General features: G+C 75.4%; 47 protein-coding genes, 2 tRNA genes and 3 pseudogenes (1 of these 52 running past the window's edge). 34 read left to right on the top strand and 18 right to left on the bottom strand.

Translation table 11 applies throughout. The annotated features are described in order from the left end of the window. A protein-coding gene (locus ACFF45_RS19090) for a cobalt-precorrin-6A reductase (RefSeq protein ID WP_381347511.1) crosses the window boundary here: on the top strand, positions 1 to 743 show its 3' portion. Its footprint begins 34 nt before the window's first position; only the last 743 of its 777 coding nucleotides appear in the window; its start codon lies beyond the left edge, outside the window; its stop codon occupies positions 741 to 743. 36 nt (positions 744 to 779) lie between these two features. Here the strand turns inward: ACFF45_RS19090 and ACFF45_RS19085 are convergent, their stop codons facing one another. The 3 genes from ACFF45_RS19085 to ACFF45_RS19075 all read right to left on the bottom strand — a co-directional run bounded on the left by ACFF45_RS19085 (position 780) and on the right by ACFF45_RS19075 (position 3,544). Beyond that, positions 780 to 1,793, bottom strand: coding sequence for a lysylphosphatidylglycerol synthase transmembrane domain-containing protein (locus tag ACFF45_RS19085; RefSeq protein WP_381347509.1), 1,014 nt, complete (start codon positions 1,791 to 1,793; stop codon positions 780 to 782). 395 nt (positions 1,794 to 2,188) lie between these two features. Beyond that, positions 2,189 to 2,962: a precorrin-6A synthase (deacetylating) gene (gene cobF, locus ACFF45_RS19080; RefSeq protein WP_381347507.1), complete on the bottom strand. Its 774-nt coding sequence runs from the start codon at positions 2,960 to 2,962 to the stop codon at positions 2,189 to 2,191. Between the two features lie 42 nt (positions 2,963 to 3,004). Further along, complete coding sequence (locus tag ACFF45_RS19075; protein WP_381347505.1) at positions 3,005 to 3,544, bottom strand: DUF309 domain-containing protein; 540 nt, start codon at positions 3,542 to 3,544, stop codon at positions 3,005 to 3,007. Between the two features lie 100 nt (positions 3,545 to 3,644). On the opposite strand from ACFF45_RS19075, the gene ACFF45_RS19070 reads away from it, so the two are divergent. From ACFF45_RS19070 to ACFF45_RS19045, 6 genes and pseudogenes are all read left to right on the top strand, one after another. Beyond that, a tRNA-Pro gene (locus ACFF45_RS19070) sits at positions 3,645 to 3,718 on the top strand. Between the two features lie 137 nt (positions 3,719 to 3,855). After that, positions 3,856 to 4,521: an NUDIX domain-containing protein gene (locus ACFF45_RS19065; RefSeq protein WP_381347503.1), complete on the top strand. Its 666-nt coding sequence runs from the start codon at positions 3,856 to 3,858 to the stop codon at positions 4,519 to 4,521. 28 nt (positions 4,522 to 4,549) lie between these two features. After that, positions 4,550 to 4,954 (top strand): annotated as a pseudogene (locus tag ACFF45_RS19060) (aldo/keto reductase); the annotation flags it as partial. Positions 4,955 to 5,191: 237 nt separating this feature from the next. Then, positions 5,192 to 6,100, top strand: a complete 909-nt coding sequence (locus ACFF45_RS19055) for a sugar phosphate isomerase/epimerase family protein (RefSeq protein WP_381347556.1) — start codon at positions 5,192 to 5,194, stop codon at positions 6,098 to 6,100. A gap of 291 nt (positions 6,101 to 6,391) precedes the next feature. After that, a complete protein-coding gene (locus tag ACFF45_RS19050; RefSeq protein WP_381347501.1) occupies positions 6,392 to 7,324 on the top strand; it encodes a GNAT family N-acetyltransferase in 933 nt (310 codons plus the stop codon). 722 nt (positions 7,325 to 8,046) lie between these two features. Then, on the top strand, positions 8,047 to 8,658 hold the full coding sequence (locus tag ACFF45_RS19045) for a TMEM175 family protein (RefSeq protein WP_381347499.1): 612 nt from the start codon (positions 8,047 to 8,049) through the stop codon (positions 8,656 to 8,658). A gap of 8 nt (positions 8,659 to 8,666) precedes the next feature. Here the strand turns inward: ACFF45_RS19045 and ACFF45_RS19040 are convergent, their stop codons facing one another. Next, on the bottom strand, positions 8,667 to 9,827 hold the full coding sequence (locus tag ACFF45_RS19040) for a Gfo/Idh/MocA family protein (protein WP_381347497.1): 1,161 nt from the start codon (positions 9,825 to 9,827) through the stop codon (positions 8,667 to 8,669). A 324-nt stretch (positions 9,828 to 10,151) separates the two neighbouring features. Here ACFF45_RS19040 and ACFF45_RS19035 point away from each other — a divergent pair, with 324 nt between their 5' ends. The 6 genes from ACFF45_RS19035 to ACFF45_RS19010 all read left to right on the top strand — a co-directional run bounded on the left by ACFF45_RS19035 (position 10,152) and on the right by ACFF45_RS19010 (position 13,822). Then, positions 10,152 to 10,802 carry a GntR family transcriptional regulator gene (locus tag ACFF45_RS19035; RefSeq protein WP_381347495.1) on the top strand — a complete coding sequence of 217 codons (651 nt, stop codon included), beginning with the start codon at positions 10,152 to 10,154 and terminating at the stop codon, positions 10,800 to 10,802. 204 nt (positions 10,803 to 11,006) lie between these two features. Next, positions 11,007 to 11,741 (top strand): 4-carboxy-4-hydroxy-2-oxoadipate aldolase/oxaloacetate decarboxylase, encoded by a 735-nt coding sequence (locus tag ACFF45_RS19030; protein WP_381347493.1) that lies wholly within the window; start codon positions 11,007 to 11,009, stop codon positions 11,739 to 11,741. Positions 11,742 to 11,965: 224 nt separating this feature from the next. Further along, positions 11,966 to 12,328, top strand: a complete 363-nt coding sequence (locus ACFF45_RS19025; protein WP_381347491.1) for an ArsR/SmtB family transcription factor — start codon at positions 11,966 to 11,968, stop codon at positions 12,326 to 12,328. Further along, positions 12,325 to 12,975, top strand: coding sequence for an SRPBCC family protein (locus ACFF45_RS19020; RefSeq protein WP_381347489.1), 651 nt, complete (start codon positions 12,325 to 12,327; stop codon positions 12,973 to 12,975). The genes ACFF45_RS19025 and ACFF45_RS19020 overlap by 4 nt, the downstream gene beginning before the upstream one ends. A 116-nt stretch (positions 12,976 to 13,091) precedes the next feature. Next, a tRNA-Pro gene (locus tag ACFF45_RS19015) sits at positions 13,092 to 13,165 on the top strand. Between the two features lie 264 nt (positions 13,166 to 13,429). Beyond that, entirely contained in the window at positions 13,430 to 13,822 is a 393-nt protein-coding gene (locus tag ACFF45_RS19010; RefSeq protein WP_381347487.1) for a hypothetical protein, read from the top strand. Between the two features lie 12 nt (positions 13,823 to 13,834). Here the strand turns inward: ACFF45_RS19010 and ACFF45_RS19005 are convergent, their stop codons facing one another. Together ACFF45_RS19005 and absR1 are read right to left on the bottom strand one after the other, a co-directional pair. After that, a complete protein-coding gene (locus ACFF45_RS19005; RefSeq protein WP_381347485.1) occupies positions 13,835 to 14,128 on the bottom strand; it encodes an SCO4225 family membrane protein in 294 nt (97 codons plus the stop codon). Between the two features lie 190 nt (positions 14,129 to 14,318). Continuing rightward, complete coding sequence (absR1, locus tag ACFF45_RS19000; RefSeq protein ID WP_381347483.1) at positions 14,319 to 15,407, bottom strand: beta-glucuronidase AbsR1; 1,089 nt, start codon at positions 15,405 to 15,407, stop codon at positions 14,319 to 14,321. Between the two features lie 95 nt (positions 15,408 to 15,502). On the opposite strand from absR1, the gene ACFF45_RS18995 reads away from it, so the two are divergent. Beyond that, positions 15,503 to 17,308, top strand: coding sequence for a LuxR family transcriptional regulator AbsR2 (locus ACFF45_RS18995; RefSeq protein ID WP_381347481.1), 1,806 nt, complete (start codon positions 15,503 to 15,505; stop codon positions 17,306 to 17,308). 69 nt (positions 17,309 to 17,377) lie between these two features. Here the strand turns inward: ACFF45_RS18995 and ACFF45_RS18990 are convergent, their stop codons facing one another. Then, the gene (locus ACFF45_RS18990; RefSeq protein ID WP_381347480.1) at positions 17,378 to 19,981 is read right to left on the bottom strand and encodes a CHAT domain-containing protein; all 2,604 of its coding nucleotides are present in this window, start codon (positions 19,979 to 19,981) and stop codon (positions 17,378 to 17,380) included. A 110-nt stretch (positions 19,982 to 20,091) separates the two neighbouring features. Here ACFF45_RS18990 and ACFF45_RS18985 point away from each other — a divergent pair, with 110 nt between their 5' ends. The 3 genes from ACFF45_RS18985 to ACFF45_RS18975 are packed head-to-tail and all read left to right on the top strand — an operon-like array spanning position 20,092 to position 22,654. Further along, on the top strand, positions 20,092 to 21,525 hold the full coding sequence (locus ACFF45_RS18985; protein WP_381347478.1) for a S8/S53 family peptidase: 1,434 nt from the start codon (positions 20,092 to 20,094) through the stop codon (positions 21,523 to 21,525). A gap of 59 nt (positions 21,526 to 21,584) precedes the next feature. Further along, positions 21,585 to 22,160 (top strand): RNA polymerase sigma factor, encoded by a 576-nt coding sequence (locus tag ACFF45_RS18980; RefSeq protein WP_381347476.1) that lies wholly within the window; start codon positions 21,585 to 21,587, stop codon positions 22,158 to 22,160. After that, complete coding sequence (locus tag ACFF45_RS18975; RefSeq protein ID WP_381347474.1) at positions 22,157 to 22,654, top strand: hypothetical protein; 498 nt, start codon at positions 22,157 to 22,159, stop codon at positions 22,652 to 22,654. The genes ACFF45_RS18980 and ACFF45_RS18975 overlap by 4 nt, the downstream gene beginning before the upstream one ends. Positions 22,655 to 22,736: 82 nt before the next feature. Here the strand turns inward: ACFF45_RS18975 and ACFF45_RS18970 are convergent, their stop codons facing one another. The 5 genes from ACFF45_RS18970 to ACFF45_RS18950 all read right to left on the bottom strand — a co-directional run bounded on the left by ACFF45_RS18970 (position 22,737) and on the right by ACFF45_RS18950 (position 30,105). After that, on the bottom strand, positions 22,737 to 23,537 hold the full coding sequence (locus ACFF45_RS18970) for an N-formylglutamate amidohydrolase (protein ID WP_381347472.1): 801 nt from the start codon (positions 23,535 to 23,537) through the stop codon (positions 22,737 to 22,739). Between the two features lie 288 nt (positions 23,538 to 23,825). Beyond that, positions 23,826 to 26,045, bottom strand: coding sequence for an NADP-dependent isocitrate dehydrogenase (locus tag ACFF45_RS18965; RefSeq protein WP_381347470.1), 2,220 nt, complete (start codon positions 26,043 to 26,045; stop codon positions 23,826 to 23,828). Positions 26,046 to 26,268: 223 nt separating this feature from the next. Continuing rightward, positions 26,269 to 27,363: a mechanosensitive ion channel family protein gene (locus ACFF45_RS18960; RefSeq protein ID WP_381347468.1), complete on the bottom strand. Its 1,095-nt coding sequence runs from the start codon at positions 27,361 to 27,363 to the stop codon at positions 26,269 to 26,271. Between the two features lie 177 nt (positions 27,364 to 27,540). Then, positions 27,541 to 29,052 (bottom strand): amino acid permease, encoded by a 1,512-nt coding sequence (locus tag ACFF45_RS18955; protein WP_381347466.1) that lies wholly within the window; start codon positions 29,050 to 29,052, stop codon positions 27,541 to 27,543. A gap of 69 nt (positions 29,053 to 29,121) precedes the next feature. Next, positions 29,122 to 30,105, bottom strand: a complete 984-nt coding sequence (locus ACFF45_RS18950) for a hypothetical protein (protein WP_381347554.1) — start codon at positions 30,103 to 30,105, stop codon at positions 29,122 to 29,124. 284 nt (positions 30,106 to 30,389) lie between these two features. On the opposite strand from ACFF45_RS18950, the gene ACFF45_RS18945 reads away from it, so the two are divergent. The 3 genes and pseudogenes from ACFF45_RS18945 to ACFF45_RS18935 all read left to right on the top strand — a co-directional run. After that, a complete protein-coding gene (locus ACFF45_RS18945) occupies positions 30,390 to 31,829 on the top strand; it encodes an FGGY family carbohydrate kinase (protein WP_381347465.1) in 1,440 nt (479 codons plus the stop codon). After that, entirely contained in the window at positions 31,826 to 33,202 is a 1,377-nt protein-coding gene (locus tag ACFF45_RS18940; protein WP_381347463.1) for an FAD-dependent oxidoreductase, read from the top strand. Before ACFF45_RS18945 ends, ACFF45_RS18940 begins: the two co-directional genes overlap by 4 nt. After that, positions 33,199 to 34,143, top strand: a pseudogene (locus ACFF45_RS18935) (FAD-dependent oxidoreductase); the annotation flags it as partial. The gene ACFF45_RS18940 and the pseudogene ACFF45_RS18935, both read left to right, overlap by 4 nt. Before the next feature lie 82 nt (positions 34,144 to 34,225). Here the strand turns inward: ACFF45_RS18935 and ACFF45_RS18930 are convergent. Further along, the gene (locus ACFF45_RS18930; protein WP_381347461.1) at positions 34,226 to 35,143 is read right to left on the bottom strand and encodes a lysylphosphatidylglycerol synthase transmembrane domain-containing protein; all 918 of its coding nucleotides are present in this window, start codon (positions 35,141 to 35,143) and stop codon (positions 34,226 to 34,228) included. A 203-nt stretch (positions 35,144 to 35,346) separates the two neighbouring features. Here ACFF45_RS18930 and ACFF45_RS18925 point away from each other — a divergent pair, with 203 nt between their 5' ends. From ACFF45_RS18925 to ACFF45_RS18910, 4 genes are all read left to right on the top strand, one after another. Next, entirely contained in the window at positions 35,347 to 37,233 is a 1,887-nt protein-coding gene (locus ACFF45_RS18925; protein ID WP_381347552.1) for an ABC transporter ATP-binding protein, read from the top strand. A gap of 87 nt (positions 37,234 to 37,320) precedes the next feature. Continuing rightward, a complete protein-coding gene (locus tag ACFF45_RS18920; RefSeq protein ID WP_381347459.1) occupies positions 37,321 to 37,860 on the top strand; it encodes a hypothetical protein in 540 nt (179 codons plus the stop codon). 214 nt (positions 37,861 to 38,074) lie between these two features. Then, positions 38,075 to 38,419, top strand: coding sequence for a GNAT family N-acetyltransferase (locus tag ACFF45_RS18915; RefSeq protein ID WP_381347457.1), 345 nt, complete (start codon positions 38,075 to 38,077; stop codon positions 38,417 to 38,419). Positions 38,420 to 38,421: 2 nt separating this feature from the next. Then, positions 38,422 to 39,084: an aspartate/glutamate racemase family protein gene (locus ACFF45_RS18910; RefSeq protein WP_381347456.1), complete on the top strand. Its 663-nt coding sequence runs from the start codon at positions 38,422 to 38,424 to the stop codon at positions 39,082 to 39,084. Positions 39,085 to 39,550: 466 nt separating this feature from the next. Here the strand turns inward: ACFF45_RS18910 and gnd are convergent, their stop codons facing one another. After that, on the bottom strand, positions 39,551 to 40,990 hold the full coding sequence (gene gnd, locus ACFF45_RS18905) for an NADP-dependent phosphogluconate dehydrogenase (protein WP_381347454.1): 1,440 nt from the start codon (positions 40,988 to 40,990) through the stop codon (positions 39,551 to 39,553). 334 nt (positions 40,991 to 41,324) lie between these two features. On the opposite strand from gnd, the gene ACFF45_RS18900 reads away from it, so the two are divergent. After that, on the top strand, positions 41,325 to 42,503 hold the full coding sequence (locus ACFF45_RS18900; protein WP_381347452.1) for a transglycosylase family protein: 1,179 nt from the start codon (positions 41,325 to 41,327) through the stop codon (positions 42,501 to 42,503). Here ACFF45_RS18900 and ACFF45_RS18895 read toward each other — a convergent pair. Next, positions 42,493 to 43,638, bottom strand: a complete 1,146-nt coding sequence (locus ACFF45_RS18895) for a DMT family transporter (RefSeq protein ID WP_381347448.1) — start codon at positions 43,636 to 43,638, stop codon at positions 42,493 to 42,495. The two genes, ACFF45_RS18900 and ACFF45_RS18895, sit on opposite strands and share 11 nt — an antisense overlap. 229 nt (positions 43,639 to 43,867) lie before the next feature. On the opposite strand from ACFF45_RS18895, the gene ACFF45_RS18890 reads away from it, so the two are divergent. The 5 genes from ACFF45_RS18890 (at position 43,868) to ACFF45_RS18870 (ending at position 50,442) form a co-directional block, all read left to right on the top strand. Then, the gene (locus ACFF45_RS18890; RefSeq protein WP_381347446.1) at positions 43,868 to 44,644 is read left to right on the top strand and encodes a (2Fe-2S)-binding protein; all 777 of its coding nucleotides are present in this window, start codon (positions 43,868 to 43,870) and stop codon (positions 44,642 to 44,644) included. 84 nt (positions 44,645 to 44,728) lie between these two features. Further along, positions 44,729 to 45,880, top strand: a complete 1,152-nt coding sequence (glgA, locus tag ACFF45_RS18885; protein ID WP_381347444.1) for a glycogen synthase — start codon at positions 44,729 to 44,731, stop codon at positions 45,878 to 45,880. A 45-nt stretch (positions 45,881 to 45,925) separates the two neighbouring features. Further along, positions 45,926 to 47,146, top strand: a complete 1,221-nt coding sequence (gene glgC, locus ACFF45_RS18880) for a glucose-1-phosphate adenylyltransferase (RefSeq protein ID WP_381347442.1) — start codon at positions 45,926 to 45,928, stop codon at positions 47,144 to 47,146. A 353-nt stretch (positions 47,147 to 47,499) separates the two neighbouring features. Continuing rightward, positions 47,500 to 48,840 (top strand): wax ester/triacylglycerol synthase family O-acyltransferase, encoded by a 1,341-nt coding sequence (locus ACFF45_RS18875; protein ID WP_381347440.1) that lies wholly within the window; start codon positions 47,500 to 47,502, stop codon positions 48,838 to 48,840. A 108-nt stretch (positions 48,841 to 48,948) separates the two neighbouring features. Further along, on the top strand, positions 48,949 to 50,442 hold the full coding sequence (locus tag ACFF45_RS18870; RefSeq protein ID WP_381347438.1) for an SDR family NAD(P)-dependent oxidoreductase: 1,494 nt from the start codon (positions 48,949 to 48,951) through the stop codon (positions 50,440 to 50,442). A gap of 4 nt (positions 50,443 to 50,446) precedes the next feature. Here the strand turns inward: ACFF45_RS18870 and ACFF45_RS18865 are convergent, their stop codons facing one another. Both ACFF45_RS18865 and ACFF45_RS18860 read right to left on the bottom strand, forming a co-directional pair. Then, entirely contained in the window at positions 50,447 to 50,620 is a 174-nt protein-coding gene (locus ACFF45_RS18865; protein ID WP_381347436.1) for a lytic transglycosylase domain-containing protein, read from the bottom strand. A 149-nt stretch (positions 50,621 to 50,769) separates the two neighbouring features. Then, a complete protein-coding gene (locus tag ACFF45_RS18860) occupies positions 50,770 to 51,330 on the bottom strand; it encodes an HD domain-containing protein (RefSeq protein ID WP_381347435.1) in 561 nt (186 codons plus the stop codon). 475 nt (positions 51,331 to 51,805) lie between these two features. Between ACFF45_RS18860 and ACFF45_RS18855 the strand changes: the two genes are divergently transcribed. Then, on the top strand, positions 51,806 to 51,979 hold the full coding sequence (locus tag ACFF45_RS18855; RefSeq protein ID WP_107082809.1) for a hypothetical protein: 174 nt from the start codon (positions 51,806 to 51,808) through the stop codon (positions 51,977 to 51,979). Between the two features lie 53 nt (positions 51,980 to 52,032). Next, positions 52,033 to 52,515 (top strand): GNAT family N-acetyltransferase, encoded by a 483-nt coding sequence (locus tag ACFF45_RS18850; RefSeq protein WP_381347433.1) that lies wholly within the window; start codon positions 52,033 to 52,035, stop codon positions 52,513 to 52,515. 123 nt (positions 52,516 to 52,638) lie between these two features. Here ACFF45_RS18850 and ACFF45_RS18845 read toward each other — a convergent pair whose 3' ends face one another. After that, a complete protein-coding gene (locus ACFF45_RS18845; RefSeq protein WP_381347560.1) occupies positions 52,639 to 52,785 on the bottom strand; it encodes a hypothetical protein in 147 nt (48 codons plus the stop codon). Positions 52,786 to 52,875: 90 nt separating this feature from the next. Between ACFF45_RS18845 and ACFF45_RS18840 the strand changes: the two genes are divergently transcribed. Both ACFF45_RS18840 and ACFF45_RS18835 read left to right on the top strand, forming a co-directional pair. Continuing rightward, positions 52,876 to 55,896, top strand: coding sequence for an alpha-mannosidase (locus ACFF45_RS18840; RefSeq protein WP_381347431.1), 3,021 nt, complete (start codon positions 52,876 to 52,878; stop codon positions 55,894 to 55,896). Positions 55,897 to 56,090: 194 nt separating this feature from the next. Continuing rightward, positions 56,091 to 56,624, top strand: a pseudogene (locus ACFF45_RS18835) (hypothetical protein); the annotation flags it as partial.

Below are 56,624 nucleotides of genomic sequence, written 5' to 3'. Positions count from 1 at the left end.
CCGAGGCCCGCGAACTCGCCGCCGCTCTGACCGCCCGCGCGGCGGTGCGGGTCACGACGTCGCTGGCGGGGCGGGTGGCGCGGCCCGGGCCGGTCGACGGCGAGGTGCGCGTCGGCGGGTTCGGCGGCGTGGCCGGGCTGGCCGAGTGGCTGCGCGCGCACGACGTGTCCGCCGTCGTCGACGCCACCCACCCGTTCGCGGCGGAGATCACCGCGAACGCGGCCCGCGCCGCCGCCCGGACCGCGGTGCCGGCCCTCGTACTGCGCCGGCCGGGCTGGCGGCCCGGGCCGGGGGACGACTGGCATCCGGTCGACTCCCTGGACGCGGCCGCGCGGCTGCTGCCGCGGCTGGGCCGCCGGGTGCTGCTGACCACCGGCCGCCTGGGCCTGGCCGCCTTCGCCCACCTCACCCGGCCGCACTTCGTCGTACGGTCCGTGGAACCCCCCGCCCCTCCACTGCCGCCGCACGTCGACGTCGTCCTGGCCCGCGGGCCGTTCACGGTCGCCGACGAGTCGGCGCTGCTGCGTGAGCACCGGATCGACGTGGTCGTCACCAAGGACAGCGGGGGAGCGGCGACGGCCGCCAAGCTCACGGCGGCCCGGGAGCTCGGCGTGCCCGTCGTCATCGTCCGCCGCCCACCGCTGCCACCGGGCGCGACGGCCGTCCCGGACGTGCCGGGGGCGCTGGCGTGGCTCACCTCGGAGCTGGGGCTCGGCCAGGGGGAGGACGCCGCGACGCCCTGAGACGCCGCGGCACCTCGCGCCCACCCCCGTGGAGCGCTACAGCACCTTGCGGTGCACCAGGGCCGACAGCACCAGGGCGCCCGGCAGCAGCGGCAGCCACACCGTGATGACGCGGTAGGCGATGACGGTGGCCGTCGCCAGGCCCACCGGTGCGCCGAACGCGGCCATCGTGAACACCAGCGCCGCGTCCACCGGCCCGATCCCGCCGGGCGCGGGTACGGCCCCGACCGCCGTACTGGCGATGAGCAGCGCGAGGACGACCTGCGCCCAGGACAGCTCCAGTCCCAGCGAGAAGCCCACGGTGGCGATCACGCTGCCCTGCAGCAGCGGGGTGGCGGCGGCGCCGCCCCACAGGGCGAGGACGCGGCTGGGCCGGGTGTGCAGGATGCGGGCGTCGGTGAGCGCGGTGCGCAGGAAGCGGGCGGCCGGGCGGCGCAGGACGGGCACGACGGCCAGCAGGCAGCCGGCCGCCACCAGGGCGACGCCCACGCCGCCGGCCACCACGAGGAGGGTCCGGTCGTCGGGGACCAGTTCGCCGAGGCGCAGCACGCCGGGGAAGGCCACGAGGAAGACGATCAGCACCGCCGTCTTCGCCACCGGCCTGACCAGCGAGTACAGCGCGATCGACGCGGTGCCCCGGGCCAGGGGGATGCCCTGGCCCCGGAGGAAGCGCAGGGTCACCGCGTGCGCGCCGATGCCGGCGGGCAGTACGTGGTTGGCGGCGCCGGCGGCGAACTGCGAGGCGAGCAGCAGCCCCGGCGGCAGCCGCTCGGGGACGGCCCCCTGGCGGACCACCGCGGCGGCGACCCAGCCGAGGCAGGTGAAGAGCAGCGCGGCGAGCAGCCAGCCGGGGTCGGCGGCGGCCAGCCGGGCGGCGCCGACCCGCACGGAACGTGCGTCCACGGCGGCCCAGCCGCCGATGAGCAGCAGCGGCAGCACGGTGAGACCGTGCCGGGCCAGACGGGAGCGGCGTTCGGCGGAGGGGGAGCGGACGGGGGCGGGGGAGGGGAGCGCGCTGGGGAGAGCGGCGGCGGGCCGAAGCAGGGACACGGCGTACGTCGTCCTTCCGCATCGCGCCCGGAAGGAGCGGGGCGGACGGATGCAAGGCGAGACAGGTGGGGACGGCCGAAACGTGCCCGCCCGGTATGACGGCCCGGTGTCGTGCAGCCGACGCGGCGCCAGCGCGCAGCGCAAGAAAGCGGCGGTACCGGTGTCCGCCCGGTGCGTGCGCGCCGGGGACGTGCGACGCGGGCGTGCGCGGGACGGCCGTACGCTCCGGTGCGCCGCCGTGCGCCCCCCCGCGTCCACCTCCTCCGGATCCTCCGGGCCCTCGAACTTCTCCGAGCCCCCGGGCTACCAGGGCTCCCCGGACCCCCGGGCTCTTCACGTCCTCCCGGGCCTGCCCGGCGCCCCCCAGTCCTCCGGTCCTCCGGTTCCCCGGAGGGCTACCGCTCCCCGGGGTTGCGGCGCAGCAGATAGGTGTCCATGATCCAGCCCTTGCGCTCCCGGGCCTCGGCGCGCAGCCGCTCGATGCGCGGCGCGGCCTCGGCGATCGGGCCCGCGGCGAGGATCTCGTCCGGCGTGCCGATGTACGCGCCCCAGTAGATGTCGATGTCCTGGTCGGCGTAGCGCCGGAAGGTCTGGTGGGCGTCGAGCATCACCACCACGTCGTCCACGCCCTCGGGGAACCCCTCGGCCAGCCTCCGGCCGGTGGTGATCTGCACCGGCCGGGCGACCCGGTTCAGGCCCGTGCGGTGCCGGGCGACGAGCGCCGAGACACTGCTGATGCCCGGCACCACCTCGTAGTCGAACGCCACCGTGCCGCGCGCCCGGACCTCCTGGAGGATGCCGAGCGTGCTGTCGTACAGCGCGGGGTCGCCCCAGACCAGGAACGCGCCGCTCTCGTCCTCGCCCAGCTCCTCGCCGATCAGCCGCTCGTAGATGTCGGCCCGGGCGCTGCGCCAGTCGCCGACCGCCGGTGAGTAGGCCGGGCCGCCCGCGCCGCGGTCCCGCTCCGGGTCACGCGCCTCGACCAGGCGGTAGGTGCCCTGCGGCAGGTGCGCGTCGAGCATGTCCGTGCGCAGCCGGGTCAGGTCGGACTTCACCTCGCCCTTGTCGAGCAGGAAGAACACGTCCGTGCTCCGCAGCGCCCGGACCGCCTGAAGGGTCAGCTGTTCCGGGTCGCCCGCGCCGATACCGATGACATGAATCTTTCGCACCCCCGCAGTCTGCCGCACCCCTCCGGCACCGGGCCCACCGCCTCACGCCCGGCGGCCCGGCACCGCCTCACCGCCCCGCAGCGCCGGCGCCCGCGCCCCCGCGTCCACCGCCGCGCCGCGCTCCACGTCGGCGGCCAGTGCCCGCGCCCACTCCGCCAGACCCGGCAGATCCAGGTGGTACGGCCGCTCCCGCCCGGTCCGGGCCGCCCACTCCTCCAGCGCGCCCGCCCCGCGGCGCAGCAGCCGGGCGCCTCCGGTCACGTTCCCCCGGGCCGCGTGTGTCAGTCCCACGGCCAGCTGGGCGAGGCCCCGCCACAGGGTGCGCTCCTCGCCCGGACCCGACTTCCAGGCGTCCTCGAAGACCTCGTGGGCGTGGAACGGCCTGCCCGCGGCGAGCAGGGCCTGCGCCTCGGTGACCGTCTGCTCCGGGGTCCGCACGATCCCCTCGGGCTGCCGGGGCACGCCCGGCGCGCCGTACGGCAGGGGCCGTCCGAGCCCGTCGCGCGGCCGCGCGTTGCGGGCGCGGCCCTCGCTGTCGCGGTCGCGTGCGCCGGTCCGTCGTGCTTCCGGTGTGCTGGCCATACCGCGATTGTCCCGCCTCCGGTCCCGCTTCGGCGCGTCCGGGGGTGTGGGGTAGAGTGCTGTCCGCGCGATCACGCGGCTCTGCCGCGGTGGGGCGCACCGGGACGTGGCGCAGCTTGGTAGCGCACTTGACTGGGGGTCAAGGGGTCGCAGGTTCAAATCCTGTCGTCCCGACGGTTCGGCGAGGGGTCATCCGATGGATGGCCCCTCTTCCGTCGGCCGACGCCGTTTCCTCCCTCGCGGCCCGGCGACGGATGGTACAAGCGGGGTATGACCGACGAGTTACTCCCCCGCCGCCCGGGCGGCGCCCGATGGCCGCCGGTGCCGACACCCCGGACCGCCGCGGCCGCACCGGGCTCGACCGGACCGGCCGGGACCTGACCGGCAACCCCCGGGTGAAGGTCCGGGACGTGAGACTGCTGTCCAGCCACTGGTACGTGGAGCGGACCACCACCTTCGACCACCGGCACGCCGACGGCACCTGGAGCACCCAGGAGCGCGAGACGCACGACCGGGGCGACGGCGCCACGATGCTGCTGTACGACGCCGGCCGCGAGACCGTGCTGCTCACCCGCCAATTCCGCTTCCCGGTCCACGTCAACGGGCACCCCGACGGCATGCTGGTCGAGACGCCCGGCGGGCTGCTCGACACCGCCGACGAGCACCCCGAGGAGGCCGTGCGGCGGAAGGTGGTCGAGGAGACCGGGCACACCGTCGGGGCCGTCCAGCACGTCTTCGACGTCTACATGAGCCCGGGCTCGGTGACCGAGCGCGTCAGCTTCTACGCCGCCGCCTACGGGCCGTCGACCCGCACCCACGCGGGCGGTGGGCTCGGCGCGGAGGGCGAGGACATCGAGATCCTCGAACTGCCCTTCCGCAGGGCCCTGGAGATGGTCCGGTCCGGCGAGATCGCCGACGCCAAGACCATCATGCTGCTGCAATGGGCGGCGCTCGAAGGGCCGTTCGCCCGGCGGTGACGGAAACGGTCGTGACCTGGCGCGCGCTTACCGGCACAGCCGTGCGCGGCCCCGGTCCGGCGTCCCCAGCGACCTCTCCCCGGACGGCAGCCCCGGCCACGCGGGCGCCGCACCGCTCGGCTGCCTGCGGGCCGGACCGGCGCTGACCCTCGTCGCCCACTCGCCGCTGCCGGGCGAGGCGTACGCACGCGAGGACAAGCCGGTGCCGGCCGACTACGGCCACCCCGGCACGCCCGGCCGGCCGTGCCGCACGAGGTGACGCGGGAGAACGGCGCCACCGTCGACCAGGTGGTGCCGGCCTGGCAGCCGGGGGCGGAGCTGCCGGTGGTCCCGCTGTGGTCGGGGCCTGGTCGGTGGCGCAGCTGGAGGAGAGTCCGCGGCCGTGGAGCTGGAGCTGTCGGCGGAGCAGCGGGCCCGGCTGGACGCGGCGCACTGGCGAGGGCGGAGCCTTCCGGCCCTGCGGCCCTTCCGGCCCTGCGGCCCTTCCGGCCCTGCGGCCCGGTGGCGGGCGCGGGCGGCACCCGGTGCGTCCGGACGCGTTGCGTCCGGACATCGGGACCTGCTTGCATCGTCCACACCGGACGGGACCCCGACTGGTCCGACCCTTTCCGGGTGTGGTGCCGCTCGTCCCCGCCCGGCGTACCGCCCGCTCCCGAAGGGACCCCCTGAGATGGCCGACACCCCCGCCCTCGACCGCATCCGGGTCGGCTCGGCACCGGACTCGTGGGGCGTCTGGTTCCCCGACGACCCCCACCAGGTCCCCTGGCGGCGCTTCCTCGACGAGGTCGCCGAGGCCGGCTACTCCTGGATCGAGCTGGGCCCGTACGGGTACCTGCCGACCGACCCGGCCCGACTCACCGACGAGGTGGACCGGCGCGGCCTGAAGGTGTCGGCCGGCACCGTCTTCACCGGCCTGCACCGCGGCCCGTCCGTCTGGGACGCCACCTGGGAGCACGTCAGCCGGGTCGCCGCCCTCACCCGGGCCATGGGCGCCCGGCACCTCGTGGTCATCCCGTCGTTCTGGCGCGACGACAAGACGGCCGAACTCCTGGAGCCGCCGGAGCTGACGGCCGAGCAGTGGGCGTACCTGACCCGGGGCATGGAACGCCTCGGGCGCGAGGTCAAGGAGGCGTACGGCCTCGACATCGTCGTGCACCCGCACGCCGACACCCACCTCGACACCGAGGACCACGTCGAGCGCTTCCTCGACTCCACCGACTCCGGCCTGGTCAACCTCTGCCTGGACACCGGTCACTACGCCTACTGCGGCGGCGACAGCGTCAAGCTGATCGAGACGTACGGCGAGCGCGTCGGCTATCTGCACCTCAAGCAGGTCGACCCGGAGATCCTCGCGGACGTCGTCGCCGGCGGGGTGCCGTTCGGGCCCGCCGTGCAGCGCGGAGTGATGTGCGAACCGCCCTCCGGCGTCCCCGAGCTGGAGCCGGTCCTCACGGCCGCCCAGAACCTGGGCGTGGAGCTGTTCGCGATCGTCGAGCAGGACATGTACCCCTGCGAGCCGGACCGGCCGCTGCCGATCGCGGTCCGCACCCGCCGGTTCCTGCGGTCCTGCGGGGCCTGACGGCCGGGGTGCGGCGGCCGGTCCGGCTCGGCCACGGGCCGCCGCCGCCCTCGCACCGCCAGCGCCCCGCCCGCCACGGCGAGCACGAACCCGGCGGCGGCCGCCCCGATCGGTGCCGTCCGGCCCACCGCGCGCAACGGTGCGCCGTCCGCCTTCGCCCGCTCGACGGCGAACCTCCCGTAGGTCCGGACCGGACGGCGCGTCTGCGCACCGGTGGGACAAACCAGTTGCGGGCACCGCTCAGGGACACACGAGAATGGCGCACACCCCGCGCCCGCCCCCGGAGGCCACGTGATCTTCCGTACCCTCGCCGCAGCCGACCTGGACCGCGTGCTGGCGCTGCTGCCCGCCGGCCAGGCCGGCGTCTGGGCCGACGCCGACGCCTACCGCGCGGGGCTCGCCCAGGGCGAGTACCGGCCGGAGTGGACCTGGCTCGCCGAGGAGGGCGGTGCGGTGCATGCCGTGGCGGCGTGGTGGGGCCACCCGGGTGACGAGCGGCCCGGCGCGCTCGACACGCTGAACGCCGTCGCGTCCGGGGCGCGCACGGACCTCGCCGCCGGACTCCTCGCCGCGGCCCACGCCGCCTACGGGGGGACGCCCCCGGACTTCCACCTGCTGCTGCCCGCCGACTGGCGGGAGCGGCCGGACCTCGTCGCCGACCTCGGCTGGCGGCAGGAGGCGGCCCGGCGCGCCGGCCTGACCGAGGCCGTCGAGCGGCTGCGCTACGAGTGGACGCCCGCGAGCGGCGTCCCCGCGCCGCCCCGCAGGCTGCGCTTCTGGCCCGAGGCCGACGACGAGGTGTTCGTCGCCCTCTTCCGCCGGGTGCTGGACGGCACGCTCGACGCCGCGTCCCGCGCCGGGGCCGCGGCGCTCGGCGCCGAGGCGCAGGCCCGGGCCGACGTCGCGTTCTACCGCGACTCGATGCCGGGCGAGCGCTCCTGGTGGCGGGTGGCCGAGGACGCCGACGGCCGTACCGTCGGCTTCGCGCTGCCCTCCCGCAACACCGGCTCGCACGTCGTCGGCTACCTCGGTGTCCTGCCCGAGCGGCGCGGCCACGGCTACGTCGACGACCTGCTCGCCGAGATCACCCGCATCCTCGCCGAGGAGGCGGGCGCCGAGGCCGTCCGGGCGGACACCGACCTGACGAACCGGCCGATGGCCGCCGCCTTCGACCGCCTCGGCTACCGCACCTTCGCGCGGCGGCTGGTGCTGTCCGCCGCTTGAGGGCGCCGGGTGCCGTCGTCCGGGTGCGCTCGGCGGGCGCGGGCCGGTGGCCTGTGCGAGATGGCCGACTGAGGAGGCCGGTGCGCGTCGCTGTCCCGCCCCTGTGCCGCTCGGGTACCCGCCCCGGCCTCCCCGCCGTGACGTCCCGCGACCCGGGGGTCAGACCCGACGGCCCCGCTCCGGACCGGCCGCCCGGCGCCGGGCCCCGTCGGTGACGTGTACGCCCTGCCCGTCAGCGAGCGGGCGCTGCCGGAGTACCGGGTGCCCGAGGGCGTGCCGGACGCCCGCGCGGGTCCGGGCGCTGATCCTCGGCGAGCTCAGCGTGGACGGCGACGCCTCGCGGAACCCGGCGGCCTTCTGCACCACCTGGACGGAGTCCGAGGCGCACCGGTGCCGGGTGCCCGCCGGGAAGGCCACGCCGGGCCTCGGGACCCGGCCGGGGACGGTGCGCGGCGGCCCGGTGCGCTGCCGTTCTGGCCGGCATGAACGGCCAGCACGCAGGACCAGCACGCAGGACCGGCACGCAGGACCGGCACGCAGGACCGGCACGCATGGTCGGCACGGACCCCCGGAACAACCGGCGCGGAACGGCCGGCAGCCACGGACGACCGGCCCGTGCCGCCCCGCGCCGCAGGCGGCGGCCGTGTGACATCGGCGCGCTCCTGGGCGCGCCCCGGCGTGTATCCCCGCCGGCCGGGCCACCGCTGCCTACCGTCTCGCCCATGCGGAAGCCGATCCCGGACGGCGGGCCCGAGCGGCTGGTGGCACTCGCCGACGGCGTGTTCGCCATCGCCATCACCCTGCTCGTCCTGGACCTGTCCGTGCCCCGGGGCCTGGACTCCGCGCAGTACCTCGACGCGTTGCGCGAACTGCTGCCGGACCTCGGGGCGTACGCGCTCAGCGCGGCGGTGCTCGGCGGCTTCTGGCGCGACCACCGCAGGATCTTCCGCCCCGTCCGGCAGGTCGACGGCCAGGTCGTCTGCCTGTCCCTGCTCGGTCTGGGCGTCGCGGCCCTGCTGCCGTTCCCGACCCGGCTGCTCGCCGACTACGGCGGGGAACCAATCTCGCCCGCGATCTACGGGCTGGCGGTCGCCGCGCTCGGCGCCTGTCACCTCGGGCTGGCCGTGCTGGTGGCCCGGCGCCCCTGGCTGCGCGACGGCCGGCCCACCGACGTGGGCACCGGACGCGACCTGCTCGACCCCGTCGTGACGGTGGCCGTCTTCTCCCTCACCGTGCCGCTGACCGTGGTGGCCGGATCGGCGGCCATGCTGTGGTGGCTCGTCCTGATCCCGCTCCGGATCTGCGCCGGCCGGCTGGCCCGCCGGGCGCCCTGACCGCGCGGTCAGCCGCGCGCGTCCACGGCGACCCAGGTGCCGCTGCGCGCGGAGCGGGCCATCGCGTCCAGGACGACGGCACTGTGCACGGCGTCCGCAGGCGTCGCCCCGTACGGGACGCCCTCGGCGATCGAGCGCAGGAAGCGGTGGGCCTCGATCACTTTCAGGTCGTCGTAGCCCATGGCGTTGCCGGCGCCCGGCTGGAACGCGGCGAACTCGCCGTGGCCCGGGCCGACGTACACCGTGCTGAGGGGCTGGTCCTGGTAGGCGGTGCCCCGGCCGACCCCCAGTTCGTTCATGCGCCGGAAGTCCCACCGCACCGCGCCCCTGGTGCCGTGCACCTCGAAGCCGTAGGCGTTCTGCTCGCCCACCGAGACCCGGCAGGCCTCCAGGACGCCCCGGGCGCCGGAGGCGAAGCGCAGGAGGCAGCTCGCGTAGTCCTCGTTCTCGACCCGGCCGGGCACGCCGCCGGCGGCGCGGGAGTGGCCGGCGGTGGCGGCGGCGGGGCGGGCCCGCTCCGGGACGAAGACGGCCGTGTCGGCGACGAGCGACGCGATGTCGCCGAGCAGGAAGCGGGCCAGGTCGGCGCCGTGCGAGGCCAGGTCGCCCAGGACTCCGCTGCCGCCCCGCGCCCGCTCGTACCGCCAGGTCAGGGCGGAGTCGGGGTGGGCCGCGTAGTCGCTGAACAGCCGGAACCGGGCATGGGTGACCGTGCCCAGCTCCCCGGCGGCGATCAGCTCGCGGGCGGTCTCGACGGCGGGCGCGTTGCGGTAGGTGAAGCCGACCGCGCCCCGCACTCCGGCACCGGCCACCGCGCCGGCCACCGCGCGGGCGTCCTCGGCCGTCAGGCCGACCGGCTTCTCGATCCACAGGTGCTTGCCGGCCTCGGCCATCGCCACGCCGATCTCGCGGTGCAGGAAGTTCGGCGTGGTGACGCTGACCGCCCGCACGCGCGGGTCGGCGGCCACCGCGCGCCAGTCCCGGGTCGCGGTGGCGAACCCGTACTGCTCGGCGGCCCGCTCGGCCCGGCCGGGCACCTCCTCGGCGACGGCCAGCAGCTCGGGGCGCAGGGGGAGGTCCGGGTAGTGGTGCGGCAGGCGGGCGTACGCCCGGGTGTGCACCCGGCCCATCCAGCCGAACCCGACGACGGCGACCCCGAGCGTCCCCATGACAGCGCCCCTCTCGGTCGGTGCACGGCTGCCCCGGCCACGATCAGCGGCCGCCCGCCCCGCTGTCAACGCCGGGCAGGTCGACGGCGTACGCCTGGTGGAGCGTGCCGTGCACCGTCCGTGCGGTGCGGTCGCCCCCGCGCAGCACGGCCATGCCGCCCGGTCCGGCCCGCAGCGTGGCCCCGCCGGCCCCCCTCGATCGTCGCCGCCCCGCTGAGCACCGCGAACCTGAACCGGAGGTGCGCCAAAAAGTCCAACACAGTTGTTGACAATTTTGTTCGGCCGGATCTACGTTCGACAGGCACTCACCGAGGGAGGGGCGCGATGCCGGAAGAAGGCCGTCCGAGCACCGGAGAGCACGCCAAACGGCTCGCGTCGACGCGGCTGCGGCAGGCGATCCTGCGCGGCGAGATGGCACCGGCGCAGCGGCTGGTGGAGAACGAACTCGCCGAGCAGTTCGGGGTGACCCGGGCGAGCATCCGGGCGGCACTGATCGATCTGGAGGCACAGGGCCTGGTCGAGCGGATCCGCAACCGCGGTTCGCGGGTGCGGCCGGTGACCGTGGACGAAGCGGTCGCCCTCACGGAGTGCCGCATGGCCCTGGAAGGGCTGTGCGCGGCGAAGGCGGCCGTCGCGGCCGGCGACGAGCAGCTCGGCGTACTGACCGACCTCGGCACGGCCATGACCAAGGCCGTCGCCGACGGCGAGCCGCTGACGTACGCCGACCTCGACCACGACCTGCACGCCCGCATCCGGGAGTTCTCCGGCCAGGCCACGGCCGTGGAGCTGCTGGAGCGGCTCGACGCCCGACTGGTGCGCCACCGCTTCCGGCTGGCGCTGCGGCCGGGGCGCCCGCAGCGGTCCCTGAACGAGCATCTGGCCCTGATCGAGGCGATCAGGGCCAGGGACCCGCAGGCGGCCGAGACGGCCGTCCGGGCCCACCTCGCCGGCGTGATCGACGCGCTGCGCGACTGACGCACGCGGGGCGGGTGCCCACCACTCCGGCAAGGCAGGGAGTGCCCTGCCGCCCCACCGCACCTGTGGGACTACCGCACGGACCTCGCGGTGCGGCGCGGCGTCCGGATCAAACGCGACGCGGGCCCCCGCCTGGGCCCCGCCCGCCACACCATGACCGAGGCGCACCCTGCGCCCCCACCACCAGATCGCCAAGGAGCCGGCATGAGCGGCGTGATCGTCACCAACCCGCCGAAGGCCGACGCGGAGGACGTCGCGGCGCTGGCCGGCTTCGGCGTGGCCACCGTCAGCGAGGCGATGGGCCGCACCGGCCTGCTCGGCACCGAGCTGCGCCCCATCCAGCAGGGCGTGCGGGTCGCGGGCACCGCCGTCACCGTGCTCGGCTGGCCCGGAGACAACCTCATGATCCATGCCGCCGTCGAGCAGTGCGGTGCGGGCGACATCCTGGTCGTCACCACCACCTCCCCGTCCACCGACGGCATGGCCGGCGAGCTGTTCGCGACCGCCCTGCGGCAGCGCGGCGTACGGGGCCTGGTCATCAACGCGGGCCTTCGCGACACCCAGGAGCTGCGCGAACTGGGCTTCCCCGCGTGGGCGCGGGCCGTGTCCGCGCAGGGCACGGTGAAGGCCACCGGCGGCTCGGTCAACGTGCCGGTCGCCATCGGCGGCCAGGTCGTGCGCCCGGGGGACGTGATCCTCGCCGACGACGACGGCGTGGTCGTCGTCCCGCGCGAACGCGCCCGCGAGACGGTGCGGAAGTCCGAGGCCCGGGAGGCGGAGGAGGCCGAGGCGCGGGCCGCGTTCCTCGACGGCGAACTGGGACTGGACCGCTACGGGCTGCGCGGCACGCTGGAGCGGCTCGGCGTCACGTACGTCTCCTACGAGGAGTACTCCGGCCCGCCCTTGGGGGAGCACGCGGGCGGGGAGGCGGGCTCATGACGTTCCAGGCGGTGCCCTGTCTGCTGATGCCGGGCGGCACCTCCCAGGGCGCCTGCTTCCTCGCCGCCGACCTGCCCGCCGACCCCGGCCTCCGGCCTGTGCGCGGTGGTGAACGGCGTCGGGGGCCGTCCCCGTGCCGAGGACGCTCCCGCCCGAGTCGCTCAGCTTCCGGGCCCTTCTATCGCCTCTCGCTTATATAAGCGGAGGCTGATACGTTTGCCGCCATGCACGCCTTCGATGTGCTCGGCGACCCCGTCCGGCGCCGCATCCTGGAACTGCTGGCCGACGGCGAGATGACCTCCGGTGCGGTCGGCGAGGTCGTCCGGGCGGAGTTCGGGATATCCCAGCCCGCGGTCTCACAGCATCTGAAGGTGCTGCGGGAGAACGGCTTCGCGACGGTCCGCCCCGAGGGCACCCGCCGCCTGTACGCGGTGCGCTCCGCGCCGCTGCGGGACGTCGACGCCTGGCTCGACCGGTTCCGCCGCTTCTGGACCCCACGCCTGGACGCCCTGGCCACCGAGCTGGCCCGTGGCGGGCGCGAGCGCCGGCTGCGCGGCGCCGACGACCCCCCGAGGAGAACCACATGACGGACGTCACCCACCAGATCAACGCCGTGCGCCGCCAGGTCGGCCGGCGCGTCTTCCAGGCCGGCGAGGCCCGCGTGGTCACCGTGAGCCAGACCTACGACGCCCCGCTCGACGACGTCTGGGACGCCTGCACCGACCCCGAGCGCCTGCCCCGCTGGTTCGCCCCGGTCACCGGCGAGCTCCGGCTCGGCGGCCGCTACCAGGTGCAGGGCAACGCCTCCGGCACCGTCGAGCGCTGCGACCCGCCCAGGAGCTTCTTCGCGACCTGGGAGTACGGCGGCGAGGTCAGCTGGATCGAGCTGCGCCTCACCCCCGAGGGCGACGGGCGCACCCGCTTCCGGCTGGAGCACATCGCCCACGTCGACGACGAGCGGTGGGCGCAGTTCGGGCCCGGCGCGGTCGGCGTCGGCTGGGACCTGGCGGTCATGGGCCTCGCCCGCCACCTCTCCGGCGCACCCGCCGTCGACCCCGCCGAGGCGGAGGCCTGGTCGATGTCCGAGGAGGGCGTCCGCTTCGCGACCCTCAGCAGCGACGCCTGGTACGCCGCGAGCGTGGCGTCCGGCGAGCCCGAGCGGGCGGCGCGCGCGGCGGCGGACCGCACCACCGCGTTCTACACGGGCGCGGGCGAGCCCGGCACCGGCGAGTAGCCGGGCGGGCGGCCCCGGGCGGGCGGGCCCGCGCTGCTGTTCGCGCGAACCGGTCGCCGCGCCGTATGAGGTAGGGTTTACCTGCGCGTTCACCCGGAACCCGGGTGCCGGCGCACCGGGACGTGGCGCAGCTTGGTAGCGCACTTGACTGGGGGTCAAGGGGTCGCAGGTTCAAATCCTGTCGTCCCGACGGTGCGAGAGAGGGCCTTGCCCCACTGGGGTGGGGCAAGGCCCTCGCCGTCCCCCGTCCGGGCCCATCGCTCCGTGCCCCACCCGGCCGGTCATGGACGCGTCCATGGCGTCCGATGAAGACGACTCCCCGCGTCGCGCGCCGGAGCGGTCTCGCAAGCGCTTCGACCTCGCCCACTCGTGGACCAACACGGCCGCGGGGACTGGTGGCCCTCGCCCTGTCGGAAGGGCGTCCGCCTCGCGACCCTCGGGGGCCGGGCTCAGCGTGGAACCGGTACGCGAGAGCGGTGGACCCCCCGCCTTCTTCCGGGACGGGACCGGCTCCTTCAGCTACGAGGCGAAGACGAGGACGCTGACCTGCCAGCGGGTGGCGGACCCGAGCCCGCTGGTGGTGAGCCGCGACCGTCCCCAGCAGCCGCTGACGCTGTTCGACGCCGTCGGACGGAACTTCGCACCCGGCCGGTACGAGGGGTGGCCGACCCTGGAGCGGGCCAGTGGGCGCGGACCCCTCACGAGCCGCTTCTGTCTCCTGGTCGCCGAGGAGGCCTTCGCGAAGACCGGGCAGTTCGTCCACCGGGACTTCCGCGACGACGTACCGGCCGGCCGCGCGCCGGACGGCGCCACGGCCGACGGCTGCTACCGGCTGTCACCGGTGTGACACGGCCCCACGTCAGCGGGCCCGCCGGCCGCGCAGCAGCCGCCACACGACCCAGGCCTGGGCCAGGCCGCCGGCGGCCAGCATCGCGACGTACGCCGCGGGCGAGGCGGGTATCGCCAGCAGGGGGATCGACACGGGCAGGGTCAGGGCGATCAGCCACACCCCGCCCAGGCCCGCGTCGCCCGCCGCGCTCAGCGTGCCCAGCCAGGCGGCGACAGCGACGACGAGGGCGGCGTATCCGCCGGCCACGAGCAGGGCGGTGTCGCCGCGGGTGTAGGAAGCGGCGGTCTGCCGGGGCGAACGCATGGGGATCTCCTCCGGTACGGGACGGTGTACCCCCACGGGTACCCCCGCCCGGTGCTCCGAGGCCCCCGGGCCCCGACGCGCGCCGTGGCGTGGTCGGAGCCCGTCACCCTCCCCCGAAGGTGACGGACCCCGACCGCTCCCCCGGTGCCGGACTGTGGTCCAGCCGTCCGTGTGGCGCGGGGCCCGGCGCTCACCAGCACATGACCGCCGTCTCGCCCGGACCCCACGAGGAGTACAGGCGCACACGGACGAAGTAGCGGCGGCCCTTGACGAGCCGGGCCCGGACAGCGGCGTTGCCGGGCGTGCCCCCGTCGTCCTGCCCGGCCAGGTAGCGGGGTTCGCCGTCCCGCTCCTCGAAGACCACCACGACGGTGTCGCTGTCGCCGAAGGCGGCCACCGTGTACGCGCGGGTCTGCGGCGGCTCGAGGACGAAGTCGGCCTGCCCGCCCGGCCCCAGGCCGAGCGGCGCCGAACGGAACGGCTCCAGCGCGGGCGGCCGGTGCGCCGGGCCGGCCGGCGGGTACCAGCGCAGGACGAACTCCTTGTCCAGGGCGGAGAGCGCGCCGGGCGGGTTCAGCCCCGCGCGGAACTGCTCGGGCTCCAGGATCAGCCCCGGCGGGAACGGAAACTCCATGATCGACTGCGGGTCCCAGACGGAGCCGTTGACCTCGTCCGGGTCGAGCTTGCGCAGGATGTTCAGGAAGGTACGGTCGCGGTTCCAGAAGTTCGGCGGGCCCGCCAGCTCGTCGTAGACGGCCTCGTCGTCCCAGTGGATACCGGCGAACGGGCTCTGGTGCTCGTGCAGCATCCCGAGCGCGTGCCCGATCTCGTGCAGGGCCGTCCCGCGCTCCTGCGGCCCGGTCAGGTCCCAGCCGAAGTTCATCGTCCGTTCGCCCAGCCCGACCCGCAGCGCGTCCCGGCCCACGGTCGACCACGAGCCGTCGCCCGGCTGGAAGCCGATCCGCAGCTCGGCCTCCGCCCGGTCGTCGACCTCGCGGAAGGTGACGCCGATGCCCAGGCCCTGCCACTCCTCGAAGCACTCCCGGACGACGTCCTGCTGCTCCTTGGCCCCGCCCCACGGCACCCGCCGGGTCTCCGCGGTCCCCGGCACGGGGATGACGGAGCCGTCGGTGTCGCCGGCGAAGAAGTAGTAGTGCAGCACCGTGCCGTTGACCCACATCCGGCGGCCGCCGGCGAGCGCACCGCGCCGCTCGGCGGTCAGCCCCGGAGCGAAGACGGGGGCCGACGCCTGCGCGAGGGAGCAGTAGCGTCCGGGCATGCGCACAGACTGCCGCCGACCGCCCACGGGACGCCTGAGTCGGGGGCTACTCAAGTCGCCCTGTATCAGGAGTGAGTAGGGACGCTCTAGTTGACGTGACGACTTACGAACAGGATGCGAAGACGCTGGAGCTGCCCTGGCCGTTCACCGGCCGGGAGGAGGAACTCGCCCTGGTGCGCCGCTCGCTCGCGGCCGGCCGGCCCGGCATCGTGGTGACCGGACCCGCCGGGTGCGGCAAGTCCCGCCTGGTCACCGAGGCCGTCCGCGGCACCGACTGCGTCCGGGCGGCCGGCACGCCCGAGACCCGCGGCATCCCCTTCGCGGCCTTCGCCCACCTGCTGCCCGAGCAGGTCACCCTGCACCGGGCGGTGCGCCTGCTGTCCGGCGTGCGGCTGCTGCTGGTCGACGACGCGCACCTGCTCGACGACGCCTCCGCCGCCCTGGTCCACCAGCTCGCCGTGCACGGCCGCACCCGCCTGCTGGTCGTCGCCCGGGACGCCGCGCCCGTGCCCGGCGCGGTGTCCCGGCTGTGGACCGGCGAGCTGCTGCCCCGGCTCGCCCTGGAGCCGCTGCCCGCGCGGGAGACGGAGGAACTCCTCGCCCTCGGCGCGGGCGGCCCGCTGGAGCCGCTCACCGCGCACCGGCTGCGCCGGCTCGGCCAGGGCGACCTGCGGCTGCTGCGCGACCTGCTCGGCGCGGTGCGCGACGGCGGGCTGTTCACCCCCGTCCCGGGCACGGACGAGCGGGCGTGGCGCGGCCCGGTGCCGGTCACCGCGACGGTCCGCGACCGGGTCGGGCCCGCCCTGGACCGCACCGCGCCCGCCGAACGCGAGACCCTCGACCGCCTCGCCTTCGCCGAACCCCTCCCGCTTCCCCTGGACTCCCTCGGCCTCGGCATCCTCGAACGCCTCGAACACGACGGCCTGGTGCACGTCGACGACCACGGCGCCGTCCGCCTCGCCCACCCGCTGCTCGGCCCCGTCCTGCGGGCCACGGCCGGGAAGCTGCGCGCCCGGCGCCTGGCGGGCGCGCCCGGCCGGTGCGACGCCGCCCTCGCCGCGGAACGGACGGTGCTGCTGCGCCGCGTCGAGCAGGCCGACGTACGGCCGCCGGCGACGCCCGTGGGGGAGTGGCTGGTGGCCGAGGGCGTCCCGGTGCCGGCCGGGTACGCCGCCGTGCGGGCGCGGTGCGCGCGGCTCGCGGGCCGGCTGCGGGAGGCCGCGGCATGGGCGCGGGAGGGGCTGCAGGCCACGCCGGGCGACGCGTCGTGCCGGACCGAACTGCACCTCGCCACCGCCCAGTCGGGCGTACCGGCCCCGGACGGGCAGGAAGGGGAGAGCGGCGCCGCGGCCGTCTGGGCGGCGGCCGCGCGCGGCGACCTGGGCCGGGCGCTGGCGGCGGTCGACGCGGACAGCGCGTACGAGGCCGTACGGCTCGGCGCGCCGGAGGGCGCCGCCGGCCGGCTGCACGGCGTCTTCGCCGAGCACCCCGACGCGCTGGCCCGCGGCGACGGACCCGCCCTGGACCGGGCCGCCGGCCGGCTGGAGGAGCGCGGCTTCCTGCTGTTCGCCGCCGAGGCGCACGCCCAGGCGGTACGGGCGCACCGCGACCCGCGCGCCGCGCGCACCGCCCGCACCCGCGCCGTCGCCCTCGCCCGGCGCTGCCAGGGCGCCCGCACCCCCGCCCTGTCCGGCCTCGCGCTCGGTGGACTCACCGCCCGCCAGCGGCAGATCGTCACCCTCGCGGCCGCCGGCCTCAGCAACCGCCAGATCGCCGAGCAGCTCACCCTCTCCGTCCGGACCGTCGGCAACCACCTCTACAGCGCCTACGCCCGCCTCGGCGCCGGCGACCGGGCGGCCCTGCCGTGGCTGGTGGAACTGCCGGACGCGCAGCCGGCGTAGGGCCGGTCCGGCCGTTCCCGGCGGCGCCGGGCGGACGGCAACCGCGCGGACCGGCCCCGGCCGCCCGGGTCACGCCGCCCCGAACGCCGTGAACGCCCACCCCGTCGCCTGGTGGACCGCGTCCCCCGGCAGGGCGGCGCGGGCGTCGCGCAGGGCCTCGGCCAGGCCGAGGCCGGCGGCCAGGCCCTGGTGCAGGGCGAGCATCAGGGGGACGACGGCGGCGTCGTTCACGGGCGCGCTGCTCGCGACGACGCCCGCCGTGCCCAGCGGGAGCAACGCGGTGACCAGGCCGAGAAGTTCGTCGGCGCCGACCGTGGCCAGGCGGGCGGTGTCGCAGCTGGAGAGGATGATGCGGTAGGGACTGCGGCCCAGGCGTTCGAGATCGTGCACGATGAGCGGCCCGTCGGCCATCCGCAGCGCGGAGAACAGCGGGCTGTCCGCGCGGAAGGTGCCGTGCGCGGCGATATGGGCGAGGGCCGCCCCGTCGAGCTCCTCCAGCACGCGCGGGACGCGGGCCTCGTCGTGCTCCAGCACGGTCGGCCTGCCGTACCGGTCGGCGACCTCGGGCACCTCCGCGCCCCCGGTCGCCAGCCCGGGCCCGCGGACCAGGACGTGCCGCCCGCCCGGCGGCGGCTCGGTCTCCCGGGCCCGCAGCCAGCTGCTCGCCGACGGCGACACGCTCAGCACCCGCTCCCGCAGCGACGGCAGCAGCGCCCACGGCACCCGGTGCAGCCGGGCCGGCGGCACCACCACGACCGGCCCGGACCCCAGCTGCCCCGCGGCCGGGCCGAGCAGCAGCTCCTCCAGCCGCCGCCCCGCCGCCTCCACCACCGGCAGCCGCCCCTCCGCGCCCGGGTGGGCGAGCCGCCGCAGCCCGGCCTGGACGTACTCGGCCTCGGTCTCCGCCTCCGCCAGCAGCCCCGCCTCGAACCGCCGCACCCGTCCCTGACCGCACAGCAGCACGTGCACCCGCCCGTCCAGCACGGCCAGCTCCACCAGCCGCGTGTCCCCGAGCCGCGCCAGCAGCCGGCCCACGTCGAACCGGTGCCCGTCATGGGGCGAGTCGCCCCGCATGTGCAGGGTGCGCGAGCGGACCTCCCGCTCCAGGCGCCGCTGCTCCCGCTCCAGCGCCGGCACCGGACGGCCCTCCATGCGGGCCGCCTCCGCGCGGGCGGCGATCTCCCGGAAGGCGGTCAGGGAGCGCACCAGCACCGGATCGGCCGGGGGCCGGGTGGGCGGCGCCGACAGCACCGTCGCCCGCCACCGCTCGCTCCACACCAGCAGCCGCCGCGGCTCACCGCCGGCCAGGCCGGCCTGCTGCGCCAGCGCCGCCAGCTCCGCCCCCTGCTCGGTGGCGCGCGCCCGCAGCTCCGAGGCGCCGAGCGTCATCCGGTGGTCGTCCAGCACGTCGAGCCCGCGCCGGCACGCCTCCAGCACCCCCCGGCGGGAACCGGCGGCCCGCGCACGCAGGGCCTGCGCCACCCAGCCCGTCACCCGGGCCGGCGGCGGGCCCGTGTGCCTGCTGCGGGCGGCGACCGCGAGATGCCGCTCGGCGTCCGTGCGCCACCCCAGCTCCAGCGCGATCCGGCCCGCGAGCAGCGACGCCTCCGGCGCGGCCGGCGCCCCGAACGCGGCCAGCCGCTCGGCCACCGCGGCGGCGTCCGCGACCAGCCGGCCCGAGCGGCGCCCGGCGGCCACCCGGGCCTCGATCAGCACCAGCCGGGCGTGCGTCTCCCACCAGGTGCGCCGCTGCGCGGCGAACAGCCGCACGGCCAGCGCCGCCCGCGCGATCGCCGTGTGCGGATCGCCCGCCAGCCGGGCCGCGCGGGCGGCGACGAGCAGCAGCTCCGCCTTGCGGGTGGACTGCCCGCCGATGCCGTCCAGCACCCCGGTCGCCGCGTCCGCCTCGGCCAGCGCCTCCGGCGCCAGCCCGGCCGCCATCAGCACCTCGCAGCGCCGGATGTCCAGCATGAAGGAGGGCGTGCCGAGCTTGGCGTACCGCTCCTGCGCCTCGTCCAGCAGCCGCAGCGCCGCCGGGATGTCGCCCGACCGGAAGGCGGCGAGGCCCCGGCTCTCCACCGCGTCCGCCTTGTCGTGCTCCTGCCCGGTGGTGTCCCACAGCCGCTCCGCGGCCGTGAAGTCGGCGTCGGCCCGCTCCACCGAGCCCAGCGCCAGATGCACGGTCGCCCGCAGCGTCAGCGCCCGGGCCGTCCAGATCACGTCGTCCGCCTGCCGCAGCACCGGGATCGCCCGGCGGACGTCCTCCAGGGCCTCGCGGTGGTGGCCCAGCACCCACCAGACGTACGCCCGGCGGTACAGCACCCGCGCGCGGGTGTGCCCCGTGCCGCGCACCACGCCCCGCTCGAACGCGGCCAGCCCCTGCCGGGTGCGGCCCGCGTGCACCAGTGCCACCCCGAGCGTGCCGAGGACGTCCGCCTCCCGCTCGGCCGACTCCGCGCGCGCCGCCAGATCGCGGGCGCGCCGCAGGTGGTCCAGGGCGATCCGCAGATCACCGAAGTCCCGCTGCCAGATGCCGATCACCTGGTGCGCGACGGAGGCGTGCAACGGCGGCGGATCGGTGCCGAGCACCCGCTCCGCCCCGGCCAGCGCGTCGTTCGGAGCGGCGAACACCATCGGCAGCAGTTCGAGAACCGACTCGCTTCCCGCTGTCACCCCTCGGATGGTAGTGGCCCCGGAACCGTGCCACACCGGTTTGTCTCTGTATCAATCAGCGGCCCAGCTGCTCTAGTTGGCGACCAATGCTCCAGTGGGAGGACCCGGCCATGGCACCACAGCGTTTCCGCGAGCAGTTCGACCACATCCAGCGCTCGATGCCCGACGTCCCGCTCGCGATGGGTCCGGACGACTCCGCCGAATTCCTGTACGAGAAGGGTGTCGTGCTCGCCCGCGACGGCGAGGAGGCCCGGGTCGTCGAGGACACCGTGCGCGCCCACTTCACCGCGACCGCCGGGCTGGTCGGGGAGGACGTGCGCCGGGTGAGCGCGCAGACCAACCGCTCCGGCATCACCCGGATCCGGGTCGGCGACCCCGGCCGGGGAGACCGCGGCGGCGACCGGGCCGTCGCGAGCGCCCTGCGGGCGCTGCGCGCGGCGGAGGGGCGCGCCGGCCACCGGCTGGTCAGCCGCAACCACGTGGTGCACATCGCGGTCAACGCCTGCCCCGGCGACGAGCCCGTGCCCGCCCAGCCCACCGAGCAGCCCAACCCCGCCCCCGCCGAGGGACTCCACGACCCGGACACCGCCGTCGGCGTGCTGGTGATCGACACCGGCCTGATGCGCGACTGCCGTTCCTACCCGCTGCTGGCCCGCGCCAAGGGCGACCTCCAGATCAAGGAGTGCGACGACGACGGCGTCCTGCGGCAGTACGTCGGGCACGGCACGTTCATCGGCGGACTGGTCGCCGCCGTCGCGCCCAACACCGACCTCACCGTCAGCAACGCGCTGAACGACGCGGGCGCCGTGCTGGAGTCGGAGTTCGGCGACAAGCTCTTCGAGGCCGTCGACGCCGGCGGCTGGCCCGACATCATCAGCCTGTCCGCCGGCACCTCCAACGGCCGCACCGACGGCCTGCTCGGCGTGCAGGCCTTCATGGAGGAGCTGCGCGCCCGGCGCACCCTGCTGGTCGCCGCCGCCGGCAACAACGGCAGCGCCACCCCGTTCTGGCCGGCCGCCTACGCCGACCTGCCGGAGTACGCCGGCACCGTCCTGTCGGTCGGGGCGCTGCGCAGCGACGGCGAGTTCGGCGCCTGCTTCAGCAACCACGGCCCCTGGGTGAAGGTCTACGCCCCCGGCGAGCGCCTCACCAGCGCCCTCACCGGCTTCACCCGGCCCGTCCCGTACGTCTACCAGCACTCCACCTACGACGCCTGCCGCTACGGCTTCAGCTACGCCTGCACCTGCCAGTCCCCCCGGCACACCGGGGTGCTCAGCGACGACGAGGCCGGGCCGGGCACGCCGGACCAGGTGATGTTCGAGGGGCTCGCGAACTGGAGCGGCACCTCCTTCGCCACCCCCCTGGTGGCCGGAATGATCGCCTCCCACATGGTCGCCCACAAGGAGCCCGACCCGCGTGCCGCCCGGCGGCAGCTGCTGGCCGGCAACACCGCCTTCGCGGAGGTGCGCGGGGCCGTCGTGCCCGCCCTGCGGCCGCCGACCTGGCGCCCCGGGCCGGCCGGCACCGCCGGTCCGGCGGCGTGAGGGCGCTGACGGTCCCCGCCACGGCGTACGATGACTGGCCGTACACGAGGGGTGGGGCCGTGGACCGTGCAGATGTCGGCGCGCTCGTCCAGTCCGCCGTCGACGGTGACGCGGCGGCCTGGAAAGCGCTGGTGGAAGGGCTGAGCCCGCTGGTGTGGTCGGTGGCGCGCGCCCACCGGCTCTCCGACGCCGACGCACACGAGGTCTACCAGACCGTCTGGTTCCGCTTCGCCCAGCACCTGGGGCGGATCCGGGAACCGCAGAAGGCCGGGTCCTGGCTGGCGAGCACCGCGCGGCACGAGAGCCTGAAGGTGCTCAAGAGCCTGCGCCGGACCACGCCGACCGACGATCCGCAGCTGCTGGACCGGGTCAGCGAGGACCGCACGCCCGAGCAGACGGTGATCGACTGGGAGGAGGCGGCCGCCGAGAGCGAGCGCATCCGGCGGCTGTGGCAGGAGTTCGAGGAACTGGGGGAGCGCTGCCGGCAGTTGCTGCGGGTGCTCATGGCCTCGCCGCCGCCCAGCTACCAGGAGGTGTCCGCCGCCCTGGGCATCGCCGTCGGCAGCATCGGGCCGCTGCGCCAGCGCTGTCTGCGGCGCCTGCGGGCCCGACTCGACGCACGGGGAGTACTGTGAACGCCGACCACGACGACGCCTTCGACGGCGCCGAAGACGCCCTGCCCGACGCGGAGTTCGACGGCGGGCCGCTGGAGGAGGAGCTGCGGGGCGCCGCCGCCGTGCTGGACCCGGTGCCGGCCGAGCTGCGCCGGATCGCCGTCGACGCCTTCGCGCTGCACGACCTCGACGCGCGGCTCGCCGAGCTCACCTTCGACTCGCTGGTCGACGCCCTCCCCGTGCGGGGGGTGACGGACGCGCCGCGGATGCTGACCTTCCGCAGCGGCGACCTGACCGTCGACGTCGAAGTCACCGCGCAAGGGCTGATGGGGCAGCTGCTGCCGCCGCAGCCGGCCCGGATCGAGGTGCTGGGCGGCCCGCAGCCGGCCGCGCCGGACACCCTCACGGCCGACGCCATGGGCCGCTTCGCGGGCACCGTGGCCCCGGCCGGCCCTTTCGCGCTCCGGCTGCGCACCGACGGCGAGGTGGTCGTCACGGAGTGGCTGCGGGCCTAGTCCCCTGGCTCAGGAGACCAGGGGTGTCTCGTCGGTCATGCCGGGCTCGCGGCCGGGGTGCCGCGGGGCACCCCGGCCGGGGTCACCGGGTGACGGCGTCCACCAGCCGCGCCAGCGCCGAGGCGAGCCGGGACAGCCCCGGTCCCGGCGGGCCGCCGGGTTCGCGCAGGTACGTGTCCCGGCGGATCTCCACCATCAGCGCGCCGACCCGGGGCTCGGCCCGGTAGTACTCCAGCGGCACGTACGTCCCGCTGAACGGGGTGTCGAGCCCGACCTCGCCGATCCCCGCGAACGCCTCCCGCGCCGCGGCGAGCAGCGCGGGCGGGGTGTGGTAAGGGTCGGTGCCGAGGCAGACGGCCGGCCGCGGCCCCTTCCCGTGCAGCTCGTAGGGCAGCCGGACACTCGGGTAGGAGTGCACGTCCAGCACGACGGCCCGTCCGGCCGCGGCCAGCCGCCCGGCGACGGCCTCGGTCATCGCCCGCGCGTAGGGCCGGAAGTACCGCTCGACGAGCGGTCCGGGATCGAAGCCGGGGGCCCGCAGCCGGGCCCCGTGCGTGGTCCTGGTGTAGACGGCGCCCATGCCGACGGCGAGCATCTCCTCGCGCTCGTCCGGGAACCGCTCCGGATCGACCACCAGCCGCGACAGCCGGTTGACGAACCGCCAGGGCGCGGTCCCGGCCGCCTCGGCCGCCCCGGCGGCGATCCGTTCGGTGTGCGCGTCGGTGATGTGGTCCAGCTCCGTCTCCAGCGCCTCGTCGCCCAGGACGACGCCGGCCCGCACGTCCGGCGGGATGCGCCGGGCGGCGTGCGGCACGTGCAGCAGCACGGGCGAATCCCCGGCCCCGGGCAGCAGCTCGAAGGAGGTCGGCGGGGAGGTGGTCATCGGCGGCTCCGGGGGTCGTCGGGGCGGCGGGGACGGGGCACGGCCGGGCGCGGACCGGGTGCCGGTGGGCGGTACGGCGTGCGTGGACCGGGTTTCGCCGTGGCGCACGGGGTGCGCGGACCGGGTTGCGGTGCGGGGCGGTGCGGGGCGGGGCACGGCCGGGCGTTATTCCGGTGCCGGTGGGGGCGCGGCCGGGTGCCGGTGCGGCGCCGTACGCGGCTCCGCCCCGGCCGGACGGTGCACCGGTCGGGGCGGAGCGGGAGACGGGCGGCCCGCAGGGCCGGAGCGTCAGCTCAGGGACGCGAGGGCCTCGTTCCAGGTGGCCGACGGACGCATGACCGCCGCCGCCTTCGCCGGGTCGGGCTGGTAGTAGCCGCCGATCTCGGCCGGCTTGCCCTGCACGGCGACCAGCTCGTCCACGATCTTCCGCTCGTTGGCGGAGAGCGTCTCGGCGAGCGGGGCGAAGGCCTTGGCCAGCTCCGCGTCGTCGGTCTGCCCGGCCAGCTCCTGCGCCCAGTACAGGGACAGGTAGAAGTGGCTGCCGCGGTTGTCGATGCCGCCGACGCGCCGGGTCGGGGACTTGTCCTCGTTGAGGAAGGTCGCCGTGGCCCGGTCGAGCGTGTCGGCCAGCACCTGGGCGCGGGTGTTGCCCGTGGCCTGCGCGTACTGCTCCAGGGACGGCACCAGCGCGAAGAACTCGCCCAGGGAGTCCCAGCGCAGGTAGTTCTCCTTGACCAGCTGCTGCACGTGCTTGGGCGCGGAGCCGCCGGCGCCGGTCTCGAACAGGCCGCCGCCCGCCATCAGCGGGACGACCGACAGCATCTTGGCGCTGGTGCCCAGCTCCAGGATCGGGAACAGGTCGGTGAGGTAGTCGCGCAGCACGTTTCCGGTGACGGAGATGGTGTTCTCACCGCGGCGGATGCGCTCCACCGACAGCCTGGCCGCCTCGACGGGGGACAGGACGCGGATGTCCAGGCCCTCGGTGTCGTGCTCCGACAGGTAGGCGTTGACCTTCTCGATCAGGTTGGCGTCGTGGGCGCGGGTGGCGTCCAGCCAGAACACCGCCGGGTCACCGGTGGCCCGGGCGCGGGTGACGGCCAGCTTCACCCAGTCCTTGATCGGCGCGTCCTTGGTCTGGCAGGCGCGGAAGATGTCACCGGCGGACACGGTCTGCTCGATGACGACGTTCCCCGCCTGGTCGACCAGGCGGACCGTGCCGGTGACCGGGATCTCGAAGGTCTTGTCGTGGCTGCCGTACTCCTCGGCCTTCTGCGCCATGAGGCCGACGTTCGGGACGGAGCCCATGGTCGACGGGTCGTAGGCGCCGTTGGCGCGGCAGTCGTCGATCACGGCCTGGTAGACGCCCGCGTAGGAGGAGTCCGGGATGACCGCGATGGTGTCGGCCTCCTGGCCGTCCGGGCCCCACATGTGGCCGGAGGTGCGGATCATGGCCGGCATCGAGGCGTCGACGATCACGTCGGACGGCACGTGCAGGTTGGTGATGCCCTTGTCGGAGTCGACCATCGCCAGGGCCGGGCCCTCGGCGAGCTCGGCGTCGAAGGAGGCCTTGATCTCGGCCCCCTCGGGCAGGGACTCCAGGCCCTTGAAGATGCCGCCGAGACCGTCGTTCGGGGTCAGGCCGGCCGCGGCGAGCTTGTCGCCGTACTGGGCGAACGTCTTCGGGAAGAAGGCGCGCACCACGTGACCGAAGATGATCGGGTCGGAGACCTTCATCATCGTGGCCTTCAGGTGCACGGAGAACAGCACGCCCTCCTGCTTGGCGCGGGCGACCTGCGCGGCGAGGAACTCGCGCAGCGCGGCGACGCGCATCACGGAGGCGTCGACGACCTCGCCGGCCTGGACGGGTACGGACTCACGCAGCACGGTGGTGGAGCCGTCGTCGCCCTTGAGCTCGATCCGCAGCGCGCCGGCCTCGGAGATCACCACGGACTTCTCGGTGGAGCGGAAGTCGTCCACGCCCATGGTGGCCACGTTGGTCCTGGACTCGGCCGTCCAGGCACCCATGCGGTGCGGGTGGTTCTTGGCGTAGTTCTTGACCGAGGCGGGGGCACGGCGGTCGGAGTTGCCCTCGCGCAGGACCGGGTTCACGGCGGAGCCCTTGACCTTGTCGTAGCGGGCCTGGATCTCCCGCTCCTCGTCGGTCCTGGGGTCGTCCGGGTAGTCCGGCAGCGCGTAGCCCTGGCCCTGGAGCTCGGCGACGGCGGCCTTGAGCTGCGGGATGGACGCCGAGATGTTCGGCAGCTTGATGATGTTGGCCGCGGGCGTCTTGGCCAGCTCGCCCAGCTCGGCCAGGGCGTCCGGGATGCGCTGGTCCTCGGTGAGGTACTCCGGGAACACGGCGATGATGCGGCCGGCCAGCGAGATGTCCCGCGTCTGCACGGCGACACCCGCCTGCGAGGCGTACGCCTGGACCACCGGCAGGAACGAATAGGTCGCCAGGGCGGGGGCCTCGTCAGTGTGCGTATAGATGATGGTCGAGTCAGTCACCGGGTGCTCCGCTCCACGTCTGCAACATTGCTCGACATCAAGATATCTCGTGCCGGGGGTCTGTTCGACAGGGGTCCGCGCGGAGGAGGGGCGTCCGGTCGCCCGCCCACCGCCCAGCCGGGCGCCCGCTGTCCCGCGCGGCGGCCGCAGTCCCGCTCCGCGGGCGCGGAAGGCGCAGGTCACCGGGCGGGCCGCGGACGCCGGCCGCCCGGGGCCCGGCCGCTCAGTCCAGCTGGGCGGACGCCACGTCCTCCGGCTCCCCGGCGCCGCGCTGCTGCGGGATCACCACCGCGCCCTGCTGCAGCGACACGCTCCGGGTGGGCGCCGGGACGCGGATGCCCTCGTCCCGGTACCGCCGGTGCAGCCGCTTGATGAACTCGTGCTTGATCCGGTACTGGTCGCTGAACTCGCCCACGCCCAGGATGACCGTGAAGCCGATCCGGGAGTCGCCGAAGGTGTGGAAGCGGACCGCCGGCTCGTGCTCCGGGACGGCACCGTCGATCTCGTTCATCACCTCGGCGACGACCTCCATGGTCACCCGCTCGACGTGCTCCAGGTCGCTGTCGTAGGCCACGCCCGCCTGGACCAGGATCGTCAACTGCTCCTCGGGCCGGTTGTAGTTGGTCATGTTGGTCCCCGCGAGCTGCCCGTTGGGGATGATGACCAGGTTGTTGGAGAGGTTGCGGATGGTGGTCTGCCGCCAGTTGATGTCGGTGACGTAGCCCTCCTCGCCGCTGCTCAGCCGGATGTAGTCGCCGGGCTGGACGGTCCGGGAGGCGAGGATGTGGATGCCCGCGAAGAGGTTGGCGAGGGTGTCCTGCAAGGCCAGGGCGACGGCCAGGCCGCCGACGCCGAGGGCGGTCAGCAGCGGGGCTATGGAGATGCCCAGCGTCTGGAGCATCACCAGGAAGCCGATCGCCAGGACCACCACCCGGGTGATGTTCACGAAGATCGACGCCGAGGCGGCGACCCCGGAGCGGGACTGGGCGACCGTGCGCACCAGCGCGGCGACCGCCCGGGCCGCGGACACCGAGACGACGAGGATGAACAGCACGGTCAGGGACTGGTTGACGTGGTGCTGGACGGTCCGGGTCAGCGGGAGCACCGCCGCCGCGGCCGCCGCGCCGCCCACGACCGCGCCCCACGGCACCACGGTCCGCAGGGCGTCCACGATGACGTCGTCGCCGCTCCAGCGGGTGCGCAGGGCGTGCTTGCCCAGCCAGCGCAGCAGCATCCGCAGCAGGAACGCCGCCAGCAGGCCCGCCACCAGGGCGATCCCGGCGAGCATGAGGTCGTCCAGGGTCAGCGTGCGGGTCATCGGTCACCTCCGGGCAGACCCTGTGCGGCGTACCGGATGTGAGAACTCGTCACGTTGTCACCTGCTCGAAGACGGGGTGTGCGGTCGCGCCGGCCGCCGTGACGGGCGGCACGACCGCTCATCCTGCCGTATCCGGCACACCGGTTCGTAGTCGGCCCGGTGGCGGGATCGTGCAGCTCAGACGATTCCCTCGGCCATCTCCGCCTGTTCGCGGTCCGATCCGTAGGCGGCCGTGGTGGGGGTTCCGTACGAACGGCGGGCGACGTACCACCACGCGGTGGCGAGGACGAGTACGACGACCAGGGCGACGGACGCGTAGTTCATCGTGTCGACCGTCACCGGCGAGGACTGCGGCAGGCAGAACAGGACGGTCACGCACGCCACCCACCCGACCGCGATCCAGCCGACCGGTCGGCTCCAACGCCCCAGGTGCCACGGCCCCGGCCGGAACCGGTCGCCCGCGCGCAGCCGCAGGAACACGGGGATGACGTAGGCGGGCGTGATCCCGATGACGTTGATGGCGGTCACCGCCCCGTACGCCGTGGCCGAGTACAGGGAGGGCAGCGCGAGCACGCCGGCGACGCCCACCGACAGCCAGACGGCGGCCACCGGGGTCTGGGTGCGCCCGCTGACCTTGCGCCACAGCTCCGAGCCCGGCAGGGCCCGGTCCCGGCTGAACGCGAACACCATCCGGCTGGCCGCGGCGACCTCGGCGTTGCCGCAGAACAGCTGGGCGACGATCACCACCAGCAGCAGCGCGCTCGCGCCGTCCGTGCCGAGGCCGTCGAGCAGGATCTGCGCGGGCGGCACCCCGGTCGCGCTGGCCCGGGTGGCGGCGTAGTCCTGGATGGCGAAGGTCAGGCCGGCCAGCAGCACGAAACCGGCGACCCACGACACCCAGATGGCCCGTACGATGCCGCGCGCGGCCGTCACCGAGGCGTTGGCGGTCTCCTCCGAGAGGTGGGCGGAGGCGTCGTAGCCGGAGAAGGTGTACTGCGCGAGCAGCAGGCCGATCGCGGCGACGTAGAGCGGGTTCTCCCAGCCGGTGTCGTTGACGAACTCGGTGAAGACGAAGGACGGCGACTGGTGGTGGTCGGGCACGATCGCCAGGGCGCCGACGATCAGCGCGACCCCGGCGAGGTGCCACCAGACGCTGATCGAGTTGAGCACGCTGACCAGGCGCACGCCGAACAGGTTCAGCGTGGCGTGCAGCAGCAGGATCACCAGGAAGATCAGGAACGTCTTCTCCGGGGTGGGCGCGAAGCCCCACTGGAGGTTGAGGAACGCGCCCGTGAACAGCGCGGCCCCGTAGTCGATGCCGGCGATCGCGCCGAGCAGGCCGAGCAGGTTCAGCCAGCCCGTGTACCAGCCCCAGCGGCGGCCGCCGAGCCGGTCGGCCATGTAGTACAGCGCGCCGGAGGTGGGGTAAGCGCTGGTCACCTCCGCCAGCGCGAGCCCCACGCACAGCACGAACAGACCGACCCCGGCCCAGCCCCACAGCATCACCGCGGGACCGCCCGCGCCCATGCCGAAGCCGTACAGGGTCATGCAGCCGGACAGGATCGAGATCACCGAGAAGCTGATCGCGAAGTTGCCGAAGCCGCCCATACGGCGGGCCAGCACCGGCTTGTAGCCGAGTTCGCGCAGGCGCTGTTCCTCGTCATGCGGCGGGAGGGTGTTGCCGGACATGCGCATCCTTCGGATAGGGGAACGGGGGGACAGGCGAACGGGGGACCGTCGACGAACGGGGGCAAGGGGTCAGGGACGGTGGGCCGTGGAGCGGCCGCGGGCCTGGAGGAAGACGTCCACGGCGGCGGTGTGGCCGGACGGGTCGGAGGCGCGGTGGGCCCAGGGCAGGGGCGCGTAGTACGGGCCGATGGCGTCGAACACGCGGGCCGCCTCCGGGAACTGCAGGGCGCCCCACAGCGCGTGGGCGAGGTGGTTGAGGTCGAGCGGCGAGCGTTCGGCGGCGGTGGTGAGCTCGAACCAGAAGTGGAACGCCCGGCGCGCCTCCCGGGTCGCGTCCTCGGCGACCCAGTGCAGATCGAGGGCGGCGTCGCTGCCGCCCGCCCGCCGGTAGCGCTCGACCCGTACGTACAGCGGCAGGACGTGCAGCGCGGAGCCCGGTGGCGCCCCGTCGGCCGCCCACTGCGCGAAGCCGACCGCCTCCGCGAGCCGGCCCGAGGCGGCCCGCCCGAACAGGAACTGCAGCATGCGGTGGTGGGCCTCGCGGTTGTGCGGATCGCGCTTGCCGGCCTCCGCGAGCAGCCCCCACGGGCCGGGCGGCAGCATCGGCTCCGGCGCCGGGACCCGGTGCTCCGCCCAGCGCTGCTCGGGGTCCAGCCGGGCCAGCGCCAGCAGGCACACCCACGGCACCGGGTCGTGGGGGGAGGCCCGGGCCGCCGTGTCGGCGGCCCGCCAGGCCTCGTGCCACAGCTCCTGGGTACGGCGGTGGTCCCCGCGGGCGGCGCGCAGGGCGCGCTCCACGGCCACCCGGGCGTGCATCACCACGGCCGGGACGCTGTGCGGTTCCTCGGCGAGCCAGGTCCGCACCACGTCGGTGCCGGCGGCCGCGGCCGCCAGGACCTGGGTGCGCCCGGTCCACAGCGACCAGGAGGTGGTCTCCGCGAGCAGCGTGCGCATCGACATCCAGCGTCCGGCGCGCAGTTCCTGGAGGGCCGTGCGCAGCCCGGCGTCCGGCCCCGCGGGATCGTAGGCGGGTCGTGCTCCGTCTCTGGCCATCATCCGCCCGCCCCCTGTGACGACGGGGCGTGAACGGCAGGCTGGAGTAACAAGAGGGCTCCCCCGAGCGGCGGTCGACAAGGTCAGGTGCGGTCGGCGGTCACTATAGAGGCGCAGCTTCCGCCTTCTCCCCGCACTGTGGCGATCCGTCGACGTTTCCTCGTGTCACCAGCGGTTTGCTTGTTCAGCATGTGAACTGACGGAGCGTCAGCGGGTCTTGACGCGGTGTGGCGGCCGGCGGCAGGCTGTCGAGCCGTGATCGCCCAGCAGCCCCAGGGGGCCCGATGACCGGGCCGGTGCTCGCCGTCGACCAGGGCACGTCCGGCACCAAGGCCCTGGTGGTCTGCCCCGAACGCGGCGTCCTCGGCTCCGGGTTCGCCGCCGTGCGCCCCCGCGCCCTGCCCGGCGGCCTGGCCGAGGCCGACCCCGCCGAGCTGTACGACTCGGTCGTCGAGGCGGGCCGCCGCGCGCTCGCCGAGGCCCGCGAACCCGTGGCCGCGCTCGGCCTGGCCAACCAGGGCGAGACCGTGCTCGCCTGGGACCCGGCGACCGGCCGCCCGCTGACCGAGGCGCTGGTCTGGCACGACCGCCGCGCCGCGGAGCTGTGCGCGGAACTCGCGCCCCACGACGCGGAGCTGAGGGAGCTGACGGGCCTGCCCGTGGACCCGTACTTCGCCGCGCCCAAGATGGCCTGGATCCGCCGCAACCTCACCCGCGAGGGAGTCGTCACCACCAGCGACGCCTGGCTCGTCCACCGGCTCACCGGCGCCTACGTCACCGACGCCGCCACCGCCGGCCGCACCCAGCTGCTCGACCTCGACCGCGCCGCGTGGTCGCCGCGCGCCCTCGACCTGCACGGCCTGTCCGGCGAACGGCTTCCCGAGGTCGTCGACAACGCCGGCCCCGTCGGCACCACCACCGCCTTCGGCCCCGAGCTCCCGGTCACCGGCCTGGCCGTCGACCAGCAGGCCGCGCTGCTCGCCCAGCACATCACCGGGCCGGGCGGCGTCAAGTGCACCTACGGCACCGGCGCGTTCCTCCTCGCGCACACCGGTGCCACACCCCGGCGCGGCGACTCCGGGCTGGTCAGCTGCGTCGCCTGGCGGCTCGCCGAGGACACCGCGTACTGCCTCGACGGACAGGTCTACACGGCCGCCTCCGCGGTGAGCTGGCTCACCGGCCTCGGCGTGCTCGGGGGCGCCGCCGACCTCGACCCGGTGGGCGCCACGGTCCCCGACAGCGGCGGGGTCGCCTTCGTCCCGGCCCTCGCCGGGCTCGCCGCCCCCTGGTGGCGCGGCGACCTGCGCGGCTCACTCACCGGACTCGGCCTGGACACCACCGCCGGCCACCTGGTCCGCGCCCTGTGCGAGGGCATCGCCGCCCAGGTCGCCGAACTCGCCGACGCGGCGGCGCGCGACCTCGGCACGCCGCTGGACGCGCTGCGCGTCGACGGCGGCCTGACCCGCTCCGCGCTGCTCATGCAGACCCAGGCCGACCTGCTGCAACGCCCCGTCGAGGTGTCCGCGCTGCCCGACGCGACCGCCCTCGGCGCCGGAGCGCTGGCCCGGCTGGGCGCGGAGCCGGGGCTGACGGTGGCCGACGCGCTGCCCGACTGGCAGCCCGCCGCCGTCCACGAACCCCGGATCGGCGCCGACGAGGCCGCCGAGCGCCGCGCCGCGTTCCGCCGCGAGGTCGCCGCCCTGCTCGACCGGACGCCCGCGTGACCGGCGTCCACGACGTGGCGGTCGTCGGCGCCGGGGTCGTCGGCAGCGCGATCGCCCGGGAACTGGCCCGGCACCCGCGGCTGCGCGTCGCCCTCGTCGAGGCCCAGGACGACGTGGGCCAGGGCAGCTCCAAGGCCAACACCGCGATCCTGCACACCGGGTTCGACGCGGTCCCCGGCTCGCTGGAGGCCCGGCTGGTGCGCGAGGGGGCGCGCCTGCTCGCCGGGTACGCCGCCGAGTCCGGCATCCCCGTCGAACCCGTCGGCGCCCTGCTCGTCGCGTGGGACGCGGACCAGCTCGCCGCCCTGCCCGGCCTCGCCGCGAAGGCCGCGGCCAACGACCACCGCACCACCCGGCTGCTCGGGCCCGCCGAACTGTACGAGCGCGAACCCCGGCTCGGCCCCGGCGCGCTCGGCGCCCTGCTCGTGCCCGGCGAGTCGGTCGTCTGCCCCTGGACGACGACCCTGGCGTACGCCACCCAGGCCGTCCGGCACGGCGTCGACCTGCACCTCGACGCGCCCGTGGAGGACGTGCGCCGGCACGACGGCGTCCACGTGCTGACCACCGGCGCGGGCACCCTGCGGGCCCGCTGGCTGGTCAACGCGGCCGGACTGCACGCCGACACGCTCGACGCCCGCCTCGGGCACCGCGACTTCACCGTCACCCCGCGCCGGGGGCAGCTCATCGTCTTCGACAAGTTCGCCCGCCCGCTGGTCCGTCACATCCTGCTGCCCGTCCCCACCGCACGCGGCAAGGGCGTCCTGGTCACCCCCACCGTGCACGGCAACGTCCTGCTCGGCCCCACCGCCGAGGACCTGCGCGACAGGCGGGCCACCGGTTCCACCGCCGACGGCCTCGCCGCCCTGCGCGCCGAGGGCCGCCGCATCCTCCCCGCCCTGCTGGACGAGGAGGTCACCGCCGTCTACGCCGGCCTGCGCGCCGCGACCGAGCACGCCGACTACCGCGTCCGCGCCCACCCCGCCCAGGCGTACGTCACCGTCGGCGGCATCCGCTCCACCGGCCTGACGGCGTCCCTCGCCCTCGCGGCCCACGTCCTGGGCCTGCTGACCGGAGCCGGGCTCGACCCCGGTCCGGTGCGGGAGCTGGAGCCCGTGCGGATGCCCAACCTCGGTGAGGCCTTCCCGCGTCCCTGCCAGCGCCCCGACCTCGTCGCGGCCGACCCGCAGTACGGCAGCCTCGTCTGCCACTGCGAGCGCGTCTCCCGTGGCGAGATCCGCGACGCGCTCGCCAGTACGATCCCGCCGCGCACCCTGGACGGACTGCGCCGCCGCACCCGGGCCCGGGCGGGCCGCTGCCAGGGCTTCCACTGCGGGGCCGCGGTACGGCAGCTCTTCGAGGAGGGGCGGGCGTGACGGGCCGGCGGCAGGTCGACGTGCTGGTCGTCGGCGCGGGTCCGGCCGGACTCGCCGCCGCCGCCCACCTGGCCGCCGCCGGGGCGGGGCGGGTGGAGGTGCTGGAGCGGGAACAGCGGGCGGGCGGCGTGCCGCGGCACTGCGCGCACGGCGGCTTCGGCACCTGGCTGCGGCCGCTGACCGGCCCGCGGTACGCCCGCCTGCTCACCGCCGCGGCCGTACGCGCCGGCGCGGTCGTGCGCACCGGCGTCACCGCGCTGGACTGGGCGGGCCCGCTGACCCTGACCACGGTCGGCCCGCACGGCCACGAGGCGATCACGGCGAGGGCGGTCGTGCTGGCCACCGGCGCCCGCGAACGCCCCCGCGCCGCCCGGCTGGTGCCGGGCACCCGCCCGGCCGGCGTCTACACCACGGGCGAACTCCAGCAGGCGGTGCACCTGTACGGGCAGCCGATCGGCAGCCGGGCCGTGGTGGTCGGCGCCGAGGACGTCTCCTACGCGGCGGCCGGCACGGTCCGGGCGGCCGGCGCCCGGGTCGTCGCCATGGTCACCGACCTGCCCGGCCACCGGACCGGGCCCGCGCGGGCCCTGGACGCCCGCCTGCGCCGGGGCGTCCCGCTCCTCACCGCGACCGCCGTCACCGAACTCCTCGGCCACGGCCGGCTGTCCGGCGTCCGGGTGCGCCACCGCGACGGCCGTACGACGGTCCTGCGCTGCGACACCGTGGTGTTCACCGGCGACTTCGTCCCCGACCACGAACTGGCCCGGCGCGGCGGCCTCGCCCTCGACCCGGCCACCCGCGGCCCCGCCGTCGACGGGGCCCTGCGCACCACGCGCCCCGGCGTGTTCGCCGCCGGCGGCGCCGTGCACGCGGCGCACCGCGCGCCGGCCGTGGCCCGCGAGGGCCTCCGCGCGGCCACCACCGTCCTGGCCGACCTGGCCCGCGCCCGGCCATGACCGATCCGCGCCACCCGGTACCCGCCGTGCTCGCCGGCCGGGGCCCGGGGGAACGCGGGTGCGCGGGTCAGATGACCTTCAGCCGGACCAGTGCGCCCAGCGTCAGCGCCCCCGGCAGCAGGGGCAGCCAGACGGTGATGACGCGGTACGCCAGGACCACCGCGGTGGCCACGGCGGCCGGGCTGCCCGCCGCGACCAGCGCCACGATCAGCGCCGCCTCCACCGAGCCGAGCCCGCCCGGCGTGGGGATCACGGCCACCGCGACGGTCGCGGCCAGATAGGCCACCACCGTGTGCCACAGCGGTATCTCCAGCCCCAGGGCAAGCCCCACCGCGACCAGCCCGGCCGCCTGGAGGGCTGGGAACGCCAGCGAGCCGCCCCACAGGGCCAGCGCCCGCGCCGGGCGGGTGTGCACCGACCGCGCCTCGTCCAGCGCCGTGCGCAGGAAGGACACCGCGGCCCGGCGCAGCCGTCCGACGAGGACCAGCACGGCCGCCGCCACGACCGCGACCGCGCCCAGCGCCAGCAGCAGCGGCCCGGCCGCGTCGTCCGGCAGCAGGGTGCCCAGCCGCAGCGCGCCGGGGAAGGCGATCAGCAGCACGGCCAGCAGGCCGACCCGGGCGATGCTCTCGGCGAGCAGGTAGAGCGCCAGCGCCGCCGAGGAGCGGGCCAGCGGCAGCCCGCACACCGTCATGAACCGCAGGTTGACCGCGCTGGAGCCCAGCCCGGTCGGCAGCATGTGGTTGGCGGCCGTCGCCGCGACCTGGGTGGCGAGCAGCCGCAGGCCCGGCAGCCGTTCGACGACCGCGCCCTGCCGGGTCACCGCCATGGCGACCCAGGTCAGGCAGGTGGCGCCGCACGCGGCCAGCAGCCACGGCCACTCGGCGGTCGCCAGGTGGTGGAAGCCCTCGGCGAGCACGGCGCGGTGCCGGACCGCGAGGAACGCCACGAAGGCGAGCGGGACCAGGCCCAGGAGCAGCCGCAAGGGGAGGCGTCCGGGGCGCCGTCCCGCGGGTCGTCGTTCTACCGCTGTCACACTTCGAGAGCTTTTCCGTACCGCCTCAACTGCGGGTTGCGGAAGCGGGGACGAGGGATGACGTACGGGGAGCGAGCCGACAACGATCTTCCGGGGACCGCACCGGCACTTGACCTCAAGTTTGCTCAAGGTTCTAGGTTCTTCGTATGAGCATGGAGACCACGGCGTGGACGCAGCTGCACAGCGTCATGAACGCCACGCAGGAACGCCGCCCCCTCGCCCGCGCCACACTGCGCCGGATCGCCGCGTTCGCCCGCCCGCACCGCCGCCGGATCGCGCTGTTCGTGCTGCTCGGGGTCGCGACCGCGCTGCTCGCCGTCGCGACCCCGGTGCTCGCCGGGCGCGTCGTCGACGCGATCGTGACCGACGGCGACGAGCGGACCGTCGTACGGCTCGCGCTGCTGATCGCGCTCATCGCGCTGGTGGAGGCGGCGCTCGGCATCCTCGGCCGCCGGCTCTCGGCGGCGCTGGGCGAGGGGCTCATCCTCGATCTGCGCACCGCCGTGTTCGACCACGTGCAGCGCATGCCGGTCGCGTTCTTCACCCGCACCCGCACCGGGGCGCTCGTCAGCCGGCTCAACAACGACGTGATCGGCGCCCAGCGGGCGTTCAGCAACACCCTCTCCGGCGTGGTCAGCAACCTCGTCACGCTGGTGCTCACCCTCGCCGTCATGCTCACCCTGTCCTGGCAGGTCACCCTGCTCGCGCTGGTGCTGCTGCCGGTGTTCGTGGTCCCGGCCCGGCGGATGGGCAGCCGGATGGCCCGGATGCAGCGGGAGGCCGCGACGCTGAACGCGGCGATGGGCACCCGGATGACCGAGCGCTTCTCGGCCCCCGGCGCCACCCTGGTCAAGCTCTTCGGCCGCCCGGAGGAGGAGTCGGCCCAGTTCGCCGTCCGGGCCCGCCGGGTCGCGGACATCGGCATCCGCACCGCGACCGCGCAGTCGGCGTTCATCACCGCGCTGACCCTGGTGTCCGCCCTGGCCCTGGCCCTGGTCTACGGCCTCGGCGGCTGGTTCGCCCTGCGCGGCACCCTGGAGCCCGGCGCCGTGGTGGCCCTGGCCCTGCTGCTGACCCGCCTGTACGCGCCGCTCACGGCGCTCGCCGGGGCGCGCGTGGAGGTGATGAGCGCCCTGGTCAGCTTCGAGCGGGTCTTCGAGGTGCTCGACCTCAGGCCGCTGATCGCGGAGAAGCCGGACGCCGTCGCGGTGCCCGAGGGGCCGGTGGCGGTCGAGTTCGACGGCGTCCGCTTCGGCTACCCCGCCGCAGACAAGGTCTCCCTGGCCTCCCTGGAGGAGGTCGCCGCCCTCGACGGCCGCGGCGGCGCCGAGGTGCTGCACGGCGTCTCCTTCCGCGCCGAGCCCGGGCAGACCGTCGCCCTCGTCGGCTCCTCCGGCGCCGGCAAGTCCACGATCGCGCAGCTGCTGCCGCGCCTGTACGACGTGGACGCGGGCGCCGTCCGGGTCGGCGGCGTCGACGTCCGCGACCTGACCGCCGCCTCGCTGCGGGCCACCGTCGGCATGGTCACCCAGGACGGCCACCTCTTCCACGACACCGTCCGCGCCAACCTGCTGCTCGCCCGGCCCGCCGCCAGCGACGAGGAGCTCTGGGACGCCCTGCGCCGGGCCCGTCTGGACGCCCTCGTGCACTCGCTGCCGGACGGCCTCGACACCGTGGTCGGCGAACGCGGCTACCGCCTCTCCGGCGGCGAACGCCAGCGCATGACCATCGCCCGCCTCCTCCTCGCCCGCCAGCGGGTGGTGATCCTCGACGAGGCCACGGCGCACCTCGACAACACCTCGGAGGCGGCCGTGCAGGAGGCGCTCACCGAGGCGCTCCAGGGCCGCACCGCCCTGGTCATCGCCCACCGGCTCTCCACCGTGCGGACCGCCGACCTGATCCTCGTCCTCGAAGAGGGCCGCGTCGTCGAACGGGGCACGCACGAGGCGCTGCTGGCGGCGGGGGGACGGTACGCGGAGCTGTACCGCACGCAGTTCGACCGGCAGGCGCAGGAGACGGCGCGGGTGGCGGCGGTCTGAGGCGGGCGCGGGCGGGCAACAGGCTGTGCGCGGGGTCAGCCGCCGGGCGCGGGAGCCGGGGCCGGTGCCGAGGGCGGCTGCGCGGTCGTGCAGCAGGGCCGCCTCCGGGTCGCCGCCGCGCCGGGCGAGGCGGCGGCCGGCCGCGTCGAGCCGCGCGGCGAGGTCCTCGTCGGGGAAGAGCGCGGCGGCGGCCTCGGGCACCAGCCGGCCGGGGTCGTCCACGGGCAGGGCCTCGGCGAGTTCGCGGTGGGCGGCACGCCTCTCGGCGCCCGCGGCGCGGGAGACGACGGCACTGGCCACCAGCGGGTGCCGGACGGCCAGCCGTCCGGCGGAGTCCAGCCCGGCAGGGTCACGTGCCGGGTGGGCCGTCCGTCCGGTACGGCGCCGTCCGTCCGGCCGGCGCTCGCGATCGCCAACGGCAGTCCGGTGATCCTGCGGTGCGGGGAGGCGAGGACCGCCGCGCTCTGCCACGCGGTCACCCGGCTCGCGTCGGGCACCGACGCCGTACTCGCGACTGGACGCACCCCGACCTCCTTGCTCCCGCTGCTCGCGGGGGCCCGGTCCGGGCGCCCCGGCACCGAGTGTGCGGGCCGCCCGCGGGCCGGGATCAGGTCGTCCGGCGGGTGACGAGGCGGGTCCGGTGGCGGGTGGGCGCGCGGCGGCATGCCGCGGTGCCCGCACGGGGGGCCCCGCCGCCGCCTCGGCGCCGCGCTCCGGCACCGGGCCCGCGGCCCCGGAACACCGTGATCACCATCGGTTACGCTCGGGCCGTCGGCGCCGAGGCCGGGACGGGCGCCGCACGGAACCGTACGACCGCACGGCCGCATGGAGGAGAGAGCTCATGAGCGCAACCGAGATCCGCGACGACCGGGCGGCCGGCCGGCTGGAGGCCGTCGCCGGCGGGGAAGTCGTCGGCCGGATCGAGTACTTCGTGCTCGACGACCCCCGGCCCGCGCTGGTGCCCGTGCACACCGTCGTCGAGTCCGCCCACGAGGGAGAGGGCATCGCGGGCTCCCTGGCGCGCGAGCTGTACGCCGTCGCCGCCCGCGAGGGCGTCCCCGTCGCCCCGCTCTGCCCGTACGTCGTCACGTGGGCCGAGCGCCACCCGGACGAGGCCCCCGCCGCCGACCCCGAGTTGCTGCGCGCGGCGAAGCAGTGGCTGGCGGCGCACCCCGGACGGTTCTGAGCGTGCTCGCCCTGCTGCACACCTCACCCCTGCACGTCCCGGTCTTCGACGCCCTGCGCGACGAGCACCACCCCGGTCTGGCGCTGCGGCACCTCGTCCACGAGGAGCTGCTGACCCGGGCCGGGCACGACGGGCCGGAGGCGGTCGCGGACGACGTCCGGGCCGTCCTGGCGGGTGCCGTCGCCGACGGGGCCCGGGCCGTGCTGTGCACCTGTTCGACCATCGGCGGTGTCGCGGAGGCGGCCGGTGCCGGGGTGCCGGTGCTGCGCGTGGACCGTCCGACGGCGGCCGCCGCGGTGGCCGCCGGACCGCGGGTCGCCGTCCTCGCCACGGTGGCGAGCACCCTCGGCCCCACGGTGTCCCTGATCGAGGAGGAGGCCCGGCGGGCGGGCCGCCCCGTCTCGGTGCGCACCCTGCTCGTCGAGGACGCCTGGCCGCACTTCGCGGCGGGTGACACCGGGGAGTACGCCCGCCGGGTCGCGGCCGCGGCCGACGCGGTCACCGGCGCCGACGCGATCGTCCTCGCCCAGGTCTCGATGACCCCCGCGCAGCGGCTGGTCTCGACCGCGGTGCCGGTGCGGGCCGGCACCCGGGCGGGGCTGGCGGCGGCGCCGGGGCCGCCGCGGCCGGAGCCCGCGCGGCCACGGTGCGACTCCGGCGGGTGACTGACCGCGCGAGGTGCCGGGTACGCGGGGAGTAGTCCAGCGCCGACGCTCACCGACTGGCCGGAGGACACCATGACGCATCCGCAGCCCGAACCGGTTCCACCGCCCCCAGGCCCGCAGCCGCACCCGGTGCCGCCCCCCGAGCCGCCCCCGGCCCCGGTCCCTCCGCCGCCCCCGGCCCCGGAACCGCCGTCCCCCCACCCGGTGCCCGGCCCCGCCCCGTCCCCGATCCCCCCGGGCCCGGAACCGGTCCCGGACCCGGAGCCCGGCCCACCCCTGACCTGACCCCGGACACAGGCGGCGGACCACCAGCGATCCGGGGGCCGACGGCAACGCCCCCCGGGGGCCCGGACGCGGACGGCGGACCACCGGCGACCGGGCCCACCGCAACCCCCTGGGGGGCGTGGGGAACTGCGCGACCCGCCCCCGCACACCCGCACCCGCGCCACCAGGGAACCCCCGGACCTCAGGCGGAGACCTCCGACCGATCCCCGCCCCACAGCGTGTGGAACGCCCCCTCCTGATCGGTCCGCCGATACGTGTGCGCCCCGAAGAAGTCGCGCTGCCCCTGCGTCAGCGCCGCGGGCAACCGCTCGGCGCGCAGCGCGTCGTAGTACGCCAGCGCCGCCGCGAACCCCGGTGTCGGCACCCCCTGCCGGGTCGCGGCGACCAGCACCTCACGCCAGTCGTCCTGTGCCTCGGCGATCTCCCGCGCGAACGTCTCGTCGGACAGCAGGCTCGGCAGACCGGGCCGGGCGTCGTACGCCGCCCGGATCCGGTCCAGGAAGGCCGCGCGGATGATGCAGCCGCCCCGCCAGATCGAGGCGACCCGCCCGAGGTCGACGTCCCAGCCGTACTCCTCGCTGCCCGCGGCGATCTCGTGGAAGCCCTGCGTGTACGACACGATCTTCGAGGCGTACAGCGCCTGCTCCACCCGGTCCGCGAACGCCCCGGCCTCCGCCTTGTCCAGCGGTGCCGCCTTCGGGCCCGCGAGCCCACGCGAGGCCTCCCGCAGCGCCGCGTGCCCGGACAGCGAGCGCGCGAAGACCGCCTCCGCGATCCCGGACACCGGCACGCCCAGGTCCAGCGCGATCTGCACCGTCCAGCGGCCGGTGCCCTTCTGTTCCGCCTGGTCCACCACCACGTCCACGAACGGCTCGCCGGTCGCCGCGTCCACATGGGACAGCACCTCGGCCGTGATCTCGATCAGGTACGAGTCCAGCCGTCCCGTGTTCCAGGTGCGGAAGATCTCCGCGATCTCGGCGGGGGAGTACCCGGCGACGTCGCGCAGCAACTGGTACGCCTCGCCGATCAGCTGCATGTCGGCGTACTCGATGCCGTTGTGCACCATCTTCACGAAGTGCCCGGCGCCGTCCGGACCCACGTGCGTCACACAGGGCGCCCCGTCCGCCGCCTTCGCCGAGATCTTCTCCAGCATCGGGCCCAGCGACGCGTACGACTCCCCGGAGCCGCCCGGCATGACGCTCGGTCCGTGCAGCGCGCCCTCCTCGCCGCCGGAGATGCCGGTGCCGACGAAATGGATGCCCTGCTCACGCAGCTCGCGCTCGCGGCGCCGGGTGTCCGCGAAGTGCGCGTTCCCACCGTCGATGATCATGTCGCCGGGCTCCAGCAGCGGCGCGAACTCCTGGATCACCGCGTCGGTCGGCTCACCGGCCTTGACCATGATCACCAGGCGGCGCGGCCGTTCCAGGGCCGCCACGAAGTCCTTGGCGGTCTCGGCCGCCACGAACTCGCCCTCGTCCCCGAACTTTTCCACCAGCGCCCGGGTCCGGGAGGCCGTGCGGTTGTGCACCGCGACCGTGTAACCGTTGCGCGCGAAGTTGCGGGCGAGGTTGCGGCCCATGACCGCGAGACCCGTGACGCCGATCTGGGCTGAACTGCTCATCGGTGACTCCTAGTGAGCTGGTTGTCGGGCGCTGCCGCTCGTGCGCGCCAGTATGGCCACCACCATCCTGACGTGCCGGTCCGGCGCCCGCACGGGCGGGTCGCGGGCGACACCGCGCGGGTACGTACGCACGCGGGGCCCGGCGGACTCGGCGGAGGCGCCCCCGAGGGCGCCGCACGCGCGGCCGCGCGCGGTGCGCGTCCGCCGCACGGGTCGCGCAACAGGCGTTCCATACCGGCCAATCGGCCCCTCCAGGCGGCCGATTGCCGTCTTGTCCTGGCTCGTTCGCGGCGCATACTTTTGGCCCTCCTGACGCTTGTCGAGGGGGCACCCCATGGCCGTACGCGGCCGGCACCGCCGGTATCAGCCGAACAGGATCAACCGCGCGTCGCTCACCGTCACGGCGGGCGGCGCCGGCATGGCCCTCCCGTTCGTCGGCGCCGGCGCCGCGCACGCCGCCGACGTGGGTACCTGGGACAAGGTCGCCGCGTGCGAGTCGACCAACGACTGGAACATCAACACCGGCAACGGGTACTACGGCGGACTGCAGTTCAGCCAGTCCACCTGGGAGGCCTACGGCGGCACGGCCTACGCGGCCCGCGCCGACCTGGCCACCAAGGACCAGCAGATCGCCGTCGCGGAGAAGGTGCTCGACGGGCAGGGCCCCGGCGCCTGGCCGGTGTGCTCGCAGCGCGCCGGTCTGACCCGGGGCGGCGAGAGCCCCGACATCAGACCCGCCCGCACCCCGGACCGGGGCGCCAGGTCCAGTGTGGCGGACGTCAAGCCGCAGACCACGCCCCAGTCGCGGGCCGGCACCGCCGAGATGTACACGGTCGTCCGCGGTGACACGCTCTCCACCATCGCCGACGAGCGTGACGTGCGGGGCGGCTGGCAGCGGCTGTACGCCGCCAACCGCGCCGCCATCGGCGCCGACCCCGACCTGATCATGCCGGGCCAGCGGCTGAGCCTGCGCGCCAAGGGCACCGCCGCTCCGGCCGCCCCGAGCCCGTCGGCCAAGGCCCGGCCGGCCCCCAAGTCCCCGCCGGCCCCCAAGTCCCCGCCGAAGAAGGCCGCCCCCGAGCGGGCCGACCGCGACGACCGGCGCGAAGCCTCCCTCGTCGCCCCGGTCAGCGGCCCGTTGGGCACCGCCTACCGCGCGACGGGTTCCAGCTGGTCCAAGGGCTACCACACCGGGGTCGACTTCCCCGCGCCCACCGGCGCCTCGGTGAAGGCGGTCGGGGCGGGCCGGGTCGTCGACGCCGGGTGGGGCGGCTCCTTCGGCTACCAGGTCGTCATCCGGCACGCCGACGGCCGCTACACGCAGTACGCGCACCTGTCGGCGATCTCGGTGAGGGCCGGGCAGTCGGTGGGCGGCGGCCAGCGCATCGGACGGGTCGGCTCCACCGGCAACAGCAGCGGTCCGCACCTGCACTTCGAGGTGCGGACCGGGCCCGGTTTCGGCTCGGACGTCGACCCGCTCGCGTACCTCCGGGCCGGCGGGGTCAGGATCTGACCCGCACGCTCCCGCGCTCCGGGACCGGGAAGGAGATGTACAGCGCGTAGTACGGCGCTGCCGCGGGCTGCGCGAGCACGTCGTCGTACCTCGTGTCGTCGTGCGACGTGTCGTCGTCCAGCGTGTCGTCGTGGAGTGCGCCCTCGTCGTGCGCGGGGCGGCCGAACCCGCCCCCCGCGCGCGGGCCCGGCAGCACGACGCCGTCCGGCAGGGACAGGGCCGTCGGCCTCCCGGCGACGACGCCGGGCTCGGACAGGGCCGTCGGCCTCCCGGCGACGACGCCGGGCTCGGGCAGCGCAGCCCCGTCCCCGGCGCGCTCCCCGCGCTCCGCCGTCAGCAGGATCAGCCCGCCCGCCGTCACCACACCGCAGCCCAGGGCGAGCACGGTGCCCGCGGTGCCGTAGCGGAAGCCCTCGCCGAACATCGTGATGCCCACCACGGCGGCCACGACGGGGTTCACGACCGTCAGCGTGGCCAGCGGGGCGGCGAGTCCGGCGCCCCGGTAGGCGGCCTGCGACAGCAGCAGGCCGGCCAGGGCGAACACGCCGATCGCGGCCAGGGACGGCAGCACCGCCGAGGTCACCCCGCCGCTCCAGTCGACCGCGACGGTCTTCGTGAACACCGAGGACATGCCGAACGCCGTGCCGGACGCCGTGGCGAGCAGCATCGCGCGCACCGCCGGACGGCGGCGGGCCGCACGGCCCACGAGCACCAGCGCGGCCACCGCGGCGGCCGTCACCAGGAACACGCCCGTCTGCTGGGCCCCGTCCAGCGACCGCGAGCCGGAGGTGCCGACGAGCGACAGCAGACCGGCGAGACCGACGGTCGCCATCACCGCGCCCCGCCAGGCCGCCGAACCGGCCCTGCGGCCCACGCACAGCGCCGCCATGGGCAGCGCGAACACGATCGTCAGCGCGCCCAGCGGCTGCACCACGCTCAGCGGGCCGTAGGCCAGGGCCGCCACGTGCAGCAGCCCGCCGAGGCCGCTCAGCGCCACCGCGGTCCACCAGCCCGGCCGGCGCAGCGGTGCGAACTGCCCGTCCGCGGCCGCGACGCGCTCCTGCACGATCGCCCCGCCCGCGTAGGCCACGGCGGAGACGAGCGACAGCAGCACGGACAGCGCGAGGGCGCTCATGGCCTGCTCCTCTGCGGGCGGCGGGGGCACGGGGCCCGGTGCGGCGAACGGTCGGCTTCCATGGACACCACGATGCCCTGTCGCGCTGTTCCCGTCGTCGTACCTGAGCACGCAATGAGACCTACTGCCGTTGGAGTACGACCGGCCCCCCGTCATCCCCAGGGTGGGCTACCGGGGCGGGACACCCCTGGGGAGTCCGCGTCCCCGGGACTTGGTACTACTGCTCCCCATGGATCTCGACCCGGATCTCGCCCCGGACGCGGGCGCGGAGGCCGGCGCGGGCCTCGACCCCGCCCTCGCCGCCCTGCGGCCGCTCGGCGGCTTCTTCGTGCTGCGCACGGCGGCCGGCGCGCCGGTCGCCCCGGCGGAGCCGCCGCCGACGCTCGCAGAGGTGTACGACGGCACCGCGCCGGGCGCCGACGGGGACCCGCTGGCGTTCCGGATCGGGAAGGTGGCCGCGGCCCTGCGGGCCCCGGAGCCCCGGACCGCCGCCTCGGTGGCCCACCTGGGCCTGGCGGCCCGGCTCTGGTCGACGGCCCTCGGCTGCGCCGCGCTGTACGGCCGCATCCCCGACCTCGACCCGCGGCTGCTGCGCTGGGACGCCGGCGCCGGCGCGCCCGACGACCTGTGGCTCACCGAGGTGCGCCCCCTGCCCGCCGACGCCGCCACCCTCGCCGGCACCGTGCTGGGCGGCCACCTCGAACCCCTGGCGGCCGCCCTGCGCGACCGCCACCGGCTCGCGCGGGGCCTGCTGTGGGGCAACGCCGCCTCCGCGCTGGCGGGTGCCGCCCGTGAACTGGACCGCTGGGCGCGGGCGGGCGGCCGCACGGACACCGCCGCCCGGGCCCGCGCCCTGACCGCCGAGCTCCTCGCGGACCCCCGCCTGCGCGGCACCGGAACCCTCACCGGCACCGCCTTCCGGCGCCGCAGCTGCTGCCTGTACTACCGCGTGCCCGGCGCGGGCGTCTGCGGCGACTGCTGTTTCACCCGGCCGCCCACGGGTTAACTCAGCGGCCATCTTGCGGTCTTCCGCCCGCGACGCATCTGGGTGACCATGAAGGGACCAGCCGCTTGAGACAGGGGGTTCCGGGTGCGAGTGGGACTGCTGACCCGGGAGTACCCGCCGGACGTGTACGGCGGCGCCGGTGTCCATGTCGAGTTCCTCGCCCGGGAGCTGCGCCCCCTGGTCGACCTCGACGTGCACTGCTGGGGCGAGGGCCGCGGCGAGGGCGTGGTCCGCCACCGCTCCTGGCCCACCCTCGACGGCGCCAACGACGCCCTGCGCACCTTCTCCGTCGACCTGTCCGTCGCCGCCGCCGTGGCGGGCCGCGACCTGGTCCACTCCCACACCTGGTACGCCAACCTCGCCGGCCACCTCGCCAAGCTCCTGTACGGCGTCCCGCACGTGGTGACCGCCCACTCCCTGGAGCCGCTGCGCCCCTGGAAGGCCGAGCAACTCGGCGGCGGGTACGCCCTGTCGAGCTGGGCCGAGCGCACCGCGATCGAGGCCGCCGACGCGGTGATCGCCGTCTCGGGCGGGATGCGCGAGGACATCCTCGCCTGCTACCCGGCGCTGGACCCGGCCCGGGTGCACGTCGTGCACAACGGCATCGACACCGAGCTGTACCGGCCGGACCCGGCCACCGACGTCCTGCGCCGCCTGGGCGTCGACCCGGCCCGCCCGTACGTGCTGTTCGTCGGCCGCATCACCCGGCAGAAGGGCGTCCCGCAGCTGCTGCGCGCGGTACGGGGCATCGATCCGGCGGCGCAGGTCGTGCTGTGCGCGGGCGCACCCGACACGCCCGAGATCGACCGGGAGTTCCGCGACCTGTACCGGGAGCTGAGCCGGGTCCGCGACGGCGTGCACTGGATCCGCCGGATGCTGCCCCGGCCGGAGGTGATCCAACTCCTCACCCACGCGGCCGTCTTCGTCTGCCCCTCGGTGTACGAGCCCCTGGGCATCGTGAACCTGGAGGCGATGGCCTGCGGCACCGCCGTCGTGGCCTCCCGGGTGGGCGGCATCCCGGAGGTCGTCGCCGACGGCAGGACGGGCCTGCTGGTGCCCATGGACGACGGCTTCGAGGCCGGCCTGACCCGCGCCCTGGACGCGGTGCTCGCCGACCCGGAGGGCGCCCGGCGGATGGGTGAGGCGGGTCGGGAGCGGGCGGTGCGGGAGTTCGGCTGGGACACGGTCGCCCGGCGCACGGCCCGTCTTTACGCGGACGTCCTCGATCCGGGGTAGTCGACACGGCAGAGCAGGCGGCAACGGGTGACAAGGGGCGGCGGGATGAGGCGTGGTGGACCTTCGGTGCTGGGAATCGTACTGGCGGGCGGGGAGGGCAAGCGCCTGATGCCGCTGACCGCGGACCGGGCGAAACCCGCGGTGACCTTCGGCGGCACCTACCGCCTCGTCGACTTCGTGCTGTCCAACCTCGTCAACGCCGACATCCTGCGCATCTGCGTCCTCACGCAGTACAAGTCGCACTCGCTGGACCGGCACATCACCACCACCTGGCGGATGTCGAGCCTGCTCGGCAACTACGTCACCCCGGTCCCGGCCCAGCAGCGGCTCGGCCCGCGCTGGTACCTGGGCAGCGCCGACGCGATCCTGCAGTCCCTGAACCTGATCTACGACGAACGCCCCGAGTACGTCGTGGTGTTCGGCGCCGACCACGTCTACCGCATGGATCCGCGCCAGATGCTCGCCCAGCACATCGAGTCCGGTGCCGGCGTGACGGTGGCCGGCATCCGGGTGCCGCGCGCGCAGTCGGCCTCCTTCGGGGTGATCACACCGGGTTCGGACGGCAGCACCGTCGAGCGGTTCCTGGAGAAGCCCGCGGACCCGCCGGGCCTGCCGGACGACCCCGACTGCGTCCTCGCCTCGATGGGCAACTACGTCTTCACCACCAAGGCCCTCATCGAGGCGCTCCAGCGGGACGCCGAGGACGAGGACTCGGTGCACGACATGGGCGGCTCGATCCTGCCCCGGCTCACCGCCCGCGGCGAGGCCCACCTGTACGACTTCGGTGACAACCACGTGCCCGGCGAGACCAGCCGGGACCAGGGCTACTGGCGGGACGTCGGCACGCTCGACGCGTACTACGACGCCCACATGGACCTGATCGCCGAGCGCCCCGCGTTCAACCTCTACAACCGCAGCTGGCCCATCTACACCCACTCCAACCAGCTCTCACCGGCCCGCTTCAACGCCGGCGGCATCGCCGGGGAGTCCATCATCAGCGCCGGCTGCCTGATCCGGGGGCAGGTCACCCGGTCCGTGCTGTCGCCGGGCGTGGTGGTCGACCCGGGGGCGGTCGTGCAGGGGTCGGTGCTGCACGACAACGTCCACGTCGGGCGGGGCGCGGTGGTGCGGGGCGCCGTGCTCGACAAGAACGTCGAGGTGCCGCCGGGCGCGACGATCGGCGTCAATCCGGTGCGGGACGCCGAGCTGTACACGGTGTCCCAGGGCGGCGTGATCGCGCTGGGCAAGGGGCAGCGGGTGTCGTGAGGGCGTCGCGGGGCCGGCGACCGCCCGGCCCCGCGACCGGGCGGCCCTGGCGCGCGGGGCCCGTGTGGCGCCCGCCGCCCGCTCGGGTGGGGCTCCTTACGTCTCCCTACGTCTCCCTGCCGTCACCGGCCCGCTTCTCGTCCGCCCCGTGTCGCTCCCCTGCCCTCCTCCCGCCCGCTCCCGGCACCCTCACGTGTGGCCCCTTCTTCACCACAGTCCCCGTGAGTCCCACCGCTTTCCCAGGCGGTCGGACTTAATCTGCTGTTAACTGTGCGTATCCTGATCGTACTTGACCGTAATCGCGCGTGGGCGATTGACTGCTGGCCCACCCGTCGTCGACGCGAGGCAACACATTGACTTCTGACGACCTGCTCGCCCCCCTCGACCTGGCCTTCTGGAACATCGAGTCGGACCGGCACCCCATGCACCTGGGGGCGCTCGGCGTGTTCACGGCCGGCTCGCCCGCCGCGGGCGAGCACGCCGCCGACCTGCTCGCCGCACGCGCCGCCGCGGTGCCCGGGCTGCGGATGCGGATCCGCGACGTGTGGCGGCCGCCGGCCCTGCGGCGGCCGCTGGCCTTCGGCGGCGCCGCCCGGGAGCCCGCGCCGCACTTCGACCCGCTCGACCACGTCCGGCTGCACGCCCCGACCGCCGACTTCCAGACGGCGGCGGGCCGGCTGATGGGGCGTCCGCTGGCGCGCGGCCGCCCGCCCTGGGAGGCGCACGTGCTGCCGGGGACGGACGGCGTGTCGTTCGCCGTGCTGTTCAAGTTCCACCACGCCCTCGCGGACGGCCTGCGCGCCCTGACCCTGGCGGCGGCGGTCCTGGACCCCACGGACCTGCCCACGCCCCGGCCCCGCCCGGCGGAGCCGCCCCGCCCGCTGCTGCCGGAGGTGCGCGAACTGCCCGGCCTGCTGCGCGACGCCCTGTCCGACGCGGGCCGCGCCCTCGACATCGGGGCCTCCGTCGCCCTGTCCTCGCTGGGGGTGCGCTCCTCGCCGGCGCTGACCTCCCGGCCCTCCGGCACCCGCCGTACCGCCGGAGTGGTCCTCGACCTCGACGACGTGCACCGCATCCGCAAGGCGGTCGGCGGCACCGTCAACGACGTCCTCATCGCCGTCGTCGCCGGCGCCCTGCGCGGCTGGCTCGACGAACGCGGCGACGGCAGCGACGGCGTCGCACCGCGCGCCCTGATCCCGGTGTCCAGGCGCCGCCCGCGCGGCGCCCACCCGCAGGGGAACCGGCTGTCGGGCTACCTGATGCGGCTTCCGGTCGACGACCCCGACCCGCGCGCCCGTCTCGACGCGGTCCGCACGGCCATGGACCGCAACAAGGACGCGGGCCCCAACCGGGGCGCGGGCGCCGTCGCGCTGCTCGCCGACCACGTCCCGGCGCTCGGCCACCGGCTCGGCGGGCCGCTGGTCAGCCAGGCCGCGCGGCTATGGTTCGACATCCTGGTCACCAGCGTGCCGCTGCCCGGCCTCGGCCTGAGGCTGGGCGGCAACCCGCTCACGGAGGTGTTCCCCTTCGCCCCGCTGGCCGCGGGGCAGTCCCTCGCCGTCGCCGTCTCGACCTACCGGGGGCGGGTCCACTACGGGCTGGTCGCCGACGGGGCGGCCGTGCCGGACCTGGACCGGTTCGCGCGGGCGGTGGCGGACGAGCTGGAGACGCTGATCAAGGCCTGCGCGCCCTGATCATGACGGGTTTGGCGGTGCGGCCCGGCGCTCCGTAAAATCTGCCGTTCGAACGCCGGCGCGACCCCCAGCGCCGCGACGGCCAGGACGCAGGGAACGGCAGCGGCGATGACAGTGACAGACGACGGCTCGACGATCACGGACGAGGTGGTCCACGGGCCCGGGATCGACCCGGAGCGGCTCGCCGTCTGCCTGAGCGTGCTGGAGGAGCTCGACAAGCTCGACGTCGACCACCCCGACGCGGTCCTGGTGCGCCGGGCCACCTCGCACATCTACCGCACCGTCAAGCAGCGCCGCCGCCAGGAGCGCCGGGCCGCCAAGACCGCGCACGACAAGGCGGTCACGGAGGCCACGGCGACCGGCTCCGCCCAGCGCATCGACGACGAGACCGAGGGCCTGCTGCCCTCCTCGCGCACCGAGGAGGGCACGATCGCGGGCATACTCCAGCGCCCGCGCTCCTGCTACACCTGCAAGACCCGCTACGTCGAGGTCGACTACTTCTACCACCAGCTCTGTCCCGAGTGCGCCCGCCTGAACCGGGCCAGGCGGGACGCCCGCGCCGACCTCACCGGCAAACGCGCCCTGCTCACCGGCGGCCGCGCCAAGATCGGCATGTACATCGCGCTCAGGCTGCTGCGCGACGGCGCGCACACGACGATCACCACGCGCTTCCCCAAGGACGCCATCCGCCGTTTCAAGGCCATGGACGACTCGGCGGACTGGATGCACCGCCTCCAGGTCGTCGGCATCGACCTGCGCGACCCGGCACAGGCCGTCGCCCTCGCCGACCAGGTCGCCGAGGCGGGACCGCTCGACATCCTGATCAACAACGCGACGCAGACCGTGCGCCGCCTGCCCTCCGCCTACGCCGCCCTGGTCGAGGGCGAGAGCGCCCCGCTGCCCGCCGGCGAGCTCCCCGCCCACCACGTCATCGGTGCCTTCAACTCCGGCGCGGTCGACGGCCTGGCCGCGCTGCCCGTCGGCACCAGCGACCTGGACGCCCAGCAGGTCGCCGACCTGGCCCTGGTCGCGGGCAACGCCAGCGTCGCCCGGCACCTCGACGGCACCGCCATCGACGCGGGCGGCCTCGTCCCCGACGTCGTCGAGACCAACACCTGGGTGCAGACCATCGAGCAGATCTCTCCGGTGGAGCTGCTGGAGACCCAGCTGTGCAACTACACGGCGCCGTTCATCCTGATCAGCAAGCTCCGCCCGGTCATGGCCGAGGCCGCGCGGACGGCGCGCAGCGGCCGCGCGTACGTGGTGAACGTCTCGGCGATGGAGGGCGTCTTCGGCCGTGGTTACAAGGGGGCGGGCCATCCGAACACCAACGCCGCCAAGGCCGCGATGAACATGGTCACGCGCACCAGCGCGCAGGAGATGTTCCAGACCGACGGCATCCTGATGACCTCGGTCGACACCGGCTGGATCACCGACGAACGCCCCCACTACGACAAGCTGCGCCTCGCCGAGGAGGGCTTCCACGCCCCGCTCGACCTGGTCGACGGCGCGGCCCGCGTCTGCGACCCGGTCGTGCGCGGCGAGGCGGGCGAGGACCTCTACGGCGTCTTCCTCAAGGACTACGTGCCCGGCAGGTGGTGAGCCCTCACCATTCGCTGCGGGCGTTGTCGACGAGCTCCGTCCAGGCGATGCCCATGAGCAGCGCGGCCACGCCGACCAGCAGCGCGCTCACCGCCAGGGCGAAGTAGAGGACGGTACGGGACAGGCCCTCCAGGTCCACGGTGCGCCGGGGACGCGCGGGCGGCGTGACATCGCTCATCCGAGCCACCTTCTTCGCGGCGGCGGCCTGCCGGGGCGTCCCGGCCGGACTGCCGGGGTGTGCCGGCCGGCAGGTGCCGGTTCCATGATCCCACCGGTTCCTGCCGCGCGCCCGCCCGGAGGCGAACGGGGCCGGCGCCGCGGTGGTGGTCAGTCGACGGCGCCGAGCCGGGAGTGCGCGGCCGCGACCAGTTCCAGGACCGTGCGCCAGTCCTCCAGCACCCCGGCGTCGAGGCCGACGACCCTGCCCGCTTCGTCGGCCTGCCGCAGGAGGACGGCGTCCTCGGCGAGCGGGTCCCGCGCGAAGGCGGCCGCCTCGGCCGGGCTCATCGCCCCGCCCTGCCGGGTCAGGGTCAGCGCGCTCCGCGGGGACAGGCCGCGCCCGGGGGAGACGGCGCCCGGACAGCGCTTGGCCGGCACGTGCAGGCGGACCAGGCGGGCGACCCGTTCGCCGAGCAGCGGCCGCACCGCGTCCGCCGCGTGGTCCGCGTGCCCGGCGTCGTCGCCGGGCCGCAGCAGATGCCCGATGTCGTGCACCAGGCCCGCGACCTGGAGTTCCTTGTCGGCGGGGCGACTTCGGCGCAGCAGCGCGGCCGTCTGCAGCGCGTGGTCGTGCAGGTCGACCGGATCGCCGCTGCGGTCCGGGGTGTCCCAGGCGCCGCGGCAGGCGTACAGCAGATCCATCAGCTCTTCGGCACCGCGCAGTTCCATGCGTCAGTCCTCCCGCCGGACGAGCCGTTGCCGCGCGCCAGCAGATCATGGCCTGCTTGCGCATCGGCCAACGGGACGTGAACTGCGCCGCGACACGACCGCCGCCGGTCGTAGGCGTGTTCGCCCGGGTAGGCCGGTCGGGTGAGTCACTGTGCGCCGAAGCTGTGGCGGGCGGTCCGGAAATTACCCTGTTCAGAGCACAGGATGACGCGTGAATGTTACCCACAGTTTTCAGCCCCATCGAGCGGCACCCCGCTCATTTGGTTAATCTGGTCCGGACGGACAGCGCTAACGGGTCCTCACCCACACCCACCGTCCGTCCCGGGACAAGCCGGTGCACAACGGCCCGCTCTCACGCCAGTCACCGACGCCACCGCGTCCAGCAGCACCACGTCCGACCCGAACGGGCGCCGGGCAGCGGACCGCGGGCCGCCGGCGCGCCCCCGAGGGTGACCCGACACAGAAGGAGTGCGCGGTGACACCGGAGAAGACGAATCGCGAACAGCGCCCCAAGGAACGCACGGAGCGCGCGGGCCGCCGGCCCGGAGAGATCGGCAGCCTGGACGTGTGGGCCCGGTCCGCCCCGATCCGGCTGGCGGGCTACGAGGACGACCTCGCCGAGCCGCACATCCTGCCCAGCGTCGACTGACCGGCAGAAGTCCTTCGCGATCGCCGACGCATGGGCGTGCGACACTCGCGCCCATGCTGATCAGGGAAGCGACGGCCGACGACTGGCCGCACATCTGGCCGATCTGGCACCGCATCGTCGCCGCCGCCGAGACCTACACCTGGGACCCGGACACCACCGAGGAAGCGGCCCGCGCCCTGTGGATGAGCCCGGCCAAGCGCGTCTACGTCGCCCAGGACGCGGACGGCACCGTCATCGGCTCCGCCTACCTCACCCCGAACTACGGCGGCCCCGCCGCCCGCATCGCCAACGCCGGGTTCATGGTCGACCCCGACCAGGCCGGCCGGGGCATCGGCCGGGCCCTCGCCGAGCACATCCTGACCCGGGCCAGGGCCCACGGTTACCGGGCCATGGTGTTCAACGCGGTCGTCGAGACCAACCCGGCCGTCCAGCTGTGGACCTCCCTCGGCTTCACCGTCCTGGGCACGGTGCCGGACGCGTTCGACCACCCCGAGCACGGCAGGGTGGGCCTGCACATCATGCACCGGGCGCTCTAGAGGGTGTCCCGCCGATCGTGCCGGATCCGCCCGGCACCTTCCCGTCCCGCCGGGAACGCCGAGCGGGGGCTGTCCGGCGCGCCGGCCGGGCAGATCCCGTCCGGTTCAGCCGACGGGGGCCGCCTACTCCTCCGCGAGGCGTTCCACGCCGCTGGTCGTCTTCAGCGGCGTCTCCTTCAGGAACACCACGGCGACCAGCGCGAGCAGCGCGGACGGCGTGGCGACGAGGAAGAGATCGGCGGTGGCGAGGGGGCAGGCACGAGGGGACAACCGGTCGGCCGCCGCCCGGCGCGGTTCGCAGCGCGCCCGGCAGGAAAGCTCTACTCCTCGTCGGCCCGCACCGAGTTACGGAGCATCCGCATGCATGACGACCGCAGCCTCGTCGAAGGCCGCCTCCGGCGTGTCCTGGACGAACGCATCCGTCCCGCCGTGTACCCCGAGTCCGTACCGCTCGACGTGGCGGTGTGGCACGCCCCGGGCGAACCCGTCCCGGTCGCCGAGGGACTCGCGGCCGAGCCCCGGCCGATCGAGGTCGGCACCCGATGGGGCGCGCCCTGGGGCACCAGTTGGTTCCGGGTGACCGGAACCGTGCCCTTGGCGTGGGCGGGCCGGACCGTGGAGGCGCTGCTCGACCTCGGCTTCGACGAGGGCATGCCCGGCTTCCAGTGCGAGGGACTCGTCTACCGCCCCGACGGCACCCCGGTGAAGGGCCTCAACCCGCGCAACCAGTGGGTCCGCGTCGGTGCGCCGGCCGAGGGCGGCGAGGAGGTGCGGCTGCACATCGAGGCGGCGTCCAACCCGGTCGTCCTCGGCCACCCGCCCTTCCGGCCCACACCGCTCGGCGACCGGGAGACGGCGGGCAGCGCCCCGCAGTACACGCTCACCCGGATGGACCTCGCCGTCCTCGACGAGACGGTGTGGGAGCTCACGCTCGACCTGGAGGTGCTCGGCGAGCTGATGGCCGAGCTGCCGGCCGACTCGGCGCGCCGCCACGAGATCCTGCGCGCCGTGGACCGGGCGCTGGACGCACTCGACCTCCAGGACGTGGGCGGCACGGCGGCCGCGGCCCGCTCCCGCCTCACCGGCGTGCTCGCCGCCCCCGCCGCGCCGTCCGCCCACCGCATCAGCGCCGTCGGCCACGCGCACATCGACTCGGCGTGGCTGTGGCCGCTGCGGGAGACCGTGCGCAAGGTCGCCCGCACCACCGCCGGCATGACCGCCCTGCTGGACGACGAGCCGGACTTCGTCTTCGCCATGTCGCAGGCCCAGCAGTGGGCCTGGGTGAAGGAGCACCGGCCCGAGGTGTGGGCGCGGGTGAAGAAGGCGGTGGCGGGCGGGCGGTTCGTGCCGGCCGGCGGGATGTGGGTGGAGTCGGACACCAACATGCCGGGCTCGGAGGCGATGGCCCGGCAGTTCGTGCACGGCAAGCGGTTCTTCCTCGACGAGTTCGGCATCGAGAACGACGAGGCCTGGCTGCCGGACACCTTCGGCTTCGCCGCCGGGCTGCCGCAGATCATCAAGGCGGCGGGATCCCGGTACCTGCTGACGCAGAAGATCTCCTGGTCGCGGACGAACCCGTTCCCGCATCACACCTTCGACTGGGAGGGCATCGACGGCACCCGGATCTTCACCCACTTCCCGCCCGTCGACACCTACAACTGCTCCATGAAGGGCAGCGAGATCGCCCACGCGGCCCGCAACTTCAGGGACAAGGGCGTCGCCCGCCACTCCCTCGCGCCCACCGGCTGGGGCGACGGAGGCGGCGGCACCACCCGCGAGATGGTCGCCAAGGCCGCCCGGCTGCGCGACCTGGAGGGCTCGGCGACCGTCACCTGGGAGACGCCGGCGGACTTCTTCGCCAAGGCCCGGGCCGAGTACCGGAACCCGCCCGTCTGGGTCGGCGAGCTCTACCTGGAACTCCACCGCGCCACCCTCACCAGCCAGGCGCAGACCAAGCAGGGCAACCGCCGCAGCGAGCACCTGCTGCGCGAGGCCGAACTGTGGGCGGCGACGGCCGCCGTGCGCACCGGATTCCGCTACCCCCACGAGGAACTGGACCGCATCTGGAAGACGGTGCTGCTGCACCAGTTCCACGACATCCTGCCCGGCTCGTCCATCGCCTGGGTGCACCGGGAGGCGCGCGCCACCTACGACCGGCTCGCGCGGGAGCTGAACGGGATCGTCGGCGCGGCCCAGCGCGCGCTGGCGGGCCGCGGGGACCGGGAACTGCTGTTCAACTCCGCGCCGCACGGCAGGCGGGGCGTCCCGGCGGGCGGTGCCGGCGCTCCGGTCGCCGAGGGCGCCACGTCGGTGCGCCCGCGCGAGAAGGGCGGGTACGTCCTGGACAACGGCCTGCTGCGGATCGAGGTCGACGGCCGGGGCCTGGTGGTCTCCGCGTACGACGCCGAGGCCGGCCGGGAGACCGTCGCGCCGGGCCGGGCGGCCAACCTGCTCCAGCTGCACTGCGACTTCCCGAACATGTGGGACGCCTGGGACGTGGACGAGTTCTACCGCAACACCGTCACCGACCTGACCGGCGTCGACGGCATCACCGCGGTCGAGGACGGCGAGTCGGTGCGGATCGTGCGGTCCTTCGGCACGTCCCACGTCACCCAGGTGCTGACGCTGCCGCCGGGGGAGCGACGGCTGGTGCTGGACACGGAGGTCGACTGGCACGAGACGGAGAAGTTCCTCAAGCTCGCCTTCCCGCTCGACGTGCGCGCCGAACGGTACGCGTCGGAGACCCAGTTCGGGCACGTCCACCGGCCCACCCACACCAACACCTCCTGGGAGGCGGCCAGGTTCGAGGCCTGCAACCACCGCTTCGTCCACCTGGAGGAACCCGGCTGGGGCGTCGCCGTCGTCAACGACTCGACGTACGGCCACGACGTGACCCGGACGGTCCGCACCGACGGCGACGGCGGTACGACCACCACCGTCCGGGTCTCCCTGCTGCGCGCCCCGCGCTTCCCGGACCCCGAGACCGACCAGGGCGTCCACCGCTTCCGGCACGCCCTCGTCCCGGGCGCCGGGATCGGCGAGGCGGTGCGCGAGGGCTGGCGGATCAACCTGCCGGAGCGCCGGACCACCGGGGCCCGGGACGTCGCCCCGCTGGTCGCTGTCGACCAGGAGGCCGTGGTGGTCACCGCCGTCAAGCTGGCCGACGACGGCAGCGGCGACGTGGTGGTCCGCTGCCACGAGGCCCACGGCGGCCGGGCGCGGGCCACGCTCACCGCGGGCTTCGAGGTCACCGGCGTCACGGTCACCGACCTGCTGGAGCGCCCGCTCCCGCAGGCCCCCGCACCCGCCGTGGACGGCGCCCGCGTCACGCTGAGCCTCCGGCCCTTCGAACTGACGACCCTCCGGCTGAGGCGCGGCTAGTCACGGGCGCGGGCGGGGCGACCCCGCGCGGGGCGTGGCAGTACGCGCATTCCCCCGCGCCGGGTGCCGTCCCGCGGAATCCGGGCCGGCCACGCGGAGCGAACCGGGCCGGACCCGTGATCGCCCGGGTGGCCACCGGCCGCGCCCGGGCACGGCCCGCCGCAGCGCAACCGCCACCGACCGAAAGGCACGCCGTGTCCCCGTCCCCCGGCCCCCGCGTCACCGCCGTCGACCCCTACGACGTCCGCTTCCCCACCTCCCGCGAACCCGACGGCTTCGACGCGATGAACCCGGACCCCGACCGCTCGGCGGCCTACGTCGTGCTGCGCACCGACGCCGCCGACGGGCCGGAGGGACACGGCTTCGCGTTCACCACCGGCCGGGGCAACGAGGTCGAGGCCGTCGCGGCCGAGGCGCTGCGCGGGCAGGTGGCCGGGCGCTCGGTCGGGGAGCTGTGCGCCGACCGGGGCACCCTCAGCCGCGACCTGGTCGGCGACGGCCGGCTCCGCCGGCTCGGACCCGAACCCGAGAAGGGCGTGACGCCCAGGGCGATCGGCGCGGTCGTCGAGGCCGGCATCCGCGTCACCTGCGTCAACCCCGCGGACACCCCGTGGATCGGCCGCCTGCCGGACGCCGCCGTCGGCCCGGCCGTCGAACGCGCCGCCCTGGAGGCCCGCCGGCCCACCGGCCGGCCCGTCACGGCCGCCGAGGTCGCCGTCGCCTGCGGC

The sequence above is a fragment of the Streptomyces cinereospinus genome (assembly GCF_042430725.1).
Classification (GTDB): Bacteria; Actinomycetota; Actinomycetes; order Streptomycetales; family Streptomycetaceae; genus Streptomyces; species Streptomyces cinereospinus.
Note: the sequence above shows the minus strand (reverse complement) of the source record. Positions and strands in the feature narration are given on the sequence as shown.

Excerpts from the sequence above, each read along its gene's own strand:
- ACFF45_RS19075 (WP_381347505.1), bottom strand. The coding sequence starts at position 3,544 with ATGGCCAGCACACCGGAAGCACGACGGACCGGCGCACGCGACCGCGAC.
- ACFF45_RS19065 (WP_381347503.1), top strand. The coding sequence starts at position 3,856 with ATGGCCGCCGGTGCCGACACCCCGGACCGCCGCGGCCGCACCGGGCTC.
- ACFF45_RS19055 (WP_381347556.1), top strand. The coding sequence starts at position 5,192 with ATGGCCGACACCCCCGCCCTCGACCGCATCCGGGTCGGCTCGGCACCG.
- ACFF45_RS19045 (WP_381347499.1), top strand. The coding sequence starts at position 8,047 with ATGCGGAAGCCGATCCCGGACGGCGGGCCCGAGCGGCTGGTGGCACTC.
- ACFF45_RS19040 (WP_381347497.1), bottom strand. The coding sequence starts at position 9,827 with ATGGGGACGCTCGGGGTCGCCGTCGTCGGGTTCGGCTGGATGGGCCGG.
- ACFF45_RS19035 (WP_381347495.1), top strand. The coding sequence starts at position 10,152 with ATGCCGGAAGAAGGCCGTCCGAGCACCGGAGAGCACGCCAAACGGCTC.
- ACFF45_RS19030 (WP_381347493.1), top strand. The coding sequence starts at position 11,007 with ATGAGCGGCGTGATCGTCACCAACCCGCCGAAGGCCGACGCGGAGGAC.
- ACFF45_RS19025 (WP_381347491.1), top strand. The coding sequence starts at position 11,966 with ATGCACGCCTTCGATGTGCTCGGCGACCCCGTCCGGCGCCGCATCCTG.
- ACFF45_RS19020 (WP_381347489.1), top strand. The coding sequence starts at position 12,325 with ATGACGGACGTCACCCACCAGATCAACGCCGTGCGCCGCCAGGTCGGC.
- ACFF45_RS19005 (WP_381347485.1), bottom strand. The coding sequence starts at position 14,128 with ATGCGTTCGCCCCGGCAGACCGCCGCTTCCTACACCCGCGGCGACACC.
- absR1 (WP_381347483.1), bottom strand. The coding sequence starts at position 15,407 with ATGCCCGGACGCTACTGCTCCCTCGCGCAGGCGTCGGCCCCCGTCTTC.
- ACFF45_RS18985 (WP_381347478.1), top strand. The coding sequence starts at position 20,092 with ATGGCACCACAGCGTTTCCGCGAGCAGTTCGACCACATCCAGCGCTCG.
- ACFF45_RS18970 (WP_381347472.1), bottom strand. The coding sequence starts at position 23,537 with ATGACCACCTCCCCGCCGACCTCCTTCGAGCTGCTGCCCGGGGCCGGG.
- ACFF45_RS18960 (WP_381347468.1), bottom strand. The coding sequence starts at position 27,363 with ATGACCCGCACGCTGACCCTGGACGACCTCATGCTCGCCGGGATCGCC.
- ACFF45_RS18955 (WP_381347466.1), bottom strand. The coding sequence starts at position 29,052 with ATGTCCGGCAACACCCTCCCGCCGCATGACGAGGAACAGCGCCTGCGC.
- ACFF45_RS18950 (WP_381347554.1), bottom strand. The coding sequence starts at position 30,105 with ATGGCCAGAGACGGAGCACGACCCGCCTACGATCCCGCGGGGCCGGAC.
- ACFF45_RS18945 (WP_381347465.1), top strand. The coding sequence starts at position 30,390 with ATGACCGGGCCGGTGCTCGCCGTCGACCAGGGCACGTCCGGCACCAAG.
- ACFF45_RS18925 (WP_381347552.1), top strand. The coding sequence starts at position 35,347 with ATGGAGACCACGGCGTGGACGCAGCTGCACAGCGTCATGAACGCCACG.
- ACFF45_RS18915 (WP_381347457.1), top strand. The coding sequence starts at position 38,075 with ATGAGCGCAACCGAGATCCGCGACGACCGGGCGGCCGGCCGGCTGGAG.
- gnd (WP_381347454.1), bottom strand. The coding sequence starts at position 40,990 with ATGAGCAGTTCAGCCCAGATCGGCGTCACGGGTCTCGCGGTCATGGGC.
- ACFF45_RS18900 (WP_381347452.1), top strand. The coding sequence starts at position 41,325 with ATGGCCGTACGCGGCCGGCACCGCCGGTATCAGCCGAACAGGATCAAC.
- ACFF45_RS18895 (WP_381347448.1), bottom strand. The coding sequence starts at position 43,638 with ATGAGCGCCCTCGCGCTGTCCGTGCTGCTGTCGCTCGTCTCCGCCGTG.
- ACFF45_RS18890 (WP_381347446.1), top strand. The coding sequence starts at position 43,868 with ATGGATCTCGACCCGGATCTCGCCCCGGACGCGGGCGCGGAGGCCGGC.
- glgC (WP_381347442.1), top strand. The coding sequence starts at position 45,926 with ATGAGGCGTGGTGGACCTTCGGTGCTGGGAATCGTACTGGCGGGCGGG.
- ACFF45_RS18870 (WP_381347438.1), top strand. The coding sequence starts at position 48,949 with ATGACAGTGACAGACGACGGCTCGACGATCACGGACGAGGTGGTCCAC.
- ACFF45_RS18865 (WP_381347436.1), bottom strand. The coding sequence starts at position 50,620 with ATGAGCGATGTCACGCCGCCCGCGCGTCCCCGGCGCACCGTGGACCTG.
- ACFF45_RS18860 (WP_381347435.1), bottom strand. The coding sequence starts at position 51,330 with ATGGAACTGCGCGGTGCCGAAGAGCTGATGGATCTGCTGTACGCCTGC.
- ACFF45_RS18850 (WP_381347433.1), top strand. The coding sequence starts at position 52,033 with ATGCTGATCAGGGAAGCGACGGCCGACGACTGGCCGCACATCTGGCCG.
- ACFF45_RS18840 (WP_381347431.1), top strand. The coding sequence starts at position 52,876 with ATGCATGACGACCGCAGCCTCGTCGAAGGCCGCCTCCGGCGTGTCCTG.